The organism is Pseudomonas sp. 32_A, assembly GCF_017490905.1.
GTDB lineage: Bacteria > Pseudomonadota > Gammaproteobacteria > Pseudomonadales > Pseudomonadaceae > Aquipseudomonas > Aquipseudomonas inefficax.
Genome location: NZ_JAFGYI010000005.1, coordinates 1 through 57671, shown reverse-complemented (window position 1 = coordinate 57671; position 57671 = coordinate 1). Strand labels below are relative to the sequence as shown.

The window sequence follows — 57671 nt, the reverse complement described above, 5'->3', positions numbered from 1 at the left end:
CTTGAGGCTGACCGGCGCCGCCTTGTCGTAGCGGTTGACCACCACCTCCAGCTGATTGCCGCGTACGCCCAGGTCATCGCGCAGAATGCGCGCCAGGGAACTGGCGTCGCGCAGGTGGTTGACGCTCTGCTGCACCACGACGTACACCCGGTCGGCCTGCTCCAGCACCGAAGCGGTGATGTGATCGATCTGCCGCGGCAAGTCCGCCACTACCCAGTCATAGTTGGCCCGCGCAAGCTGCAGCAGCGCATCGAGCTGTTCGGCCTGGACATCCTGCGGCAGGCACAGCTCATTGGCGCGGCTGCCAAGCACATGCAAGGACGGGCTGAAATGGCTGCAGAAGCCGCGCAGTGCAACACCATCCATTTCCTTTATCTGCTGCAACACGTCCAGTTGGCTGTGCGACTGCGCCACATCCAGATGATGCGTAACGCTTCCAAACTGCAGGTCCAGGTCAAGCAACAGGGTGTTGCCCTTGAGGCTGAGCTGATGCGCCAGGTTGCAGGCCAGCACCGTGCCGCCGGAGCCCCCCTTGGCATTCATTACCGCGATCAGTTTCCCTGTCGCCGTGCTGTTGGTCTGGGTTTCCATGACCATACGGTTCAAGGCTGCGATAAGCTCCGTGGCAACGATAGGCTCCGGCAGAAAATCGCGCGCACCGGCCTGCATCGCCAGGCGCATGCCTTCCCGATCGTCCAGCAGGCCGCACACCAACAGCGGCGGGCGCTCATGGGCCGGGCGTTGCAACAGGGCCGCCAGTTCCTCACGCCACAGCTGACCAACGCGCAGCAGCAGGAAATCGGGCATCCGGTCCAACCCATAAAGCGGGTCGCAATGCCCATTGCTCACCTGGCGAACATTTACCTCCAGACCAGAAATGCGCTGACAGATTTCTTGCAACTGGCGCAAGGCCAGGGCGTCTGAGCTGCTGATCAACAGACGCATCCCGGGCTTGATGGAGGTAGCGGATACGGAAGATTCCCTAAGATTCAGCATGGCGTGATCTCCGGTACGACATCCGCCTCGGTATGACGCCCGAGGCTCTCGCGAGGTAAGGTCGCCTTGAATACTGGCAAGGTAATGGGCACGCCAAACCCTGGAATAAACAGGCTGAATTGAAAGTTCTGCAGCGTCAGTTGCACATAGCGGACAGCGGCAAACCCGGTAGCGCTCACCAGATCCCCAGGGTTGGCTACCGGCGCACCGTTCTTGTCCAGGTAGCGCAGGGTCAGATCCGAGGTGTCCAGGTTGGACAGCAGGCTGCTGGCGCCACTGTTGCCCGCGCTGTTGAATATCGCCCGGCGCAGTACCACCGGGTCGCTGATGTTACAGACCGCTGCCAGGCGCGCTCCGCGCCGTACGGACTCATTCAACATATTCACGGTGTAGTACAGACGGCCTATTTCCAACACCCCGAACAACAGCGTGAACAGCAATGTGCTGACGATGGCGAACTCCACCACGTACACGCCCTGCATGCTTCTGCGCTTCATCACAGTGCCCTCATCACGGTGGTGGCAACCAATGGGAAGTTCAGCGTCATGCCGTTGCCGATGAACGCCGGAATGCCATTGGCGATCAGCGGGGAAAAGACAGAGGTGATGGTCACCTGAACGTGATCGTTGGTGCCCGCCACCGTAGCCACCTGCACAGTAGTGTTGGCGGGCATCCCGGTCAGGCTGCAGGGCGGCGTAGAGGGTGCACCGTACACCGCCACGTACTTGGTCATGCACTCAAGGTCGGCGCTCACCTCGACCTTGCCCAGGGTCGAGTTCCAGGCCTGGCTGGCGACAAAGCGCGCGGCATCCCGGCTGCCCTGCAGCAAGCTGTTGTACTGGTAGAGCATGCGGCCAAATTCGCCGAAAGCCAGCAAGGCCAGGAGCAACAGTGGCACGGTGATGGTGAACTCGACGATTGCCACCCCTTGCTGACGCTGCGCACGCTTGAGCCGATAAAGTTCCATGACACGCTCCTAGGAGTCGGTGCTCGGTGTGCCACTGCCACTGATAAAGGTCTTGTACAGCTGTATGATCTGCGGGCCGGAATCGTCCTGCGGCGTAGGCCCAGGTACGCCATCACCCTCGCATTGCTTGACGAACTGACCGAAGATCTGCGAATCCCCACCCGAGTTGTCGGCCGGCTGCACTACGTAGAAGCAACCGAAACCGATGACCGGAATCGATGATGCCCCCGAGTTCTTGCCCGAGCAGTCGCCGACCACGATCTTCAGCATCCGCCGCTCGAAAACTCCGTTCGATTGGCACCCGGCACCACCACCTGCGACACATGCGGCTGTCTGCGCGGCATAGTCGTTGTAGTCGAACAGCGGCGTACCGCCAGCAGACAGGTTGCCATTGCTCGAAGTGACAATCTGGCCCTGATGCTCCACTTGGTGAGGCGTCGTTTTGTCGTTGTACTTCATTTCCGGATTGCTGTAGTTCGTCACCAGATCCGGCGGATAGTCCGAACTACTAAGCGAACCGGAGTACTGGCCAAAGCGCGTGTTCAAGCCCTTGACGGATGGGCCGACCGTGTTGCCAGGTTTGGTGGCTACGTTGTCACCGACATTACGGCAAACCGAACCGCCGCCTGCCATCAGGTCGCCAATGGTCTTGCCACCTGAACCAAAATCGAGCAGCTGGAAATTGCCCGGGCCAATTGGGTCGTTGTTCTTGGAGGCTGATTTCAAGACCTCCAGGTCACCGAAGCGATACCCCCAGAACATGCCCGCATCCGGGTTGTACTGAGCCGGGTTGCCACACACCAGTAGCGGCGCAAGATCACAAGGGCTGGTCGGGCTCGGGCCGGCGGTGGCAATTGCCGTCACACTCTTGGTGGCGGGGGCGCCCTCGGTGAATGACTGGGCAAAGTTCCAGAAAAACCCTGCCAGTGAATAATTCGCCACCGAGACCCGTACATAGGTGGCATTGGCCGGCCCCGGATAGGAGAAAGGTCCATAGACATTGTCTGCCATCTCCACCACCGCGAATCCTCCAGGGTTGCCGCCGATTGCCGTCGCCAGTTCCTGGTTGCCGGTCGCACTGGCATTTTTTTGCAGTGTGGAGAGCGCGGCATCGCGCGTGGTACTGGCAGCATTGCCAGTGCCAATCACCTGGCTAAGGGTTTTGGCGCCACTGAGGGCGGCGGCGTCCACAGCATTCTGCAGTCGAGTCTTGTTCAACAACATGTGACCGCCATCGAGCACCAACGCGGCCATCATCAAAATCGCCAACAGGGCGATCACGATGATGATAGTCACTGCCCCCCGCTGTTGGCTTGGCCATGCGGTGAACATCCGTTGAGCTCGAGGAGTCATGGTCATGCCCTCAATCATTACCCAGCTGGATCTGAATCGGCTGACCGACCTGCTGGGCATCGCCGGTCGTCCCCCGATAACTATCCATCACCTTCTCCAGCAACGGCCCATCGGTGCCAGCGGCAGGCAATTCGGTACCAGGGTTGGCAGCTACCTGCTTGTCGGCAATCTGCTGGTAGGTGGTCTGGTAAACGCTGTAGCCCAGCGGGCCAACGCGCCCTTCGTCGTAGGACATGCAACCGGACATTCCGGACAGCAGCGCGCAACACACGATCATGCTTCTCATGCTGGTTCTCTCCGATCAGTTCAGATCATGACCAAAATTGCCACCGCTGACCCCGAGGCTGACGGGCACCGCGCGCCCCGGCTCACTGCCCTTGGTCTTGCCAAGCAGGTAGAAGTCCAGGTCACTGGGTTCGACGAATTTCTCGGTGGGCAGGCGCACCGCCTTGGCATCCACAGGCTTGGCCAGGTGCGGCGTCACCAATATCACCAGTTCGGTTTCACCATTGATGAACGACTGGCTGCGGAACAAGTGCCCGAGTATCGGCAGGTCCCCCAACCCGGGGAAACGGCTGACGAAATCGCGGGTGTTTTCACTGATCAAGCCGGCGATGGCGATGGTCTGGCCATTGCCAAGTTCGACCGTTGACTCGGCGCTGCGCTTGGTCAACGACGGAATGACCTGGGTGACACCATCGCCCAGAATGCTGTTCAGGCCTGTGTCGAGTACCAGCGAGTTGACGTTGGAAAGCTCGCTCACCGAGACATTCAGGTTGAGGTTGATGCGCCCAGAGTCGAGCACCACCGGCAGGAACTTCACGCCGACCCCGAATTCCTTGTATTCGATGGTGATGCCATCATCCTCGGTGATCGGAATCGGGAACTCGCCACCGGAAATGAACTCCGCCTGCTGCCCGGTCAGGGTGGTGAGGGTGGGTTCCGCCAGCACTTTGGCCGAACCGTTGTCCTTGGACGCCTCCAGCACCACGTTGAAGAGGAAATCGTCGGACAGGAACTGGGCGAACAAGCCTTTGCCGCCACCAATCAGCGAACCTGGCGAAAGGATCGACCCGCCACCTGGAGTCAGGCCCAGTCCTTGACCATTGTTGAACCCGCCACCGCTCCAGTTGCCAGATGAGCCAAGGGCATTGAACCGCACGTTGAGGTTCTTGATCAGGCTGCGCTGCATCTCGGCCACTTTCACTTCCAGCATCACCTGCTGGCTGCCACCGACGCTGAGCAGGTTGATCACCTCCAGCGACTGGGCCGGGGCCGCCTCGGCGGCTTCACCTTTGCCTTGCACCACACTCGAGGTCTGCGCGGCATAGGTCTTGGCCACTTTCATCGCCGTGTCCATGGCGCCGGCGCTGCGCACCTGGCCACGCAGCACAAGCGCGCCCTGGGCACTGAACACCTCGATGTTCTCCTCGGGCAACAACTGATGCAGTTTGGTCTTGAGCCCGGTGAGGTCATGCACGACCTCTACATCCATGGTCTCGATCAAGCGGTTGTTGCTATCCCACAGCAGCACGTTAGTAGTGCCCAGGGAGCGGCCGAGCAGGTAGAGCTGGGTCGGGCTGGTGATCAGGATATCGGCGATATCCGGGTTGCCTACCGAGATTTTCCTGACCGGTGTACGAGTGCTGATCGTCCGCGACTTGTAGATGGGTACCTGGACTATGTTGGTGTTGGCCGCCGGCATGGCGCTGTAGCCCGATCCCGGTTCTGCCGCCTGCGTCACACCGACGAACAGCAGCTGCGTACCCAGCCCGCACAACAGGTACATCCCTAATCTCTGCAAAGTATTCATGCACAACTCCTTGCGAGGTGTTCTTGTTCCTGCCGAAAGTTTGCCATTCGGACGCCAGCCGCCTTAAAACCTTGCTTTCGCTACTTCAATTTCAGTTCCGCGGATAATGGTGACCGCGCCAACTCCACCATTGCCTTTTGCCACCGGCTTCGGTTGGGGTTTGGCTACCGGCGGCGCAGCCTGGACCGGCGCGGCAGCGGCAACGGCTTGCGGTTGCTTCTGGGCATCCAGCGGGTTACGCAGGGCCAGTTGCAACTTCCCTTCTGATTGCGCCTTGACCAGGACCTCGGCCTCTTTGGCCGACATCTCCAGGGTTACGGCACGCACCACCACCGGTTGGGTCTTGTCCGTCCCCGCCGTCTGGTCCACGGCCAGTACGCGCAGATCCTGGAGGATGGTCCTGGACTCCGAGTCATTACTGCTACCGTCGCTGCGCTTGGTCGCCAGTACATCTACCCGGTTGCCCGGCAACAGGAACCCGCCCACCCCGACCACGTCATCCACACGCACTGAAATTGCTCGTTTGTCAGGGGCAATCAACGAAGCCAGGGTACTGCCACCGAGGTGCTCAGCCACGCGTGCGCTACGCAGCACATCGCCACGCAACAGAGCAAAAGTGGCAATCTTGCCAACCACTTTTTCATTGCTGTCGAAGGCATCGTCAGGCACAGCATCCTTGGGCATACGCACGATGGCGACTTGCTGCGCCTCGATCATCTGCCCGAATGGGATTTCCACCGTGGCGACCACTACGTTCTTCATATTGTCGTCCGGGGCGGCGTTGAGCCGACCATTGAGCCAGTTATTGGCCATCAAGGCGGCGCCAAGCCCCAAGGTCAGAGAAACGGCAACCAGGATCAGCGTACGGGCACTCATGTCTGCATCTCCTTATCCAAGGAAGTCGATCTGCACGAAGTAGCTATGCCAGGCCCATTCCAGTTCCTGCGGCGACAGCGGCCCCTCGCCGCCCAGGTAACGTTGGCGGTCGACCGCCATGTTCAGCAGGTCGCGAGGGTGGCAAGGCACCAGCGGTACGCCTTCGACCTCGTATAGTTCCTGTAGCGCATAGCGCAAAAGCGACGGGTCATAAGCCAGGCCCAGGCGCTCGCATTCCTGGCGCCAGATGCGTTCGTACTCATCGACCTTGAGGTAGCTGAACTGCAGCTTGTAACCGATACGTCGCAAGAAGGCTTCGTCGGCCAATTCGAGCGGGTTGAGGTTGGTGGAGAACACCAGCACCAGATCGAACGGCAGCTCGCAATGGCGTCCGCCACCCAGGTTGAGGAAGTCGCGCTTCTCTTCCATCGGCACGATCCAGCGGTTGAGCAATTCGGCCGGGGCCATGCGCTGGCGCCCCATATCGTCGATGATGAACAGGCCATTGCTGGCCTTGAGTTGCAAGGAGGCCTGGTACTGACGGGTACTGGGGTCAAAGCGGACGTCCAGTTGCTCCATGCCCAACTCACCGCCAGTGATCACAACCGGGCGTTTGCAGCGCACCAGCCGGCGATCGATTCCTTCGTTGAGCAACAGGCTGGTAGATTGGCTTTCTTCCTCCAGGCGCTGATGTACCTGGGGGTCGTATACCTCGATAACCGACTCGTTGATCTCGATGGCATGGGGTACCCAGATGGCTTCAGCGAACAGGCGGATCAGGCGGCTGCTGACATAGGTCTTGCCGGTGCCTGCTGGGCCGTAAATCATGATGGCGCGCCCGGAGTTCAACGCTACGCCCAGTTGATCGAGCATGCTCTCCGAGAGCACTACGCCAGCGAACGCCGCATGCATGTCCTGTGTACTGATGCGGCCATGGTGGATGGTCTGCAGCTTGAGGAGGTCACGGTAGGCACCTACCGGAAAGGGCGCCGCGCCGATGTAGCCGCTGCGCGCCAGTGCATCACGGGCGGTACCGCGGCCGCGGTCGGTCAGGCCGTAACGCAGCACCTGCCCCCCCGTTTGCACACCGACCTGGCCCAGTACTTCAACGCGACCATCCTTGCGTAAAAAGGCCAGCACTTCCTCTACCACTGCCCCGGTCAGCGCCAGGCGCTCAACCAGCCGCGACAGGTCCAGCGTACCGGCGTCGTGCAGGTGCTTGCACAGCAAATCACCAAGTAAGCTTTCAGTCAGTCCAGTCTCACGGACAGTCCGCGGCTGTGGTGCAAGGCGCTGTACCGTTTCCCGATCATTGAAGTAAGCACTGCTGTCGCTGATCGCATACATGGCTAGCCTCCTGGGCTACCGACCGATATAAAGCCAATAGCCACTGGCCAGGGTTCCGAGCAAGATTGCCACGGAGTAAGGGAACGGCTTGCCGGCTACTTCATTTGCCGCCGGTGCCAAGTAAGCTCGTGCACTTGCTATCAGCCAATAGCGCGCCAAGGTTTGCTTTAGTTGGCCGCGAAACAGGACAATCAGCACACCGCACAGCGCACCGGCCATCAAGCTGAAGAAAACAGCCCACAACGCGCTGAATGGGGTCAGGAAACTACCGACCATGGCCATTAACTTGACATCGCCGGCAGCCATCCCGCCCAAAGCGTACATGGGCAACAAAACCGCAAAGCCGATCAGGGTGGCCATTGCCGCATTACCAAGCCCGTCGACCCCGCTTGCATAGGCCTGGCCCATCAGGCCCAAAGCCAGTCCAACAACAATCAGTAGATTGGGAATGCGGTGGAAACGAAGGTCGCTCACCACCGCAATACCGAGCAGCACTAGCAACATGATTGAAGTAGACATCTGCTCTATGGACATCGCCCCCTCCCCCAATTACGTCAGCTGCGTCAGGCTTGTTAGCAGGCGTTACCGGCCATGCAAGTCGACAACCTGCCGAGAGCAGTGGTTATGGCGCCCGCCAAAGTATCGAACGAGGCGGCAACAGCCAGAGTTACCAGGCCACCTGCCACGGCATATTCCACGATGGTCAGACCATCCTCATCTTTGACGAACTTCATAACCGAAGCCTTGATTGTTTGCAGAGTCATTTCGCTCACCTCGCTAAGGACATTTTTTTCTTCCTAGGCAGTGGCGTGTGCACTACCTGTTGGGAATCCTAGTCAGGGGGGGACCGGAGTCGTTAGGAGATTTTTGCGAATCGCTAGGACTTTTTTGCGGCCATTGGCCAGCATCGAAAAGACAGGCAAGGCCGCCAGGAAAACAGGCCGTAAACCCGAATATGAAAAGCACTTTGGTACGCATTTGCGGCAGGTTCAGGGAAACGTTCTGGCACGCTTGTTCAAAGCCGACAAGCGGTCGTCGTGAGCAAAGGCCAGACCCTATTCGGAAACTGTCTAACATCAGGGTTTTACAAAAACCCTAGAACGTCTTAAGCGAAAACGATCTAACGTAATAACCAAATTGCTCGGCGACTTAATAGTGTTTTGACAATACTGCTGCTCGTAGGGAAACTCCCCAGCATAAGGTTAAGTCACGATGTCTAACCCGGGCACAAAGCCGCTGTTGTTGTGGTTCGATCTGACACGCGATCATTCCACCGAAGCGCTGATGGCGCAGTTCAGCCATGTCTGCGATTGCAAACTGGCGAAAGCCGTCGCGCAATCCGAACGCCAGCAGGCAGACATGATCTGCATGCATTTCGATCGCCCCGACACCCTCAACCTCAACCTGCTGCTGGAAGTGAAGCGCAACTCACCGTCAATCCCGGTCACCATGTTCACCGTGCAGCACTCCGAAGAGTTGGCCGTCTGGGCCATGCGTTCGCGGGTCTGGGAGTATCTGGTATTGCCGCTGACAAGCGGTGAGAAAAGCCGCTACATCGATGTCCTCAAGCAGCTTTGCGACATCCGCCGCGCCAGTAAGAGCTCAGGCAATGCGCAGCGCATCGATCACCTTCCCTCCTTGCCGGACAGCATTCGCCTGACCGGCGAACACCACAAGCACCAGGCGCTCAGCAAGGTGATGCCGTACATCGACCAGCACTTTCGCGAATGCGTCGATCAAAAGGACCTCGCGCAGCGCTGCGGCATGACCACGGCCCGTTTCAGCCGCCTGTTCAAAGAGGTCAACGGCGTCGGGTTTCTGGACTACATCCTGAGCAAGCGCATGAACCTGGCCATGGACCTGCTCGTCAACAGCCAGATGCCAATTACCAGCATCGGTTACGAGGCCGGCTTCAAGGACCCGTCCTACTTCGCCCGCACCTTCAAGCAGGTCAGCAATTGCACGCCCAGCGAATACCGCCAGGCCCGCCAGCTCGGAGCGTCGACCAGCGAAACCGAGCCCCTGAAAGGTACGAATGCGCCACTGCTGGATAACGAGTTACCGAGTGCGGCGCTTCACAAGAGCCGTTGAAGAATCACACGGCAGGCAGCAACCCATCCGCCCGCAACAAGGTTTCCAGGCAATGCTCCTGCACCCCATAGAACGCCTTGAGCTGCCCGATCTTTTCCAGCAACGCCCCGTTGTCCCCTGCCTGGCGCCGCTTCACCGCAAGAATCATCTTGTTCTTGTTGGTGTGCTCCAGCGAGATGAACTCGAACACCTTGGTCTCATACCCGCAGGCTTCCAGGTACAGCGCGCGCAGGCTGTCGGTCAGCATCTCGGCCTGCTGGCCCAGGTGCAGGCCGTACTGCAGCATCGGTTGCAACAACCCCGGGCTGTGCAGTTGCGGGCGGATCTGCTTGTGGCAGCACGGCGAACACATGATGATCGCGGCGTTGCAGCGGATGCCGGTGTGGATGGCATAGTCGGTGGCGATGTCGCAGGCATGCAGGGCGATCATCACTTCGATGGCCTCGGGCACCACGCTGCGCACATCGCCACACTGGAATTCCAGGCCTGGGTGCTCCAGGCGCAAGGCGGCGGCGTTGCACAGGTCGACCATGTCCTGGCGCAGCTCGACGCCGGTTACCTGTGCGTCGCGGCCCAGGCTGTTGCGCAGGTAGTCGTGCATGGCAAAGGTCAGGTAGCCCTTGCCAGAGCCGAAATCGGCCACCCGCAGCGCCTGCTCCGCAGGCACCGGGGCACTGGCCAGGGCATGGTCGAAGACTTCGATGAACTTGTTGATCTGCTTCCACTTGCGCGACATGGACGGGATCAGCGCGCCTTGTGCGTCAGTCACGCCCAGGTCACGCAGGAACGGCCGTGACAGCTCCAGATAACGCTTCTTCTCGCGGTCATGGCCGCTGCTGCTGGCAGCTTCGCGCGGTGCCTGTGCGCCGTGGCGCTGGAGCATGGGCTTGCCCTTCTTGCTGAAGGTCAACTGCACTTCACCGTCGGCGTCGAACAGGTGGGCGTTGCGGAAGCTGTCCGGCAGCAGCTCGCCGACCAGCGCCTGGGCCTGGTCCAGCGCCAGGTTGCGGGTGATATCGCGGGTCTGGTGGCGGTAGACCATCGACAGGCACGGCTGGCCCTTGACCAGCAGCGGCTTGGCGATGATCCGTTGCAAGGTCTGGTCGGCACCCACATGGCGCGCCAAAACCAGTTTGACCAGGGTATTGCCATGCAGGGCGGCGTTCAGCAGGTCGAGAAACTGGGTGCGCGCATCCGGCGCGGATGGGGCAGAAGAACTGGCGGACATGGAGAAACGGTGCCTCGGATAGCGGGGAGCGCATGGCGCAATGCACGCATTCTACAGGGTGGCTAACTTCCTGTGGGAGATCGCCCAGTCCTTTGGGCTGCGCTGTCGCGTAGAGAACTGAATTCGCAAGCGCTACGCGTACCCTGTGGGAGCGGCTTTAGCCGCGAAGAATCCAACGCGGTGCCTGGCACCGGCTAAAGCCGCTCCCACAGAGTCCCTGCTGATTCAATGAGTTATGTGCAGTTCCATAGGAGCGGGCGCGTCAAGCCATCGAGGTTCGGCTCAATCGAGAATCACCAGCCGGTTGGGCAACTCGTTACGCGCATGGGTAGGCGGCACATGCTCGCTGAGCAGTTCGCCGCACGCCTCGATGCACTCGACAAACCCCTGCAAGGTGCGGCCCTGGCGTACCTGTTCGGCAAGGCGGGCGACGATGGCCGCGCGGGCGGTGGCATCCAGATGGTGCTCGATACCACGGTCGACCAGGATCTCCACATGCCGCTCCGCCTCGCTGACGAAGATCAGTACGCCCGTGGCACCAGCAGTGCGCTGCAGGTTCTGTTCGCGAAACTGCTGGCGGGCCAGGCGCGAGGCGCGCCAGCGGCGCAGGGCCCGGGGGATCAGCCAGCCGGCCAGGCGCGGGCTGCGCAGCAGCAGGCACAAGCCGACAAACAGGAGCACATTGGCTACCAGCAAGCCACGCACGCTGGGCCAACCCAGCAGCCAGTGCAACAGGCCCGGCACGGCCAGCGCCAGCACGGCGGCCCAGAACAAAGGCCAGTAGGCATAGTCGTCGGCCCGGCGGGCCAGCACCGTCACCAGTTCGGCATCGGTGCGCCGTTCGGCACGGGCAATGGCTTCGGCGATCTGGCGCTGATGGTATTCGTCGAGGGGTGTCATGCCGTCGGTCTCTTGAGCGTTCTTATAGTTGTTGTCCCGGCACTCGGGGCTTCGTCCGCAGGCGACATATTCAGGCATAATCCGCCGCTGGAAGAAATGCCTGCAAATCGTACAACAATAGCCGCCTGAAAACTCCGGCCGCGCGCGTATCACCGTGGATACGGCAGAGGCCCCACAACGGAATTGATGATGAAACTGTCTTTGCTGGGCCTGGCCATGGGCCTTGCCAGTCAGGCGGCCCTCGCCGCCCCCTCCGCCCCGCCCCTGCAGGACAAGCAGGCGTTCATCGAACATCTGATCAGCCAGATGACCGAAGCCGAGAAAATCGGCCAGCTGCGCCTGATCAGCATCGGCCCGGAAATGCCCCGCGACAAGATTCGCGAGGAAATTGCCGCCGGCCGCATCGGTGGCACCTTCAACTCGCGTACCGCGCCCGAGAACCGGCCGATGCAGGACGCGGCCATGCGCAGCCGCCTGAAGATCCCCATGTTCTTCGCCTACGATACCGTCCACGGCGAACGCACCATTTTCCCGATCGGCCTGGGCATGGCCGCGACCTGGGACATGGACGCCGTCGCCAAGGTCGGCCGCACCGCCGCCATCGAAGCCGCGGCCGACGCCCTGGACATGACCTTCGCACCGATGGTCGACATCGCCCGCGACCCGCGCTGGGGCCGTACCAGTGAAGGCTTCGGCGAAGACACCTACCTGACCTCGAAGATCGGTCAGGTGATGGTCCGCTCGTTCCAGGGCAGCAGCCCGGCCAACCCTGACAGCATCATGGCCATCGTCAAGCACTTCGCCCTGTATGGCGCGGTGGAAGGCGGGCGCGACTACAACACGGTCGATATGAGCCTGCCGAAAATGTACAACGACTACCTGCCGCCCTACCGCGCCGCGCTTGACGCTGGTGCCGGCGGGGTGATGGTGGCGCTGAACTCGATCAACGGCGTGCCGGCCACTTCCAACACCTGGCTGATGAACGACCTGCTGCGCAAGGAGTGGGGCTTCAAGGGCGTGACCATCAGCGACCACGGTGCCATTCAGGAGCTGATCCGCCATGGCGTCGCCCGCGATGGCCGCGAAGCCGCCAAGCTGGCGATCAAGGCCGGCATCGACATGAGCATGAACGACACCCTGTATGGCGAAGAGCTGCCAGGCCTGCTGAAATCCGGCGAAGTGACCCAGGGCGAGCTGGACCAGGCGGTACGCGAAGTGCTGGGTGCCAAGTACGACATGGGCCTGTTCAAGGACCCGTACGTGCGCATCGGCAAGGCCGAAACCGACCTGAAGGACTACTACGGCAACGACCGCCTGCACCGCGACGCCGCGCGTGACGTGGCGCGCCGCAGCCTGGTGCTGCTGGAAAACCGCAACCAGACCCTGCCGCTGAAAAAGGCCGGCACCATCGCCCTGGTCGGCCCGCTGGCCGATGCCCCGATCGACATGATGGGCAGCTGGGCTGCCGACGGCAAACCAGCGCATTCGGTGACCGTGCGCGAAGGCCTGCGCCGCGCCGTGGAGGGCAAGGCAAAGCTGGTCTACGCCAAAGGTTCCAACGTCACCGGCGACAAGGCGATGTTCGATTACCTGAACTTCCTCAACTTCGATGCCCCGGAAATCGTCGACGACCCGCGCCCGCCTGCGGTGCTGATCGACGAGGCGGTGAAGGCGGCGAAGCAGTCCGATGTGGTGGTTGCAGTGGTCGGCGAATCCCGCGGCATGTCTCATGAGTCGTCGAGCCGTACCACCCTGGAAATCCCGGCCAGCCAGCGGGAGCTGATCAAGGCGCTGAAGGCCACCGGCAAGCCGCTGGTGCTGGTGCTGATGAACGGCCGCCCACTGTCGATTGCCTGGGAGCGCGAGCAGGCCGACGCCATCCTCGAAACCTGGTTCGCCGGTACCGAAGGCGGCAACGCGATCGCCGATGTGCTGTTCGGCGATTACAACCCGTCCGGCAAGCTGGCCATCACCTTCCCGCGCTCGGTCGGGCAGATCCCGATGTACTACAACCACACTCGTATTGGCCGGCCCTTCACGCCGGGCAAGCCGGGCAACTACACCTCGCAGTACTTCGAGGAACCCAATGGCCCGCTGTACCCGTTCGGCTATGGCCTGAGCTACAGCAGCTTCGAGCTGTCGGGGCTGAAGCTGTCGAACAAGGACCTCAAGCGTGGCGACACGCTGGAAGCCAAGGTGACGGTGAAGAACACCGGCAAGGTGGCAGGCGAGACCGTGGTGCAGTTGTACCTGCAGGATGTATCGGCATCGATGAGCCGCCCGGTGAAAGAATTGAAGAACTTCCAGAAGCTGATGCTCAAGCCTGGCGAGTCGCGCACGTTGAGCTTCCGCATCAGTGAAGAAGACCTGAAGTTCTACAATGGCCAGCTGCAGCGGGTTGCCGAGCCAGGGGAATTCAATGTCCAGGTCGGGCTGGATTCCCAGGCGGTGCAGCAGCAGAGCTTTGAATTGCTGTAACTGACACGTCGCCTGTACCGGCCCTTTCGCGGGTAAACCCGCTCCCACAGGTACCCCGCAAGCAGATGACCTGCGCGATACCTGTGGGAGCGGGTTCACCCGCGAAGAGGCCGGCCCCGATATCCAATCATTCGGATCCGCCCCATGCCCTTTTCCTTTCGCGCCCTGCGTCTGGGGCTGATCACCCTGCTGATCGTGCTGGGCACGGCCCTCAGCGCCGGTTGGGCCATGCACCAGGCCAAGCGCCAGGCCATGGAAGCCGACGTCCAGCGTGCCAGCCAGCAGTTGGGCCTGTATGCCAATGCCCTGCACACACTGATCGATCGCTACCGCGCCCTGCCCGCCGTGCTGGCGCTGGACCCGGAACTGATCGCCGCCCTGCGTGGCCCGGTCAGCGAACCGGTGCAGGACGCCCTGAACCGCAAGCTCGAACGCATCAACGGCGCCGCCAATTCCTCCACCCTCGAACTGCTCGACCGCACCGGCCTGGCCATCGCCGCCAGCAACTGGCGGCTGCCCAGCAGCTACGTGGGCTCCAACTATGGTTTTCGCCCCTATTTCAAGCAAACCCGCAGCCAGGGCAGTGGCCGCTTCTACGCAGTAGGTGTGACCAGTGGCGTGCCGGGCTACTTCCTCGCCAGCGCGGTGGACGACGAGCAGGGCCGCTTCCTCGGCGCCATGGTGGTGAAGCTGGAGTTCCCCGAACTGGAGCGCGAGTGGCGCCAGGGCAGCGACATCCTGCTGGTCAGCGATGCCCGTGGCATCACCTTCATCGCCAATCAGGACGGCTGGCGCTACCGCGAGCTGCAGCCACTCACGGGGGCCGACCGTGCCGAGCTGGCCGAAACCCGTCAGTACGACAAGCAACCGCTGGTGCCGCTGCAGCACCAGGTGCTGACCCGTTTTGCCGCCAACAGTACCCTCAGCCGCGTGCAAGGCCCGGAGGGTAGCGCCGACTACCTGTGGGAAAGCCTGCCGCTGGAAGGTGAAAACTGGACCTTGCATCTGCTGCGCAAGCCGCAGGTGGCCGCCGACGGTCGCAATGCCGCCCTCGGTGCCGCTGCCGTGTGGCTGAGCCTGGTGTTCGCTGCCCTGTTCGTCAGCCAGCGCCTGCGCCTGGCCCGCCTGCGCCAGCGCAGCCGGGAGGAGCTCAAGCGTCAGGTCGAGGAGCGCACCCGTGAACTGCGCACCGCCCAGGAGGGGCTGGTGCAATCGGCCAAGCTGGCCGCACTGGGGCAGATGTCGGCAGCCATGGCCCATGAAATAAACCAGCCGCTGACCACCCAGCGCATGCAGCTGGAAACCCTGCGCCTGCTGCTCGACCATGGCCGATATGACGAAGCGCGCCAGGCACTGGACCCGCTGGAGCAGATGCTCACACGCATGGCAGCACTCACCAGCCACCTGAAAACCTTCGCCCGCAACAGCCCGGTCGGCCTGCGCGAGCGCCTCGACCTGGCAACCGTGGTCGACCAGGCCCTGCACCTGCTGGAAGCGCGCATTCGCAGCGAAGAAGTGGAGGTGGCACTGTACCTGGCGCGCCCGGCCTGGGTGCGCGGCGATGCCATCCGCCTGGAGCAGGTGCTGATCAACCTGCTGCGCAATGCCCTCGACGCCATGGCCGACAAGCGCTACAAACGCCTGGAGATCCGCATCGAGCCCGATGACGAGCTGTGGCGCCTGAGCGTGCTGGATTCGGGTGGCGGCATTGCCGAAGCCGACCTGGCCAAGGTCTTCGACCCGTTCTTCACCACCAAGCCGGTGGGCGAAGGCCTGGGGCTGGGGCTGGCCATTTCCTACGGCATCGTCCACGAGGCCGGTGGCCAGCTGCAGGCCGAAAACCTGCCTGGCGGTGCGCGCCTGAGCCTTACCCTGCCCCGTGACCTGGAGCCCGTATGTTGAATTCAGTGATCGTCGTCGATGATGAAGCCAGTATCCGCACCGCGGTGGAGCAATGGCTGAGCCTGTCCGGCTTCAGCGTGCAATTGTTCGCCCGCGCCGAAGAATGCCTGGCACACCTGCCGCGGCACTTTCCCGGGGTGATCATCAGCGATGTACGCATGCCGGGCATGGATGGCCTGCAATTGCTCGAACGCCTGCAGGCGGACGACCCCGACTTGCCGGTAATCCTGCTGACCGGCCACGGTGATGTGCCCATGGCAGTGGAAGCCATGCGCAGCGGGGCCTACGACTTCCTTGAAAAACCCTTCACCCCTCAGCACCTGCTGGGCAGCCTGCGACGGGCCCTGGAAAAGCGCCAGCTGGTCCTGGAAAACCGCCGGCTGCACGAGCAGGCCGACCTCAAGTCACGCCTTGAATGCACGCTGCTGGGCATGTCCCAGGGCCTACAACAGCTGCGTCGGCAAGTACTGGACCTGGCCGGCCTTCCGGTCAATGTGCTGATCCGCGGCGAAACCGGCAGTGGCAAGGAGCGCGTGGCCCGCTGCCTGCACGACTTCGGCCCGCGCGCCGGCAAGCCGTTCGTCGCCCTCAACTGTGCAGCCATCCCCGAGTCGCTGTTCGAGGCGGAGCTGTTCGGCCATGAAAGCGGCGCCTTTACCGGTGCCCAGGGCAAGCGCATCGGCAAGCTGGAGTACGCCAACGGTGGCACGGTGTTCCTCGACGAAATCGAAAGCATGCCCCTGGCCCAACAGGCCAAGCTGCTGCGGGTGATCCAGGAACAGAAGCTGGAGCGCCTGGGGGCCAACCAGAGCATCAGCGTCGACCTGCGCATCATTGCCGCGACCAAGCCCGACCTGCTCGAAGAAGCCCGCGCCGGGCGCTTCCGCGAAGACCTTGCCTATCGCCTGAACGTGGCCGAGCTGCGCCTGGCGCCATTGCGTGAACGGCGTGAGGACATTCCACTGCTGTTCGAGCACTTTACCCGTGCCGCCGGCGAAAAGCTTGGCCGCGCAGCCCCGCCACTGTCGGGCGCGCAACTGGCGCAGTTGCTGTCGCATGACTGGCCGGGCAACGTGCGCGAACTGGCCAACGCGGCGGAACGGCATGCATTGGGGCTGGGCTCGCCGAACATCGAGGTGGCGCCTGCCGGGCAGTCGTTGAGCGAGCAGATGGAAGCGTTCGAGGCGCAATGCCTGCGCGCGGCGCTGCGCCAGCATGGGGGCGCTATCAATGCAGTGATGGAAGCGTTGCAGCTGCCGCGGCGCACGCTGAACGAGAAGATGCAGCGGCATGGGTTGGTGCGCGAGGATTTTACAGGGCGCGAATAAGCGGAAATCCGCCTATAGCACTCAACCAGTAAGCAAAAAGCCGCTCATCAACACGATTCTTGGGGGCTGCCTTGCAGCCCTTCGCGGGCATGCCCGCTCCCACAGAGAAACGCGAAGAGTCAGACGTCACGCGGTCCCTGTGGGAGCGGGCGTGCCCGCGAAGGGGCGCGCAGCGCTCCAACTTGAAGCCCAATGCACCCATTTGGCACACCTTCTGCAATTGCCTTGGCAAGCTGCGCTACGGCGCGCTCCACAAAAACAACGAGAAGGTATCCCTGATGGATAATGCCACCTCCCTGCCAGCCGGGGCGGCCACCGCGCCTGCCACAGAAAAAACCACCGCCAGCCGCCTGAAGTCGATCTTCAGCGGGTCCATCGGCAACATGGTCGAATGGTACGACTGGTACGTCTACGCCGCATTCTCGCTGTACTTCGCCAAGGCCTTCTTCCCGGCCGGCGACTCCACCGCACAACTGCTCAATACCGCCGCGATCTTCGCCGTGGGCTTCCTCATGCGCCCGATCGGTGGCTGGCTGATGGGCCTGTACGCCGACCGCAAAGGCCGCAAGGCCGCATTGATGGCCTCGGTGCTGCTGATGTGCGCCGGCTCGCTGGTCATCGCCCTGACCCCGGGCTACGAAACCATCGGCGTCGCCGCGCCAATCCTGCTGGTCATCGCACGCCTGCTGCAGGGCCTGTCGGTGGGTGGTGAATACGGCACTTCGGCCACCTACCTCAGCGAAATGGCCAGCAAGGACCGCCGTGGCTTCTTCTCCAGCTTCCAGTATGTGACCCTGATCTCCGGCCAGCTCATTGCCCTGGCGGTACTGATCGTCCTGCAACAGACCCTGACCACCGAGCAGCTGTATGCCTGGGGCTGGCGCGTACCGTTCGTGATCGGTGCGCTGTGCGCCGTGGTGGCCCTGTACCTGCGTCGCGGCATGGAAGAAACCGCCTCCTTCACCAAGAAGGAAAAGGCCAAGGAAAGCCTGATGCGCACCCTGCTGCGCCACCCCAAGGAGCTCATGACCGTGGTCGGCCTGACCATGGGCGGCACCCTGGCCTTCTACACCTACACCACCTACATGCAGAAGTACCTGGTCAACACCGTGGGCATGAGCATCAGCGACTCGACCACCATCTCGGCCGCCACGCTGTTCCTGTTCATGTGCCTGCAGCCAGTGATCGGTGGCCTGTCCGACAAGATCGGTCGACGCCCGATCCTGATCGCCTTCGGTGTACTCGGCACCTTGTTCACCGTACCGATCCTCAGCACCCTGCACACCATCCAGACCTGGTGGGGCGCGTTCTTCCTGATCATGGCGGCGCTGATCATCGTCAGCGGCTACACCTCGATCAACGCCGTGGTCAAAGCCGAGCTGTTCCCTACCGAAATCCGCGCCCTGGGCGTGGGCCTGCCGTACGCCCTGACCGTGTCGATCTTCGGCGGCACTGCCGAGTACGTGGCCCTGTGGTTCAAGAGCGCGGGCATGGAGAGTGGCTTCTACTGGTACGTCACCGCCTGCATCGCCTGCTCGCTGCTGGTTTACGCGACCATGAAGGACACCAAACAGCACTCGCGGATTACCACTGAGTGATGCTGGCCTGGCAATACTGAAAAGGGTCGCTCCATTGCATGGAGCGACCCTTTTTTGTGATACGCGGTAGCCTGTGAGCCGATTGACGGCCTTATTCGGCTCACGGAACAAATCATGCCTTCCTGGCGGGGGCCGCAGTACCCGCTACCGCATCAACACTCAGGACATCTCCAACGCCTGACGCGGTTCACGGCGCTGGTACCAGGTGGCCATCAGCACCAATACCAGCAACACCCCGCCCAGCACCGCCGAAGAGCCGACCGTGCCGAAGTCCAGGCCGCCCTTATCGTGGGGTTTGGTGAGGAAGTCGCCCAAGGTGGCGCCGAACGGGCGGGTGAGCACGAACGCAACCCAGAACAGCACCACGCCTGGGATGCGTGTCCAGTAGCGGGCCACCACGACCAAGGCAATGGCGCTGCCGATCAACAACGCACCACCGGCAAAACCAAGCCCCGAGTCATCGGCCAGGTAATCGCCCAGCGCGGTGCCGAGGGTGTTGGAAAACAGGATCGCCACCCAGTAGAACAATTCGCCCGTGCGGTTCTTGATGCGGGTGACATCCAGTGGGTTGCCGCTCAAGCGCCATACCAGGAAGGTCAGCAGCAGGATGCCGACAAGGATGGCCGAACCCGCGGCGTAGCCCAGGCCCAGGGTGCGGTCCATGAAGTCGGACATGGTGGTGCCGGCGGTGCTGGTGGAGAGGATCACCAGCCAGTACAGCATCGGGTGGTAGCGGCGCGAGTACAGTTGGCCGAGCAAGGTCAGCAGGAACACGCTGATCAGCAGCAGCGAGCTGAGGGCATAGCCGATGTTCAGGGTCATCGACAGCAAATCACCCGCCGTTTCGCCAAGGGTGGTAGCGCAGATCTTCATGACCCAGAAGGCCAAGGTGATTTGCGGAAGTTTGTTCATTGTTGTGCCGCTCCGGTTTGAGGTGCGGCGATGGTGCTGAGCAGCATTTGAAAAATCAGTTGGTGATGCATGAAAAATGCGTTGAGCACCCTTCCATGACAGATTTTTCATCCTTAACGCCCGATTAATTCCACTCCCCCAAGCTGCAATGGCTGGCAGAACGTCGGCGCATGAGCAGACACATCCTGAGCCAGAACAGCTGCCTGAGCGACAAGATGTGCGTCGACATATATCGAATTATTCGATTTTTAATCACTATTATTTGCGCTTTTTAATCAAATAAATCGGCGTAGGATCAAACCCATAGAAACAAACAACCTCAAGAACCCCCGGAGCAATGACCATGAAAAACAAACTGATCCTTACCCTGGCCCTCTCGGTTTTCGCTGCTGGCGCCTTCGCCGAAGATGGCTTCAACCGCACCAACGCCCACACCTTCGCAGCGACCCAGAGCCAATCCGCTGCCTACGCTGAAGATGGTTTCGACCGCACCGGTGGCCAGCGCTTCGCCGAAGACGGCTTCGACCGCACTGGTGGTCAACGCTTCGCCGAAGACGGCTTCGACCGCACCGGTGGCCAGCGCTTCGCTGAAGACGGCTTCGACCGCACCGGTGGCCAGCGCTTCGCTGAAGACGGCTTCGACCGCACTGGCGGCCAACGTTTCGCCGAAGATGGCTTCGATCGCACCAACGCCCACCGCATCAGCTGATCCCTGATGCGAGCACCCAGCCCGGCTTCGGCCGGGCTTGATCATTTGCAGACAGGCACAGGCTTGGCACACTAGGCACCTTGTCCACCAGGAGGTAGGGCCAGCAAGCCCAGCACAGATGTATTACTACGAACCCGCCAAAGGCCACGGCCTGCCCCACGACCCCTTCAATGCCATCGTCGGCCCCCGCCCTATCGGCTGGATCTCCTCACAGGACCGCGAAGGCCGCCTGAACCTGGCGCCCTACAGCTTTTTCAACGCCTTCAACTACATCCCGCCGATCATCGGTTTCTGCAGCGTCGGGCGCAAAGACAGCCTTAACAACATCGAGCAGACCGGCGAGTTCGTCTGGAACCTGGCCACCCGCCCGTTGGCCGAACAGATGAACCAGAGCTGCGCACCGGTTGCCGCCGAGATAAGCGAATTCGAATTGAGCGGCCTCACCGCCACCTCGTCGAGCATCGTCAACGTGCCGCGTGTCGGCGAAACCCCGGTGGCCTTCGAGTGCAAGGTCAGCCAGATCGTCCAGCTCAAGCGGGCCGACCAGGAACTGGTGCCCAGCTGGCTGATTCTGGGTGAAGTGGTGGCGGTGCACATTGCCGAGCACCTGCTGAAGAACGGCATCTACGATACCGCTGCCGCCGAGCCGATCCTGCGTGGCGGCGGCCCGGCAGATTATTTCGAGCTGGGCAACCTGTTCAAGATGGCCCGCCCGCCGGCCTGATCACCAGATCAGCTCACCCTCTTCGCTGACGCCCTGCAGGCGTTGCAGCTCGGACGTGGCCGCTTCATCGGCGGCCACGGCGCCCTTGAACACCTGGCCGTCGAGAATCTTGTGAAAGCGCGGCGCGCCGCCCATGCCCAGGGCCTTTACCGCGATGGCTGCGTTGTAGCCGCCACCTTCCACCGGGACCATCGCCGAAACCGCTTCGAAATGCGGGAACTCCCTACGTGCCATGTTGCTATCCGCTTGGTTGATCGAGGGCCGGCATTTTACCCTATTGCCTGCTCCGGCCCTATCGCCGGCACAGGCGACAGATCAATCAAAGGTATGCAGATCCAGGCTGCTGACCACCTGTGCCTGTACCAGCTCACCAAACACCTCCAGCGTCGGCGAAGCAAAGTACCCCCTCATCGCCTGCTGATCCCGCCAGCTGCCACTGAGCAACCATAAATCGGCATCAGCCTGCGAGCGCTGCACGGTAAAACTCAGGCAACCCGGTGCCCGCAGCGAGGGCTCGAGCAGGTCACGCAGGCGCGCGCCCAGCTCCGCCGAGCGCCCGCTGCTGGCACGGATGAAAGCAAGGTGGGTGACCGGTTGTGTCGGGGTCATTGCACAATCTCCTTGAAGCAGGCGGACGGAAAAGCCAGGCTGCCAAGGTTAGGGGCCCACCCGCGCGACGCGTTAGGCCATTACTGCACGCCGATTGCCTGATCCTGCAGCACGGCAGGATCAGGCAATCGGCGTGCAGCTTTTGACTAGCGCCCGCCATTGCCCAAACCTATGCTGCGTCGGTCAGCAGAGGAAAGCCATCATGACCACCGCCACGTCCATCGACCCGAGCCTGGAACTGCAACGCCAGGAGCTGGCCGAGCTGATCCGCCGCCACGCCGGTGAGCCTCACGGCCCGGCATCGGCCATCGACGACCTGTACCTGGTGCGCTACACCGAAAACGTGCGCTCGGTACCGACCCTGGCGCAACCCGCGCTGTGCATCCTTGCCCAGGGCAGCAAAAGCCTGTTCCTCGGTGACGAGCAGTACGCCTACGACCCGCTGCACTACATGGTGGTCTCGGTAACCTTGCCGCTTAGCGGCGTCAGGCTCGATGCCAGCCCCGAGCACCCGAGCCTTGGCCTGCGCCTGGACCTGGACCCGGCCGAAATCAGCCAGCTGATCGCCGAAAGCGGGCCGATGCTGGTGCCCAACCGGCCTTCCGGTCGTGGCTTGTATGTGGAAAGAACCGATGCCGCGTTGCTCGACGCCTTGCTGCGGCTGATACGCCTGCTGGACACCCCTCGCGACATCGCGATGCTGGCGCCGCTGTTCCGCCGGGAGATTCTGTACCGCCTGCTGCGCGGGCCGCAGGGCTATCGGTTGTACGAAATCGCCTTGGCCAACAGCCAGACCCACCGGGTTTGCCAGGCCATCACCTGGCTCAACCAGAACTACCAGCTGCCTTTGCGCATCGAGGACCTGGCCCGGGAGGTCAACCTCAGCACCTCGACCTTGCACCACCGGTTCAAGGCCGTGACGTCGATGAGCCCGTTGCAGTACCAGAAGCAACTGCGCCTGCAGGAGGCGCGGCGGTTGATGCTCAATGACGGGATCGAGGCAGCGGTGGCAGCCTACCGGGTGGGGTATGAGAGCCCGTCACAGTTCAGCCGTGAATACAGCCGGCTGTATGGCGCGCCGCCGATTCGTGATGTGGCCAGGTTGCGAGCGACTGCTGGCTGAGTTTGGCTTTGCCTGTGCCGGCCTCTTCGCGGGTGAACCCGCTCCCACAGGTACTGCACAGATACTGAAAACTGTGCAGTACCTGTGGGAGCGGGTTCACCCGCGAAGAGGCCGGTACAGACAATAGCTTCACTTCAACCCAATACAGCCCCCTGCCACTGATTCTGGTCAACCTGGATCAAGGTCGGCCCCTTGCGCTCCACTGCCTGCCCCAACGCCACCTGCAGCTGCGCCACGTCTGCCACCTGTTCCGCCGCAGCGCCCAGAGCTCGCGCCACACCGATGAAGTCCGGCGTATGGATATCCACCCCGACCGGCTCGATCGCTCGGTTGACCATGTACTTCTTGATTTCCTCGTACCCCTGGTTGTTCCACAACAGCACGATCAGCGGCACCTGCGCCTCCACCGCACTGGCCAGCTCCGGCAGGGTGAACTGCAAACCGCCATCACCAATCAGGCACACCGCAGGGGCACGCTCGTCGACCTGTTCCGCGCTGCCCAGCCAGGCGCCCATGGCAGCTGGCAATGCGTAACCCAAGGTGCCATAGCCGGTCGAGGCATTGAACCAACGGCGTGGCTGGTCCATGTCCAGCGTCAGGTTGCCGGTGTACACCGGCTGGGTCGAATCGCCCACCAGAATGGCATTGGGCAGGCGCTCGAGAATCGCATTCAACAAACGCGTCTGGCTCAGCGTCGGCTGGTCCCAACCCGCCGCCAGTGCCTGGCGCAACTTGGCCACCCGGGCTGCCCCCCATGTGCTTTCACGCACGGGTTGCGACAGTGGCTGCAAGGCGCCGAGCAGCGCCTCGGCGGCCAGTTCGGCATCGGCCACCAGCGCCAGCGCCGGCAGGTAATTGCGCACGGTCTGGTCCGGGTCGATGTCGATGCGCAACAGGCTGCCCGGGATCTCGAAACCACCTTTGAAGGTAATGTCATAGTCGGTTTCGGCCAGTTCGGTACCGATCGCCAGCACCACATCGGCCTCGGCCACCAGCGCCCGCGTGGCAGGCAGAGACTGGGTCGAGCCGATCTGCAGCGGGTGGCTGGCCGGCAGCAGCCCCTTGGCATTGATGGTCAGCGCCACCGGCGCCTGCAGGTGTTCGGCCAGGCGCGCCAGCGCAGCGCCCGCGGCCAACGCGCCGCCCCCGGCCAGGATCAATGGCCGCCTTGCATTGGCCAGGCGCTCGGCCATCTGCGCCACGGCCTGCGGCGCTGCCCCTGCGCGGCTGCTGCGCACCACGCGCCCCGGCAACAGGTGATCGGCCGGCTCGACCAGCACATCGAGCGGGATCTCGATATGCACCGGGCGCGGTCGGCCCCCTTCGAACACGGCGAATGCCCGGGCCAGCACCTGCGGCAGGTCATCGGCACTCATCAGGGTGTGGGAAAACGCCGCCACACCCGACACCAGCGCTGCCTGGTTGGGCAACTCGTGCAGCTTGCCGCGGCCGCCGCCCAGCTGATCACGCGACTGCACGCTGGAAATCACCAGCATCGGGATCGAGTCGGCATAGGCCTGGCCCATGGCAGTGGTGATGTTGGTCATGCCCGGGCCGGTGATGATGAAGCACACCCCCGGTTTGCCGCGGGTGCGCGCATAGCCGTCGGCCATGAACCCGGCACCCTGCTCGTGGCGCGGGGTGACATGGCGGATCGACGAGCCCGCCAGGCCACGGTAGAGCTCCACGGTATGTACGCCAGGAATGCCGAAGACATGGTCCACGCCATAGCCTTCAAGGAGTTTTACCAGTACTTCGCCGCAGGTTGCCATCGGGTTTCACCATGAATCTTGGTTGGGTTATGCCCTTATTGGACCCAGCCACGGCTATCGCCACAATGCAAAAAAACACATACTAGCCATGTCCTGCAATCATGGCTTGGTGCAATGAAACGCCTCCCGCCCCTACCCGCCCTGCATACATTTCTGGTCACCGCCCAGCACTGCAATTTCACCCGTGCCGGGCAGCAGTTGCATATCACCCAAGGCGCCGTCAGCCGACAGATCGCGGCCCTCGAGGAGCATCTGGGTTATGCCTTGTTCCAGCGCCAGGCCCGTGGGCTGAGCCTGACCCGTGAAGGCCAGGACTGGCTGCCAAGGGTGCAGCAAGTGTTCGCGCTGATCGAACAAGGGGTGCGCGAGGTGGGTGGACGCACCGCTACCTTGCAGCTCAAGGCACCGACCTGCGTGATGCGCTGGCTGCTGCCACGCCTGATGGAATGGCAGGCGCTACGCCCGGATGTGCCTGTAGAACTGACCACCACGGTGCAACATGGGGTGGACTTTCGCCGCGAGGGTTTCGATGCGGCTGTGGTGTATGGCGATGCGCCGAACCACGGGCTGCGCGTGCGCAAGCTGTTCGATGAACAGCTGACACCGGTGTGCGCACCGTCCCTGCAACAGGGGCCGGTACCGTTGCAGCAGGTCGAGGACCTGGCGCGACACATGCTGCTGCACCCGTCGCGAGATGAGCATGACTGGGAGTTATGGCTGCAGGCAGCCGGGGTGACACTGGGCACTCCAGGGCCGAAGCAGCATTTCGAGACGCTGGATATGGCGATGGCCATGGCCTCGCAGGGGACCGGCGTGGCGATCGGCGACTGGTCGCTGATCGGTGATGACTTGCGCGGGGGGCGGTTGTGCATGCCGTTTGCGCTGAAGGTGATGACCGGCAAGGGGTATTACCTGGTGAGCCAGAGCAAGAGCTTGCCGCCGGGGTTGGTGGAATTGCTGGATTGGCTGGAGGGCCAGGCCAGCCAGTGAGGGCCCCTTCGCGGGTAAACCCGCTCCCACAAGTAATACACCGGTATCGAAATCAGTGCAGTACCTGTGGGAGCGGGTTTACCCGCGAAGAGGGCGACTCAATAGCCGACGGTAAAACGCTGCCGCGAATGCGCCGGCTTTTCCAGTTCATCCAGCATGGCAATCGCGTAATCGGCAAAGGTGATCCAGCTCTTGCCATCCGCGCCGATCAGCAGATGATCCTTGCCCAGCTTGTAATGCCCGCTACGCTCGCCTTCAACGAACTCCGCCGACGGCGACAGGAAGGTCCAGTCCAGATTCGGCTCCCGTTGCAACGCTTCCAGAAAACGCACCCCAGCAGTGGCCTCGGCCTTGTATGCCTCGGGGAAGTCCGGGCTGTCGATTACCCGATGCCCAGACGGCAGCAACAGGCTGCCGGCCCCACCCACCACCAGCAGGCGCCTGACTCCGGCCCGCTTGACCGGCTCGATGATCGCGTGTGGCTCGATGGTCGAGAAATGCGCCGCACTCAGCACCGCATCCACACCCGCGACCGCCGCTTGCAGGGCTGCACTGTCCTTTGCATCCAGCGCCTGGACGGTCACCCCGTCCCGCCCCTGCAACCGCGACGGGTCGCGGGCGATGGCCAGCACACTGTGGCCACGGCGCAGGGCCTCTTCCAGCAACTGGCTGCCAGCGCGGCCAGTGGCACCGATGATTGCAATCTTGCTCATGGGATACTCTCCATCAATTGAACGGAATTACCACTTCATCTCGCCCTTGGCGACCTTGGCCCCCAACTCCAGTGAGCTTTCATCGGCCAGGCTCGGGTAACGTCGCTTCATCGCCGCGATCAACGCACCGGCGTCTTTGGTCTTGGCAGTCTCGGCATCGAAATCACCAATGTAATTCGCCGTGAAGCGCACGGCCTCGAGCGATCGGCTGCTGTCCCCCAGGTAATGCCCGGGGATGACCGTGCGCGGCGCCAACGCCTCGATGTTCGCCAGGGTGCCGAGCCAGTCGGCGTGGGACTTGGCCGTTTGCGTGTCGGCCATCCACACATGGATGTTCTCCGACACCACTACGCCACCGACCACCGCCTTGATCGACGGGACCCATACGAAACTGCGATCAGGTTGCGGGCCGTCGAGGCCGACCACCTCGAGGGCCTGCCCTTCCAGCATCAGGCGGTTGCCTTCGAGCACCTGCGGCAGCACCAGCCGCGCCGGTTTGTCCGCGCCCATCTGCGGGCCCCAGTAGGCCAGTTTGGCATCCATGGTCTGGCGGATATGGGCAACCGTGGCGGCCGACGCCAGCACCTTGGCCTCGGGGAAGGCCTGGGTCAGGGTATCCAGGCCGAAGTAGTAGTCCGGGTCGCCATGGCTGATGTAGATACTGGTCAGCTGCTTGCCGCCTGCCCGCAGGCGCTGCACCAACTGCTCGGCCTGGGCCTTGCCGAACTGGGCATCGACGAGAATGGCGTCGTGTTCGCCGCTGACGATCACCGAACTGACCGGGAAGATCGCCTCATGCCCGGGGTTGTAAACCTCCAGCTGCAAGGGTTCGGCAGCCAGCACCGGGCCGGCCAGGGTCACACAGGCCAGCAGCAGGCCACGCAAGGGAGTGAAAAGAGACATCACAAACACCCGTCAGATGAACAATGCCCAACAGCTTAGTTGCCCAATCCGTGACAAAAAATGCGATGCTCGAACATAGTTTGTTTCTGAAACCGGGCAAATCCATGGATCGTCTCAACGCCATGCGCGTTTTCGTCACCGTCGTCGACCTGGGCAGCCAGTCGGCGGCGGCGGATCATCTGCAACTGTCGCGGCCGGTGGTGTCGCGCTACCTGGCAGAGCTGGAAGACTGGGTTGGCGCACGGTTGATGCAGCGCACCACACGCAAGCTCAGCCTCACCGCCGCCGGCCAGGAAACCCTGCCCCGCTGCCGGCAACTGCTGGAACTGGCCGGCGACTTGCAAGCCGCGGTGCAGCAACCGGATGACGCGCCCAAAGGCGCGCTGCGCATCAGTGTCAGCACCTCATTCGGCCAGGCCCAGCTGGTGGATGCAGTGGCCGCCTACGTCCGGCGCTACCCCGGGGTAAAGGTGGAGCTGCAGATGCTCGATCGCACGGTCAACCTGGTGGACGAGCGCATCGACCTGGCAATCCGCACCAGCAATGACCTGGACCCCAACCTGATCGCCCGGCGCTTGAGCGTATGCCGCTCGGCAGTGTGTGCTGCACCGGCCTACCTGCGCGAGCACGGCACGCCGCAACGGGTCGAGGAACTGAGCCGGCACAATTGCCTGACCCATGCCTACTTCGGCCACAGCCTCTGGCATTTCGAGGTGGCCGGCCAGCAGGTCGCCGTGCCGGTGGCGGGGAACATCAGTGCCAACGAGGCGATGACACTGCAGAAGGCGGCGCTGGCCGGCGCAGGTATCGCCATGCTGCCGACCTACCAGGCCGCGCAGGCCCTGCGCCGAGGCGAGCTGGTGCGCCTGCTGCCCGAGGCCAGGCCACGCGAACTGAACCTGAATGCGGTGTACACCTCACGCAAACACATGCCGGCGACCTTGCGCAGCATGCTGGATTTTCTGGTGCAGCGGTTCAAGGACGAACCGGAGTGGGATCGGGACCTGTGAGGCTTTTGTAGGAGCGGCCTTGTGTCGCGAAAGGACCGCAAAGCGGTCCCCTGATCTTCGCCACATCCAATACTGTCGGGGCTGCTACGCAGCCCTTTCGCGACGCAAGGCCGCTCCCACAAGTGCTGCGCCTGCCGGTGAATCAGGTCACTCCTCGACGCTCATGTATTCCTTGGCCCAGCGGATGTAGTCCTCCGGCTGGGTGTAGGTATGCGAGAGTTCGGTGGCGCTGAGGTTTTCCGACTTGTTCTGCTGGCCGCGCTGCAGCCGCAGGCAGTCATAGGTGGCCTTGATGGCGGCAAAGTAGGCCGCGTGACCATCGACCACGATGCGCACGCCCAGGCGTGCCAGGCGCTCGTCGTCGCGCAGGCTCGGGTTGCCGTAGGTCACCAGCATCAGCGGAACCGTCAGGTGCTCGGCAATCTGCTCGAGTTGTTCGAAGTCCTTCACTCCCACCATGCAGATACCGTCCGCTCCGGCCTTCTGGTAGCTCTGGGTACGCACGATGATTTCTTCGGTGGTGAGCACGCCAGCGTTGGTCCGGGCAATGATCGACAACGAGGAATCGACCCGCGCCTCCAGCGCCGCACGGATCTTGCCGACGCCCTCTTCAACCGGGATCAGGTCGGTGGACTTGCGCCCGAACTGGGCAGGCAGCAGGGTGTCCTCGATGGTCAGCGCAGCCACGCCGGCGCGCTCCAGTTCGATGACGGTGCGCATGACGTTCAGCGCGTTGCCATAGCCGTGGTCGGCGTCAGCCAGCACGGGCAGTTGCGCCACACGACCGATACGGGTGGCCTGCTCGACGAACTCGCTGAGGGTGATAAGGGCGAAGTCCGGTGCAGCCAGCACCTGCAACGAAGCGACGGAACCACCGAGGATGCCGACCTCGAAGCCCAGGTCCGCGGCAATGCGGGCCGACATGGGGTCGAACACCGATGCGGTGTGATAACAGGAACCTGAAGCGAGCAGCTCGCGGAAGGCAAAACGCAGATCTTGATGGGAAGCCTTGGGCATGATCACTCCGCAAAATAAGTTGAAATTCGAACGGTAACTACCGACCCCTGTAATCGGGTCTACCTGGCCTGTTCCAACCGTCGTCACTTGGGCGGTCATGCTCGACATGCAGGCAGAGGAATAAAAGGTGTGGGAGACAGCGGCGTGAAAACCCTGCGGCATAATGCTGCACCAAGCTGGTGCAAGCCCCGGTTTTCAGCCTCTGTGGCATACCAACGATATCACGCAGCCATGCAGCACTGGATGAATGCGCCAATGCCGATCTTGCATAGGGGATGCAGATAGTACATAGGAAGCTACCTAACTCAGGTTACAATCCGCGTACTTCATGCTGGCCTCTTCGCGGGTAAACCCGCTCCCACAGGGACGTCGCCATCCTCAGGAGCGACACCGGACCTGTGGGAGCGGGTTTACCCGCGAAGAAGGCCCGCCGCCATATAAGGTATCCCCGTGACCGCCGCTCTGCCTCCCACCACCCTGCGCAACGTGCTCACCGCCCTGATGCTGGCGATCTTCCTCGGCGCCCTGGACCAGACCATCGTCGCTGTCTCGCTGCCAGCGATCTCGGCGCAGTTCAACGATGTCGGCCTGCTGGCCTGGGTCATCTCCGGCTACATGGTGGCGATGACCGTGGCCGTACCGATCTACGGCAAGCTGGGCGACTTGTACGGGCGGCGCCGGACGATCCTCACCGGCATCAGCCTGTTCACCCTGGCCTCGATCGCCTGCGCCCTGGCCCAGGACATGCAGCAACTGGTACTGGCCCGGGTCCTGCAGGGCATTGGCGCCGGTGGCATGGTCTCGGTGAGCCAGGCGATCATCGGCGATTTCGTGCCACCTCGGGAGCGCGGCCGCTACCAGGGTTATTTCAGCAGCATGTACGCGGTGGCCAGTGTCGCCGGGCCGGTACTGGGCGGCTGGCTGACCGAATACCTGTCATGGCGTTGGGTGTTCTGGATCAACCTGCCACTGGGGCTGGTTGCACTGTGGGCGATCCGCCGCGCCCTCGGCGGCATGCCGGCGCAGCGCCGTGAGGCGCGGGTGGACTACCTGGGCGCCGTGTTGCTGATCCTCGGTCTGGGTAGCCTGTTGTTGGGTATTACCCTGGTCGGCCAGGGCCACGCCTGGGTCGACCCGGCCGTGCTGGCCTTGTTCGCCTGCGCCACGCTGGGCCTGATGCTGTTCATCGTCCATGAGCGCCGCTGCCTGGAACCGCTACTGCCACTCGGCCTGTTCGGCAATCGCGTGGCGGTGCTGTGCTGGGGCGTGATCTTCTTCGCCAGCTTTCAGTCGATCTCCCTGACCATGCTCATGCCGTTGCGCTACCAGGGCATCACCGGCGCCGGTGCCGACAGCGCTGCCCTGCACCTCCTGCCGCTGGTGATGGGGCTGCCCATGGGTGCCTTTACCGGCGGGCGCATGACCAGCCTGACCGGGCGCTACAAACCGCAGATCCTGGCCGGTGCGCTGCTGATGCCGCTGGCCATTTTCGCCATGGCGCTGACCCCGCCGCAATCGGCCTTGCTCAGTGCACTGTTCATGCTGCTGACCGGTATCGCTTGCGGGCTGCAGTTCCCGACCTCGCTGGTAGGCACGCAAAGCGCGGTGGACAGCAAGGACATCGGCGTCGCCACCAGCACCACCAACCTGTTCCGCTCGCTGGGCGGGGCCATGGGGGTGGCGTGCATGTCCAGCCTGCTGCTGGCGCTACTGCACCAGGGCGGGTTCGAGTCGTTGGGTAATCCGTTGCTGGGGAGCCTGAAGGCCGGCGAAGTGGACCTGGTGACCCAAGGGAGGTTGCTGGAGACGTTCCGGCAGTTGCTGATGGGGAGTGCCGGGGTGGCGGTACTCGGACTGTTAGCAGCAGTGGCGTTGCCGGACCGGCAACTGCGCGGACGTTGAATGCGGGAGCAACTGTCTTGCTCAATTTCTAAAGCTTGCGCGATCCCTGTGGGAGCGGGTTTACCCGCGAACACGGGCGAAGCCCGTGCCATCCACCGCGGCGCCTGATTCGCGGGTAAACCCGCTCCCACAGAGACCTCGGCGCGCCAGCAGAACCTGAACAGCCGAGCAATCCGAAAGCATTAATCCCCCCTTAACACAAAGGGGCAACACTCCCTCACAATCCTTAACAAAGTGTCATTTGCGCAGAGCCGGGCTCAAGCGCAGCATATCCAGCCCGGTGTCGACCCATTTTTCGACATCCTTCAACAGATCGACACTGTCAGGCAGCAACAGCCAGCGCCCGATCAGGCCATCGACATAGGCAAACATGGCCACCGCCGCGCGCTCGACATCCAGCTCGCCTGGCAACTGGCCCCGGCGCACGGCATTGGCCAACGCCAGGGTAATGCCCTGGTGGCAATCCAGCACCGCACCTTGGCGCTGCTGGCGAATTTCACACATGTCATCGGTGAACTCGCACTTGTGATGCAGGATTTCATTGATACGCCGGGTTCGGGCATCGAGCACCAGCTCGTTGAACACCTGCAGCAGCAGCTTGCGCATGCAGCCAAGCGGGTCCACTTCGTCCTCGCTTTCGCTCGCCCGCGCCAGGTGGTCATGTGTTTCGTGCAGGCTGTCGAGCAGCGCCTGCACCAACTCGGCCTTGTTGTTGAAGTGCCAGTAGATCGCCCCCCGCGTCACTCCCGCCAGTTCGGCGATGTCGGCCAGGGTGGTTCGCGCAACCCCGCGCTTGTAGAAGGCCTTTTCCGCCGCCTCGATGATCTGGGCGCGGGTTTCCTGGGCTTCCTCTTTGGTTCGACGGACCATGGCAGTACAAACCTCATCTGCCCCGAACGCGCGGCGCGGCGGGGAACGCTCCGGGGGCACCTCTGCAGGGCGCCTCGCGGATGAGCTAATCAAGGGCTGTGGCAGTACCTAAGTACAACCCAGCGGTATTTACAAACAACCATGAATGTAAGTATATTCCTTAGCAAGCTATTTATCCACCGGATAGCAATTTTTCCAGATCAAGACTCTTCCATTACTCTTGAGCGTCTCCCAGCTCCGACGACCCGAGGATCCTCATGCAATTCAAGCCAGCCGTTACCGCTCTGGTTTCCGCCGTCGCCCTGGCAACCCTGCTCAGTGGCTGTAAGAAAGAAGAAGCAGCGCCAGCGGCGCAGGCTCCTCAGGTCGGCGTCGTGACCATCCAGCCCCAGGCCTTCACCCTGACCACGGAACTGCCAGGCCGTACCACTGCCTACCGCGTCGCCGAAGTGCGCCCGCAGGTCAACGGCATCATCCTCAAGCGCCTGTTCAAGGAAGGCAGCGAGGTCAAGGAAGGCCAGCAGCTGTACCAGATCGACCCTGCCGTGTACGAAGCCAACCTGGCCAATGCCCAGGCCAACCTGCAAGCTACCCGCTCGCTGGCCGAACGCTATAAGCAGCTGATCGACGAGCAGGCTGTTTCCAAACAGGAATACGACGACGCCAATGCCAAACGATTGCAGGCAGAGGCTTCGCTCAAGAGCGCACAGATCGACCTGCGCTACACCAAGGTCCTGGCACCTATCAGCGGCCGTATCGGCCGTTCTTCGTTCACCGAAGGTGCACTGGTGAGCAACGGCCAGACCAATGCCATGGCGACCATCCAGCAACTCGACCCGATCTACGTCGACGTCACCCAGTCCACCGCCGAGCTGCTCAAGCTGCGTCGTGACCTGGAAAGCGGCCAGCTGCAAAAGGCCGGCGACAACGCCGCCTCGGTGCAACTGGTGCTGGAAGACGGCAGCCTGTTCAAGCAGGAAGGCCGCCTGGAGTTCTCTGAAGTCGCAGTCGACGAGACCACCGGCTCGGTCACCCTGCGCGCGCTGTTCCCCAACCCCGATCACACCCTGCTGCCCGGCATGTTCGTGCATGCGCGGCTCAAGGCCGGGGTCAACGCCAATGCCATCCTGGCCCCGCAACAGGGCGTGACCCGCGACCTGAAAGGCGCGCCGACCGCACTGGTGGTCAACCAGGAGAACAAGGTCGAACTGCGCCAGCTCAAGGCCAACCGTACCCTGGGTAGCGACTGGCTGATCGAGGAAGGCCTCAAACCGGGCGACCGCCTGATCACCGAAGGGCTGCAGTACGTGCGCCCGGGCGTAGAGGTAAAAGTCAGCGAAGCCACCAACGTCAAGAAGCCGGCCAGCCCTGATCAGGCCAACGCGGCGAAAGCAGACGGCAAAGCGGAGTAAACCATGTCGAAGTTCTTTATCGATCGCCCGATCTTCGCCTGGGTGATCGCCTTGGTGATCATGCTGGTCGGCGCCTTGTCGATCCTGAAGCTGCCGATCAACCAGTACCCCAGCATCGCGCCGCCGGCCATCGCCATCGCCGTGACCTATCCGGGCGCCTCGGCGCAGACCGTGCAGGACACCGTGGTACAGGTGATCGAGCAGCAGCTCAACGGTATCGACAACCTGCGTTATGTGTCATCGGAAAGCAACTCCGATGGCAGCATGACCATTACCGCCACCTTCGAGCAGGGCACCAACCCGGACACCGCACAGGTGCAGGTGCAGAACAAACTGAACCTGGCCACCCCGCTGCTGCCGCAGGAAGTGCAGCAACAAGGTATCCGCGTCACCAAGGCAGTGAAGAACTTCCTGCTGGTGATCGGCCTGGTGTCCGAAGACGGCAGCATGACCAAGGACGACCTCGCCAACTACATCGTCTCCAACATGCAGGACCCGATCTCGCGCACCGCAGGTGTGGGTGACTTCCAGGTGTTCGGTGCGCAGTACGCCATGCGTATCTGGCTCGATCCGGCCAAGCTGAACAAGTTCCAGCTGACCCCTGTCGACGTCAAGACCGCCGTGGCCGCGCAGAACGTGCAGGTATCCTCGGGCCAGCTCGGCGGCCTGCCGGCCATGCCGGGTACCCAGCTGAACGCCACCATCATCGGCAAGACCCGCCTGCAGACTGCCGAGCAGTTCGAGAAGATCCTGCTCAAGGTCAACAGCGACGGTTCGCAGGTGCGTCTGGGTGATGTCGCCCAGGTTGGGCTGGGTGGTGAAAACTATGCCGTCAGCGCTCAGTTCAACGGTAAGCCGGCTTCCGGCCTGGCAGTAAAACTGGCCACCGGTGCCAACGCACTGGACACCGCCAAGGCCTTGCGCAAGACCATCTCCGACCTGGAACCGTTCTTCCCGCCTGGGGTGAAGGCAGTATTCCCGTATGACACGACCCCGGTGGTCACCGAATCTATCAGCGGCGTAATCCACACCCTGATCGAAGCCGTGGTCCTGGTGTTCCTGGTGATGTACCTGTTCCTGCAGAACTTCCGTGCCACCGTCATCACCACCATGACCGTACCGGTGGTGTTGCTGGGCACCTTCGGCATCCTTGCCGCAGCAGGCTTCAGTATCAACACCTTGACCATGTTCGCCATGGTCCTGGCCATCGGCTTGCTGGTGGACGACGCCATCGTCGTGGTGGAGAACGTCGAGCGGGTGATGTCCGAGGAAGGCTTGCCGCCCAAGGAAGCGACCAAGCGCTCGATGGAGCAGATCCAGGGGGCCCTGGTGGGTATCGCCCTGGTGCTGTCGGCGGTACTGCTGCCCATGGCGTTCTTCGGCGGCTCCACGGGTGTGATCTACCGGCAGTTCTCCATCACCATCGTCTCGGCCATGGGCCTGTCGGTGCTGGTGGCGCTCATCTTCACCCCGGCCTTGTGCGCCACCATGCTCAAGCCGCTGAAGAAGGGCGAGCACCATGTGGCCAAGCGTGGCTTCTTTGGCTGGTTCAACCGCAACTTCGACCGCAGCGTAACCGGCTACGAGCGCAGCGTGGGTACCATCCTGCGCAACAAGGCACCGTTCCTGCTGGCCTATGCGCTGATCGTGGTCGGCATGATCTGGCTGTTCGCCCGCATCCCAACCGCGTTCCTGCCGGAAGAAGACCAGGGCGTACTGTTCGCCCAGGTACAGACCCCAGCCGGCTCCAGTGCCGAGCGCACCCAGGTAGTGGTAGACCAGATGCGTGAGTACCTGCTCAGCGAAGAGTCCGACACCGTGGCTTCGGTGTTCACCGTCAACGGCTTCAACTTTGCCGGTCGCGGCCAGAGTTCGGGCATGGCGTTCATCATGCTCAAGCCGTGGGACGAGCGCTCCAAGGAAAACAGCGTGTTCGCCCTTGCCCAGCGAGCCCAGCAGCACTTCTTCACCTTCCGTGATGCAATGGTGTTCGCCTTTGCCCCGCCTGCGGTGCTCGAACTGGGTAACGCCACCGGCTTCGACGTGTTCCTGCAGGACCGCGGCGGTGTCGGCCATGCCAAGCTGATGGAAGCGCGCAACCAGTTCCTGGCCAAGGCCGCGCAGAGCAAGATCCTCAGCGCCGTGCGCCCGAACGGCCTGAACGATGAGCCGCAGTACCAGCTGACCATCGATGACGAGCGTGCCAGCGCCCTGGGCGTGACCATCGCCGACATCAACAACACCCTGTCGATTGCCCTGGGTGCCAGCTACGTCAACGACTTCATCGACCGTGGTCGGGTCAAGAAGGTGTACATCCAGGGCGAGCCGAACGCACGGATGAGCCCGGAAGACCTGCAGAAGTGGTACGTGCGCAATGGCGCCGGCGAAATGGTGCCGTTCTCCTCATTCGCCAAGGGCGAATGGACCTACGGTTCGCCGAAGCTGTCGCGTTACAACGGCGTCGAGGCGATGGAAATCCTCGGTGCTCCGGCCCCGGGCTACAGTACCGGTGAAGCCATGGCCGAGGTCGAGCGCATTGCTGGCGAACTGCCAAGCGGCATCGGCTTCTCCTGGACCGGCATGTCCTACGAGGAAAAACTCTCCGGTTCGCAGATGCCGGCACTGTTTGCCCTCTCGGTACTGTTCGTGTTCCTGTGCCTGGCAGCCCTGTACGAAAGCTGGTCGATCCCGATCGCCGTGGTGCTGGTAGTACCGCTGGGTATCATCGGTGCCCTGATCGCCACCAGCCTGCGCGGGTTGTCCAACGATGTGTACTTCCTGGTCGGCCTGTTGACCACCATCGGCCTGGCGGCGAAAAACGCCATTCTGATCGTCGAGTTCGCCAAGGAGCTGCACGAGCAAGGCCGCAGCCTGTACGACGCGGCGATCGAGGCGTGCCGCATGCGTCTGCGCCCGATCATCATGACCTCGCTGGCGTTCATCCTCGGCGTGGTACCGTTGACTATCGCCAGCGGCGCCGGCGCCGGCAGCCAGCACGCCATCGGTACTGGCGTGATCGGCGGCATGATCAGTGCGACCGTGCTGGCTATCTTCTGGGTACCACTGTTCTTCGTCGCAGTGTCGTCACTGTTCGGCAGCAAAGAGCCGGAAAAAGACGTCACCCCTGAAACTCCACGTTATGAGGCTGGGCAATGACCAAGTCTTTGTTGTCCCTGGCAGTAACCGCTTTCATTCTTGGCGGCTGCTCGCTGATCCCTGACTACCAGACCCCGGAATCGCCGGTGGCTGCGCAGTGGCCGCAAGGCCCTGCGTACTCGCCGACGCAATCGGCGGAAGTTGCCGCCGCCGAACAGGGCTGGCGCCAGTTCTTCCACGACCCGGCACTGCAGCAACTGATCCAGACATCGCTGGTCAACAACCGCGACCTGCGCGTTGCCGCGTTGAACATCGATGCCTACCGTGCGCAGTACCGCATCCAGCGTGCCGACCTGTTCCCTGCGGTTTCGGCCAACGGCAGCGGCAGCCGCCAACGCGTACCGGCAAACATGTCGCAGACGGGCGAAGCAGGCATCACCAGCCAGTACTCGGCCACCCTGGGCGTCAGCGCCTATGAGCTGGACCTGTTCGGCCGTGTGCGCAGCCTGACCGAGCAGGCCCTGGAAACCTACCTGTCCAGCGAGCAGGCGCGTCGCTCCACGCAGATCAGCCTGGTGGCCAGCGTGGCCAACGCCTACTACACCTGGCAGGCCGACCAGGCGCTGTTCAAGCTGACCGAAGAAACGCTGAAGACCTACGAGGAAAGCTACAACCTCACCCGTCGCAGCAACGAAGTCGGCGTAGCCTCGGCACTCGACGTCAGCCAGGCGCGTACCGCCGTGGAAGGCGCCCGGGTCAAGTACTCGCAGTACCAGCGCCTGGTCGCCCAGGACGTCAACAGCCTGACCGTGCTGCTGGGCACCGGCATTCCCGCCGACCTGGCCAAGCCGCTGGAGCTCGATGCCGACCAGCTGGCCGAAGTACCGGCCGGCCTGCCGTCGGACATCCTCCAGCGTCGCCCGGACATCCAGGAAGCCGAGCACCTGCTCAAGGCCGCCAATGCCAACATTGGCGCGGCCCGCGCAGCGTTCTTCCCGAGCATCAGCCTGACCGCCAATGCCGGCAGCCTGAGCCCCGACATGGGCCACCTGTTCTCGGGTGGCCAGGGCACCTGGTTGTTCCAGCCGCAGATCAACCTGCCGATCTTCAATGCCGGCAGCCTGAAGGCCAGCCTGGACTACTCGAAGATCCAGAAGGACATCAACGTCGCCAAGTACGAAAAGACCATCCAGACCGCCTTCCAGGAAGTCTCCGATGGCCTGGCGGCGCGCAAGACCTTCGAAGAGCAGCTGCAGGCGCAACGCGATCTGGTGCAGGCGAACCAGGACTACTACCGCCTGGCCGAACGCCGCTATCGCATCGGTATCGACAGCAACCTGACCTTCCTCGACGCCCAGCGCAACCTGTTCAGTGCCCAGCAGGCGCTGATTGGCGATCGCCTGTCGCAGTTGACCAGCGAGGTCAACCTGTACAAGGCGCTTGGCGGTGGCTGGTACGAGCAGAGCGGGCAGGCCAACCAGCAGGCATCGGTGGAAGCGCCGAAGGGCTGATTGAAGCTGCCAAAGCATCAAGCCCACCCTCGCGGTGGGCTTTTTGTTTTCTGTTGCCTGAACCGGCCTCTTCGCGGGTGAACCCGCTCCCACAATGTTTTGCATAAATGCTGAAGGCTGTGCAGTACCTGTGGGAGCGGGTTTACCCGCGAAGAGGCCAGTGCAGGAGAACAATTAACCAACCAGAACATTCCGTTCGATTATCGCCCGTTTCCGTTTGCGGCGAATTGCCTCACCCCAGCCCGACCCCGCACCATCCTCCCCACGCAACGTTGCCCCGGTTCATCCCAAAAGACCCGCACCTGCAGGCCGCATCCTGCAGCGTACCGGCTCGCCCATAAAAACAAGAGATCCACGACAGATGAGCACTTTGCAACCCGCACGCCAGCTGCTGCCCGGCCTGTTGGCCATGTCCTGCGCATTCCCCGTGTTCGCCGCCGACGAAGGTGGTTTCCTGGAGGACGCCAAGGCCACCCTCAACCTGCGCAACTTCTACATCAACCGCAACTTCGTCGACCCGGCCCACCCGCAGGCCAAGGCCGAAGAGTGGACGCAGAGCTTCATCCTCGACGCCCGCTCCGGCTTCACCCAGGGCACCGTAGGTTTCGGCGTGGACGTTCTGGGCCTGTACTCGGTCAAGCTCGATGGCGGCAAAGGCACTACCAACACCCACCTGCTGCCAGTGCATGACGACGGCCGCCCCGCCGATGACTTCGGCCGCCTGGGCGTGGCACTGAAAGCCAAGCTGTCCGAAACCGAGCTGAAAGTGGGTGAATGGATGCCGGTACTACCGATCTTGCGCTCGGACGATGGCCGCTCGCTGCCGCAGACCTTCCGCGGCGGCCAGCTGACTTCGAAAGAAATCGCTGGCCTGACCCTGTACGCCGGCCAGTTCCGCGGCAACAGCCCACGCAACGACGCCAGCATGGAAGACATGTCGCTGAACGGTAAGGCTGCCTTCACCTCCGACCGTTTCAACTTTGGCGGCGGCGAATACACCTTCAACGACAAGCGCACCATGATCGGCCTGTGGGATGCCCAGCTCAAGGACATCTACCGCCAGCAGTACCTCAACCTGGTGCACAGCCAACCCTTGGGCGACTGGACCCTCGGCGCCAACCTGGGCTACTTCATCGGCAAGGAAGACGGTGCCGAACGCGCCGGCGAACTGGACAACCGCACCGCCTCGGCCATGCTCTCGGCGCGCTATCAGGGCCACACCTTCTACGTCGGCCTGCAGAAAGTCAGCGGCGACGACGCCTGGATGCGAGTGAATGGCACCAGCGGCGGCACCCTGGCAAACGACAGCTACAACTCCAGCTTCGACAATGCCAAGGAACGCTCCTGGCAGGTGCGCCACGACTTCAACTTCGCCACCGTCGGCGTGCCAGGCCTGACCCTGATGAACCGCTACATCAAGGGTGACAACGTCACTGCGGGTGGCGTGGACGATGGCAAGGAATGGGCACGGGAAACGGAACTGGCGTATGTGGTGCAGTCGGGCAGCTTCAAGGACCTGTCGGTGAAGTGGCGCAACTCCACCATGCGCCGGGACTTCAGCACCAACTCGTTCGATGAGAACCGGTTGATCGTGAGTTACCCGCTGAATCTTCTTTGAATTCTTCGCGGGTAAACCCGCTCCCACAGGCTCATCACAGTTTCAGAATCTGTGGTGAAACTGTGGGAGCGGGTTTACCCGCGAAGAGGCCAGAAGTCACATTAAATAACCTGAAGCTATAAACAAATCAATAAACCTTCTTTGACGACATATGCAGCAACCGCTTGAATAGGCTCCTGATCCCCGCCCCAGAGCCGTGAAATGGACCTCCGTCAGCTGCGCTACTTCATCGCCCTCACCGAATACCGCAGCTTCGTCCGAGCCGCCGAGGCCATGGGCATCACCCAACCTGCCTTCAGCCGTGCCATCCAGAGCCTGGAACACAGCTTTGGCTGCCCACTGGTCGACCGCGCCAGCAAAGCCTTGCCGCCCACCCCCGAAGGCTTGGTGGTGCTGCAACATGCCCGGCGTCTGGTTCAAGGTGCCGCACAGCTGAGCAACGAAGTGCTGCAGATGACCAAGCTAGACGCCGGCGAGCTGCATTTTGGCAGCGGCCCGGCGCTGGCCGTGCGCCTGGTGCCCGATGCCCTGCGCCACTTCCTCGAACGCCACCCGGGCATCCGCACCTCGCTGCTGGTGGACAATGCAGAACGCCTCGGCCAGGCCCTGCGCCGCGAGCAGATCGAATTTTTCGTCGACGATATCCGCCCGTTCGAAGCCGACCCCAACTTCCACACCGAACCCCTTTCACCGCGCCCCGGCCTGTTCTTCTGCCGCCCGGGGCACCCGTTGCTGGCCAAGGACAGCCTGTCGACCAACGACCTGTTCAGTTACCCCCTGGCCAGCGCCCTGCTCGCCCCCGGCGTGCGCAAGCGCCTGGCCAATCTGAGCGGGCGCAGCGATTTCACCCCGCACCTGCAAACCGAGCACCTGGCCGTGCTGCGCAGCGTGGTGCAGGCCACCGATGCCATCGGCACCGCCAGCGAGGAAGCCGTGGCCGAAGACCTGGCCAGCGGCAGCCTGGTGCGCCTGCACTGGCGCAACCTGCCACCCGCGCTGGAAGTGCTGAGTGTGCGCTGTGGCGTGGTCAGCCGCAGCGGTTACCGGCTATCGCCGGCGGCACGCGCGATGATCGAGACGCTGGTGGGGCTGGATATGCCAGTGCGGGCTGCTGCCATTCGCTGAGCTGATGATGGTGGTGGCTGCGGGCTATCCTGAGCTATATCGGTCGCCTGTGCTGGCCCTTTCGCGGGTAAACCCGCTCCCACAGGGACAGGGCAGCCCTCAGGAGTTGTGGTGACCCTGTGGGAGCGGGTTTACCCGCGAAGAGGCCAGAACAGGCAACACACCCCGACCAGGCAAACCAGGGAGGCACAACAATGAAAACCCTCGTCGACCACCTGAGCCAATACGCCAGCTACCACCGCGACCCACGCAACATCGCCACCCACTTCGTCGGCATCCCCATGATCGTGCTGGCGGTCACCATCCTGCTGTCGCGACCTGGCTGGGAGGTAGCCGGCATTTGGCTTTCCCCTGCCCTGCCGGCGGCGGCAGCCTCGGTCTGGTTCTACCTGCGCCTGGACCTGCGCTTCGGCCTGGTGATGGGGTTGTTGCTGGGGCTATGCCTGTGGGTCGGCCAGGTGCTGGCAATGCAGACGACAGCGCTGTGGCTAGGCGCCGGGCTGGGGGCATTCGTGGTGGGCTGGATAATCCAGTTCGTCGGCCATTACTACGAAGGCCGCAAGCCGGCGTTTGTCGACGATGTCAGCGGCCTGATCATCGGGCCGTTGTTCGTGGTGGCAGAAGCGGCATTCATGCTCGGCTTGTGCCCGGCCCTGAAACGCGCGGTCGAGGCCAACGCCGGGCCCGTGGTGGCGCGCTCTATGTGAGCGGCCTTGTGTCGCGAAAGGGCTGCGAAGCGGCCCCAGGGTTTCAGCTTCGCAGCCAATATTGCCGGGGCCGCTTTGCGGCCCATCGCGACACAAGGCCGCTCCTACAAGGGACCGCGTGCAATCAGGTGCGCGACTCCACGCCCAGCTCATCCCACACCGACTCAGCCATGTGGAAGGTGGCATTGGCCGCCGGAATGCCGCAGTAGATCGCGCTCTGCATCAGCACTTCCTTGATCTCGTCGCGGGTCACGCCGTTGTTGGCCGCCGCGCGCAGGTGCAGTTTCAGCTCGTCGTTGCGGTTCATGCCAATCAGCATGGCGATGGTGATCAGGCTACGGGTATGGCGCGGCAGGCCCGGGCGAGTCCAGATGTCACCCCAGGCATGGCGGGTGATCATCTCCTGGAATTCGCCGTTGAAGTCGTTGAGCTTCTCCAGGCTGCGGTCCACGTGGGCATCGCCAAGCACTGCGCGGCGTACTTGCATGCCGGCGTCGTAACGTTGTTTCTCGTCCATGGCGGTATCCTCAGTGAGCCAGCAGGAAGTCGAGCACGCGGCGGCTGAACGCCTCGCCGATCTCGACGTTGGACAGGTGCGCCGCCGGGAAGTCGACATACTCGGCACCCGTGATACCAGCCTGCATGAAGCGGCCGTGCTCCGCAGTGGTCACCACGTCCTCGGTACCGGCAACGATCAGCGCCGGCACCTGGATACGGCCCAGTTGCTCGCGGTAATCGGCATCACGCACCGCCGCGCAATTGCCGGCATAACCTTGCGGGCTGGTTTGCGCCAGCATCTGGCAGATGCGCTGGGCCTGCGCTGGCTGGGCCTGGGCGAAGGCCGGGGTGAACCAGCGGGCGATGGAGGCATCGCGCAAGTCGACCATGGCCTGCTGGCCACCCTTGAGCACGGTGTCGATACGGGTGTTCCACACCTCGTCGTTGGCGATCTTGGCGGCGGTATTGCACAGGGTCAGGCTGCGCAGGCGCTCGCCGGCATTGATGCCCAGCCACTGGCCGATCAGGCCACCCATCGACAGGCCGACGAAATGCGCCTTGGCGATGTCCAGGCCATCGAGCAGGGCCAGCACGTCACGGCCCAGCTGTTCGATGCTGTAGGGGCCTTCAGTGACCAGCGACCCACCGTGGCCACGGGTGTCGTAGCGCAGCACACGCAAGTGCTGGCTCCACAGTGGAATCTGTGTGTCCCACATGCCCAGGTCGGTGCCCAGCGAGTTGGACAGGACCAGCACCGGGGCGTTTTCCGGGCCATCGATCTGGTAATTCAAAACGCCATCGGCCAGTTGCAAGTGCGCCACAGCGGTCTCCTTCAGGCAGTGAAACGTTGATGTTCGGACACGGCACGCGCCACCCAGACGCGGGCCTGGCCCAGGTAATGGGCAGGGTCGAGCAAGCGATCGAGTTCTTCGGCGGACAGCTCGGCGCTGACCTGCGGCTCTTCACCCAGCACGGTGCGCAGATGGCGCTGTTCGGCCACGGCGCGCTGACAGCACTGCTCCAGCAGGTGGTGGGCGTGGTCGCGGCCCAGGCGCTGGGCGAGGACGATGCTCACCGCCTCGGCCAGCACCAGGCCCTGGGTCAGGTCGAGGTTACGGCGCATGCGCGTGGCATCCACTTCCATGCCCTCGGCAATCACCTGGGCCTGGCGCAGCGCCCCGGATACCAGGCAGCAGATGTCAGGCAGGGTTTCCCATTCGGCATGCCACAGGCCAAGGCTGCGCTCGTGCTCCTGGGGCATGGCGGCGAACAGCGTCGAGACCAGCCCCGGCACGCGGGTAGCGGCACCGATCAGCACCGCGGCGCCGACCGGGTTGCGCTTGTGCGGCATGGTCGAAGAACCACCCTTGCCCGGCGCGGAAGGCTCGAACAGTTCCCCTGCCTCGGTCTGCATCAGCAGGCTGACATCACGGCCGAACTTGCCCAGGCTACCAGCGACCAGGCCCAGCACCGAGGCAAACTCCACCAGGCGGTCGCGCTGGGTGTGCCAGGGCTGCTCGGGCAGGGTCAGCTTGAGCTGCTCGGCCAAGGCTTCGGCCACGGGCATCGCCTTGCTGCCCAAGGCCGCCAGGCTGCCCGAGGCACCGCCGAACTGCAGCACCAGCAAGCGAGGGCGCAGCTCCTGCAGGCGCTGGCGGTGACGGGTCAACGCGCCCAGCACACCGGCCAGTTTCATCCCTAGAGTTACCGGAGTGGCGTGCTGCAGCCAGGTGCGACCCACCAGCGGTGTGTCGGCGTACTGCAAGGCCTGACGCGACAAGGTATCGGACAGCTTGCCGAGGTCGGACTCGATCAGGTCGAGGGCAGCACGCAGCTGCAGGACCAAGCCGGTGTCCATCGCGTCCTGGCTGGTAGCGCCCAGGTGCACGTAGCGCTCGGCCTCGGGCACGCCACTGGCAATCACCTTGCCCAACGCCTTCACCAGTGGGATCGCTGAGTTGCCCGCAGTGGCGATGGCGTTGGCCAGCGCGCCAACGTCATAGCGCTCGGCGTGGCACGCCGCCTCGATGGCCGCTACCGCGCTATGCGGGACCAGCCCGGCAGCCGCCTCGGCCCGCGCCAGCGCTGCTTCGAAATCGAGCATGCCCTGCAGGCGGCCACGGTCGGAGAAGATCTCGCGCATGGCCGGTGCGGTGAAGTAGGCGTCGAACAATTGGTTGGTCATGCCACGTCCTTAATCATCGTGGTGCAGGTACGCGGCCTGCTTCGGCAGGCGCAGGCTGAACAGGAAGGCAATCGCCATCATCGCCGTGACGTACCAGTAGAAGGTGTTTTCCATGCCCAGGGTCTTCAGGCCCAGGGCAACGTATTCGGCCGAACCGCCGAACGCCGCGTTGGCCACTGCATAGGCCAGGCCCACACCCAGCGCACGCACCTGCGGCGGGAACATCTCGGCCTTCACCAGGCCGCTGATCGAGGTGTAGAAACTGACGATACACAACGCCAGGCTAATCAGCACGAAGGCCATGAACGGGCTGCTCACGGTTTTCAGCGCCATCAGCAACGGCACGGTGAACAGCGTACCCAAGGCACCGAACAGCATCATCGAATTACGCCGGCCGATGCGGTCGGACAGCATGCCGAAGAACGGCTGCAGCACCATGAACAGGAACAGCGCGCCAGTCATCACGTAGCTGGCGTTCTTTGCGGTCATGCCGGCGGTGTTGACCAGGTACTTCTGCATGTAGGTGGTGAAGGTATAGAAGATCAGCGAACCGCCTGCGGTATAGCCGAGCACGGTGATGAAGGCCGCCGCGTGGTCGCGGAACAGGCCCTTGATGGTACCGGCGTCCTTGTCCTGACGGGTTTCGGCGCTGCTGGTTTCATGCAGCGAGCGGCGCAGCATCAACGAGATCAGCGCGGCGATGGCACCGACCACGAACGGAATGCGCCAGCCCCAGTCGCGCAGCTCTTCTTCGGTGAGCAGTTGCTGCAGGATCACCACCACCAGCACCGCCAGCAACTGGCCGCCGATCAGGGTCACGTACTGGAACGAAGCGAAGAAGCCGCGCTGGCCGCGAAGTGCCACTTCACTCATGTAAGTGGCAGTGGTGCCGTATTCGCCGCCTACCGACAGGCCCTGGATCAGCCGGGCCAGCAACAGCAGCGCCGGGGCCCAGGTGCCGATGCTGGCATAGGTGGGCAGGCAGGCGATCATCAGAGAGCCGAAGCACATCATCAGCACCGAGATCATCAGGGAATTCTTGCGACCATGGCGGTCAGCGAGGCGGCCGAAGATCCAGCCACCGATCGGGCGCATCAGAAAGCCTGCGGCAAACACGCCCGCCGTGTTCAACAACTGCACGGTCGGGTCATCGGAGGGGAAGAACGCCGGGGCAAAGTAGATCGCGCAGAAGGCATAGACGTAGAAGTCGAACCATTCCACCAGGTTGCCTGAAGAGGCACCAACGATAGCGAAGATGCGTTTGCTGCGTTCTTCGCCGGTGTAATAGGTTGAGGTCATGGTGAGTTTACTCCTGGAGGGTCGCAGGTAATTCTAGACACACCTGGTAACACCCTCGTTCCGCTATTTGCCTGGCAATTGGCCTTGAGACGCATGTGCCGGCCTCTTCGCGGGTAAACCCGCTCCCACAGGGAATGCGTGGTTCCCTGTGGGAGCGGGTTTACCCGCGAAGAGGCCAGTACAGGTCAAACCCGCTCGATGGCCAATGCCAAACCTTGGCCAACCCCTACACACATGGTCGCCAGGCCTTTACGCCCACCGCTCTTCTCCAGCTGGTGAAGCGCGGTCAGCACCAGGCGCGCACCGCTCATGCCCAGCGGGTGGCCCAAGGCAATCGCGCCGCCGTTGGGGTTCACCTGCGGTGCATCGTCGGCCACACCCAGCTCACGCAGCACCGCAAGCCCCTGGCTGGCAAAGGCTTCGTTGAGCTCGATCACATCGAAATCATTCACCGCCACACCCAGGCGCTCGGTGAGCTTGCGCACCGCCGGCACCGGGCCAATACCCATCACCCGCGGCGCAACGCCGGCACTGGCCATGCCCAGCACCCGGGCACGTGGGGTCAGGCCGTGCTTCTTCACTGCCTCGGCCGAAGCCAGGATCAACGCCGCAGCTCCGTCGTTCACGCCCGAGGCGTTGCCGGCGGTGACGGTCTTGTCCGGGCCGTTGACCGGCTTGAGCTTGGTCAGGGCTTCCAGCGTGGTTTCCGGGCGCAGGTGCTCGTCACACTCGACGATGGTCTCGCCCTTCTTGTGCGCGATACGCACCGGCACGATCTCTTCGGCGAAGAAACCGGCGGCCTGGGCGGCAGCTGCCTTCTGCTGGCTGCGCAGGGCGAAGGCGTCCTGGTCAGCACGCGAAACCTGGTAATCGTCGGCCACGTTGTCGGCGGTTTCCGGCATGGAATCCACGCCGTACTGGCTCTTCATCAGGGGGTTGATGAAACGCCAGCCGATGGTGGTGTCTTCGAGCTTCATGGTGCGCGAATAGCCGCTTTCGGCCTTGCCCATGACGAACGGGGCGCGCGACATCGACTCGACGCCGCCGGCGATCGCCAGCTCCATTTCGCCGCTGGCAATGGCACGGAAGGCGGTACCGATGGCATCCATGCCCGATGCACACAGGCGGTTCAGGGTAACGCCCGGGATGCTCTGCGGCAGGCCGGCCAACAGTAGCGCCATGCGCGCCACGTTGCGGTTGTCTTCACCGGCCTGGTTGGCGCAGCCGAAGAACACTTCGTCAACCTGATCCCATTGCACGCTCGGGTTACGCTCGATCAGCGCCTTCAGCGGCACGGCGGCCAGGTCGTCGGCCCGCACGCCGGCCAGTGCGCCGCCGAAGCGGCCGATCGGGGTGCGGATGGCGTCACAGATGAATACGTCGCGCATCAGGCTTCTCCTGCCACCTGGCCATGGGCCGCGGCGGTACGGGCTTCGAGGTTACGCAGGGCGGACAGCTCGACTTCGGTAGGTGCGGCAGTGGTCTGCACATCGTCGGCAAAGCGAATCGCCCAGCCAGTGGCGGCGATGATCTGCTCGCGGGTCACGCCCGGGTGGATGGCAGTGACCACGAATTCGTGGGTGCCGGCTTCCGGCTCCATGATGCACAGGTCGGTGATGATGCCGACCGGGCCCTCGCCTGGCAGGCCAAGGCGTTTGCGCGAGTCGCCGCCTTCACCGTGGCCAACCGAGGTGATGAAGTCCAGCTTGTCGACGAAGGCTCGCGGCGACTGCTTGAGGATGATCAGTACCTGCTTGGCGGAACCGGCGATTTCCGGCGCGCCACCGGCGCCCGGCAGGCGGGTTTTCGGCGCGTGGTAGTCACCGACCACAGTCGTGTTGATGTTGCCGAAGCGGTCGACCTGGGCGGCGCCGAGAAAGCCGACATCGATGCGCCCGCCTTGCAGCCAGTAGCGGAAGATCTCGCCGGTCGGCACCACAGTGTCAGCGGTTTCCGCCAGCTCGCCGTCGCCGATCGACAGCGGCAGCACGCTTGGCTTGGCGCCGATCGGGCCGGATTCGTAGATCAGCACTACGTCTGGCGAAGAGGTCAGGCGCGCCAGGTTGGCAGCCTTGGATGGCAGGCCGATGCCGACGAAGCACACAGCACCGTTGCGCAGGCGACGGGCTGCGGCGACGGTCATCATTTCGGAAGTGGAGTAGCTCATTGTGCGGCCTCCGCAGTGCTGGCCAGCTTGGCCTTGAATTCGTTGAAATCGGCAGTGCCACGGATGTAGGTGTCGATCCAGGCAGTGAACGATTCGCGGCTACGCGCGATCGGGTCCCAGGCCTGGTAGAAACGGTTGTCACGCTCGTAATAGCCGTGGGCATAGGACGGGTGCGCACCACCAGGCACCAGGCATACCGCGCTCAGCGCCCAGGTCGGCAGCACGCAGGCGTTCATCGGGGCCTGCAGGTCGTCGACAATTTCCTCGACGGTGACGATGCAGCGCTTGGCGGCCAGGGCAGCTTCCTTCTGTACACCGAGAATGCCCCACAGCAGCACGTTGCCTTTGCGGTCGGCCTTTTGCGCGTGGATCACGGTCACGTCCGGGCGCACCGACGGCACGGCTGCCAGCACTTCACCGGTGAACGGGCAGGTGACGCTCTTGATCAGCGGGTTGACCTTTGGCAGGTCGGAGCCGGCGTAGGCACGCAGCACGGCGAACGGCAGGCCAGAAGCACCGGCGACATAGGCGTTGGCCAGGTCGGCGTGGCTGTGTTCTTCGATTTCGATGGCGTGAGGCCACTGCTTCTCGACGGCATCACGCAGGCGGTGCAGCGAACCGACACCTGGGTTGCCACCCCAGGAGAAGATCAGCTTGCTGGCGCAACCGGCGCCGATCAGCTGATCGTAGATCAGGTCCGGAGTCATGCGCACCAGGGTCAGGTCGCGCTTGCCCTGACGGATGATCTCGTGGCCGGCGGCAGTCGGGATCAGGTGGGTGAAACCTTCGAGGGCGACGGTATCGCCATCCTGGATGAACTGCTTCACGGCTTCGTGAAGCGGGAGAATTGCAGCCATTTGGAGACTCCTGGTCAGGGTGCTTCGGTGAGCTCAGATTAAGGAGACTGGTGGGTGGCTTACAATCCGATAATCGACTATTCGTGCGATTATCGAACTATTTGTTATCCTGCTACTCATTCTCCACGGTGTCGAATTCTTCGCAGCACAAGGCTGCTCCTACATGGGGCGGCGTCGCCTGTGCAGGAGCAGCCTTGTGCTGCGAAGGGCCGCGGAGCGGCCCCTGCGTCTCAGGTCGCGTCAGCGTGGCTCACCAGCCCTTTCACGATCACACCCACGGTCGCCAGCCCCGCCGGCACCAGCAACGCCGTCAGCACCTGTTCGAAGTTCCAGCCCAGGCCCAGCAGGGTCGCGCCACTCCAGGCCCCGAGAATCGCCCCGAAACGGCCGATACCCAGCATCCACGATACCCCCGTGGCGCGGCCCTGGGTCGGATAGAAGCGCGCCGCCAGCGACGGCATCGCCGACTGGGCGCCGTTCACGCACATGCCGGCAACCAGCACCAACGTGGCCAACACGGTGATATTGCCCAGACTCTGCCCCACGGCGTAGGCGAACACCCCGGCCAGCAGATAGAAAATGCCGATCACCTTGTGCGGATTGAAGCGGTCCATGGCCCAGCCCACACCGACGGCACTCAGCACGCCACCAAACTGGAACAGTGCGCCGATGAAGGCAGCCTGCTCCATGCTCGCGCCACTGTCGCGCATCAAGGTGGGCAACCAGCTGGTCAGCAGATAGACGATCACCAGGCCCATGAAGTAGGTCAGCCACAACAGCATGGTGCCCATGCCGTAGGTACCAGAGAAGATCAGCGCAAACACGTTGCGCGCAGCCACCGCCTTCTGCTCCGGCACGCAGAAGCTGCCCGCCTCGGCCACCACCTGCGGCGCGATGGGCGACAAGGTCTGGCGCACCTTGTCCGTGCCCCGGTTGCGCACCACCAGGAACCGCGCCGACTCCGGCAGCCATACCATCAGCACCAGCGCCAGCAGCAACGGCAGCACGCCACCGATCACCAGCAGGCTGTGCCAGCCGTAAGCCGGAATCATCTTGGCGGAAATGAAACCACCACCGGCCATGCCCAGGTTGAAACCGCAGAACATGCTGGTCACCAGCAGCGACTTGAGGCGCTCTGGGGTGTATTCAGACAGTAGCGTGGTGGCGTTGGGCATGCCTGCGCCAAGGCCCAGGCCGGTCAGAAAGCGCAGCACCAACAACTGGTCGACATTGGTGGCATAGGCCGAGGCCAGGCTGAAGCCGCCGAATACGAGCACCGCCCCCACCAGTACGCCCTTGCGGCCAAAACGATCCGCTAGCGGGCCAGAGCCGAGGGCACCGAAAACCATGCCGATCAATGCAGCACTCATCACCGGGCCGAGGCTGGCGCGGTCAATCCCCCACTCCTGTGACAGGGCCGGGGCGATGAAGCCCATGGCGGCGGTATCCAGGCCGTCGAGGAAGACGATCAGAAAGCACAGCAACACCACCCGCCATTGGTAGCGGGACAGCGGCTGCTGATTGATGAACGACTGGACGTCGAGGCTTTTGCCGACGTTGGATTGCGCTTGGTTCATTATTGTTATCCAGAATGAGGGGCACAGCCTGGCCGCTGCAGCGATCAAACGTTACAGAGGACAAGGATTTGGGAGATTGCGGCCGGCGTCAGCCTGGATATAACAATACTGCGCGCGGGTGCGGCCGCGACAGCGAGGGGACAGTAATCATGGAAAGTGCCTCTTGTGTTTTTCTTGTTCGATCGGCGCAGCCGACCGTTGCGAGAGACATTAATCAGCGGGCGGGGGTGAAGCAATTCGCCGCGAACGACACTGTGCGTTTATCGCACAGGAAAGGGTTTTGCCTGTTCAAAATTTGAAAGGGGCGCTTTGCGCCCCCAGCGAGCTCAGCCAAACAACTGATGGCAAAGGTCCCGGCTGGCCGCCAGCAGGATCGGCAAGAACCGCTGCTCCAACTCACTGCGCGTCACCCGCCCGACATGGGTACTCACATTCAACGCCGCCAACACCTGCCCTGAGGCATCATACACCGGCACAGCAATCGAGCGCAGCCCCTGCTCCAGCTCCTGGTCCACCACGCACCAGCCCTGCGCGCGCACCTGCTGGATACAGGCGAACAGCGACTCGGCGTCATGCAAGGTACGGCTGGTACGCGCCTTGAGGTCGGCACGCTCCAGGTATTCACGCAGACTGGTGTCGTCCATGGCCGCCAACAGAATACGCCCCATCGAGGTGCAATAGGCCGGCAGGCGCCCACCCACCGACAGGTCGACCGAAATCAGCCGCTCCACGGTGGCCGAACGGGCTATATAAAGGATGTCGTCACCTTCGAGCGTGGCCATGTTGGCCGCCTCGTGCAGCTGGTCGCTGATGCGGTCCAGGTAAGGCTGGGCAGAAATCGCCAGCGGCGTCGACGACAGATACGCATGCCCCAGCGTCAGCACTTTGGGCAACAGCGAATAGGTGCGCCCGTCGGTGGTGGCGTAACCCAGCTTGATCAAGGTGTGCAGGCAACGGCGTACCGCCGCACGGGGTATTTCGGTGCGGTGGCTGATCTGGGCGATGGTCAGGTGGCGCTTGCGTTCCTGAAAGGCCTGGATAACGGCCAGGCCTCGCGCCAGGGAGGTCATGAAGTCAGGGTCGCCGGTAAAGGCCTGGATGCGCTTTGCCGGGGAAGCCACGATCGGCGGTGCCAAAGCTGCCGAGGCAGGTCGCCCCTGCTCCGGGTTGGCCGGCTCTGGATTGACGGAATCGTTGGCCAGGGTTTCGTCACTCATCGCACACCTCAAAAAAAACGCCCACTCGTGCGATTATCGAACAAACGGCCGATAATCGCAATTGACCGCTGACACTTTTACTTATACCTTTCTCATGCCACTTGTGGCTTCTTTGGAGAGACTGGTCAGGTACCCACCGTAGAAGTCCCAGGCAACGGCCTCGTCTTTTGGCGAGGCCGTTTTTCATTACACTCCCGATCGACAGCCCCGCTACAGCGTTGCAACGAACTTTTGTCCGTCTTGCCTTTCAAACTTGTACGAAAGGCCCAAACTGTTGTCGGATGCATTCCGTTACTTGCGTCCGGTGATGTCAGGGTTGGGTAAATAACGATGTTCGGCGAAATATCGATTGCTATAATCGACTGCGCAGGCCTCAACGATTCCGTGGTAATGGAACCTTCCGCTGTATCAAGCCGTTGCGGCCAGCAAGGCATGCGCACCGCTGCACAACGCCATTAACAACTGTCATCAAACTTAATTCAGGTGCTACTGTGACGAAAGATGAACTGCGCGCGGAACTCGAGCGCCAGGCTGAACGTTACAAGGATGTTTACGGTGGCGAAGTCACCACCTACGCCGCCCAACCGGATCCGGAACGCAAACCTTGGCGCAAGCGCGCCAGCGTGCGCGACCAAGCCTTCAGCCAGGAACTGGAACGTATGGAAAAGGAACTGCGCAGCGACACTCCCTGATTTCCAGGACCAAGCCAGCGCGTCGTCGCCCGGCCAACCCGGGCGCGCTCGATCTTTACTGCCCGGCTGAAGGTGAAATGGAATTACACAAATTTCATACGGCCGTTTGAACAGTAGCGAGGCGGCTTTTTAACCAGCGTTTTGCCAGTTTTCGCCAGTTTTTGTGCGTTTTAGCCGACATTTCCCTGCCTTAACGTCGCTCCGAGCACACCACGCTCGTGTCAGGAAGATTGCCGTCGGTCTGTCGCGGATGCATCGATTGCCAAGGTTTTCTGGCATAATCCCGCCCCCCTAAGACCGCCAGACAACCTTCATGATCGAATTATTCAGCGGACTGGATGCCTGGGTGTTGGTGAGCCTGCTGCTCGCCTTGACCTTCGTGCTCGCCTTCGAGTTCATCAATGGCTTTCATGACACCGCCAACGCGGTAGCTACCGTCATCTATACCAAGGCCATGCCGCCGCACCTCGCCGTGTTCTTCTCCGGCGTGTTCAACTTCCTTGGCGTTCTGCTCGGCGGTGTCGGGGTGGCCTATGCCATCGTGCACCTGTTGCCGGTAGAGCTGCTGATCAATGTGAACACCGGACACGGCCTGGCCATGGTCTTCTCGCTGCTGGCCGCGGCCATCACCTGGAACCTGGGCACCTGGTACTTCGGCATCCCCGCCTCCAGCTCGCACACGCTGATCGGCTCCATCCTCGGCGTCGGCCTGGCCAATGCCCTGATCAACGACATCCCGCTGGGCGACGGTGTCAACTGGCAGAAGGCGATCGACATCGCCATGTCGCTGGTGGTCTCGCCAATGGCCGGCTTCGCCGTTGCCGCCCTGGTCCTGATCGGCCTTAAGTGGTGGCGCCCGCTGTCGAAGATGCACAAGACCCCCGAGCAGCGCCGCAAGCTCGACGACAAGAAGCACCCGCCGTTCTGGAACCGCCTGGTACTGGTCGTTTCGGCAATGGGCGTGAGCTTTGTGCACGGTTCCAACGACGGCCAGAAAGGTATCGGCCTGATCATGCTGGTGCTGATCGGTATCGTCCCGGCCAAGTTCGTCCTCGACCTGAACAGTACCACCTACCAGATCGAGCGTACCCGAGACGCCACTCTGCACATGAGCCAGTTCTACCAGCGCAACGCCGCCACCCTGGGTGAGTTCCTGGCACTGGGCAAGGCCAAATCCAGCGACCTGCCGGAGCAGTTCAGCTGCAACCCGCAGCAGACCGAGCCGACCATTGCCGCGCTGCAATCGTCACTGCAGGGCGTGACCGACTACCACAGCCTGAGTGCCGACAAGCGTGTCGAAGTGCGCCGCTACCTGCTGTGCCTGGACGACACGGCGAAGAAGGTCGGCAAGCTGCCAGGCCTGGAAGCCCGTGAAAAGGCCGACCTGGAAAAACTGCGCAAAGACCTGACCGCCACCACCGAGTACGCCCCGTTCTGGGTGATCGTGGCCGTCGCCCTGGCTCTGGGCCTGGGCACCATGGTCGGCTGGAAGCGCGTGGTACTGACCGTCGGCGAAAAGATCGGCAAGCAGGGCATGACCTATGCCCAGGGCATGTCGGCGCAGATCACCGCGGCTTGCGCCATCGGTATGGCCAACGTCTTCGCCCTGCCGGTATCGACCACCCACGTGCTGTCGTCCGGTGTGGCCGGCACCATGGTCGCCAACAAGAGCGGCCTGCAAGGCGGCACCGTGAAGACCATCCTGCTGGCCTGGGTACTGACCCTGCCTACGTCGATGGGCCTGGCGGCCGGCCTGTTCTGGCTGGCGTCCAAAGCCATTGGCTGAGTGATACGGTTCTGAAAGAGGCGGCCTTCGGGTCGCCTTTTTTCTGTACGGCCTCTTCGCGGGTAAACCCGCTCCCACAGGTAATGCACAGCTCTTGATATCTGTGATGAACCTGTGGGAGCGGGTTTACCCGCGAAGGGGCCGGTACAGGCAAACTACCTTTTCTTTCCCCCCAGCAACGACCCCATCAACCCCCGCACCAACTGCCGCCCCAACTGGTTGGCCGCCTGGCGCACCGCCGACTTGATAGCCTGCCCTGCCGCACTCTGCAAGAACTCACCAGCCTTGTCGGCAAAGCTCTCTTCATCCGCCTTGGGTTGCGGCGCCGGCTCCACTGGTTCGCCCTTGCGCTGGGTCAACATCTCATACGCCGACTCACGGTCCACCGGCTTGTCGTAACGCCCCGCCAGCGGCGAATCGGCAATCAGCGCACTGCGCTCAGCCGCGCTCAACGGCCCGATACGCGACTGCGGTGGTGCAATCAGTACCCGTTGCACCATCGCAGGCGTGCCCTTTTCTTCCAGCGTCCCCACCAGCGCCTCGCCAATCCCCAGTTCAGTCAGTACCGCCAAGGTTTCGAACGCCGGGTTGGGACGGAAGCCATCGGCCACCGCCCGCAGCGACTTCTGCTCCTTGGCGGTAAATGCCCGCAAGCCATGCTGAATGCGCAAGCCCAACTGGGCCAGCACCGCATCCGGCAAGTCCCCCGGCGACTGGGTGACGAAGTACACCCCAACGCCCTTGGAGCGGATCAGCCGCACCACCTGCTCCAGGCGATCCTGCAATGCCTTGGGCGTATCGTTGAACAGCAAGTGGGCTTCATCGAAGAACAACGCCAGCACCGGCTTGTCGGCGTCACCGCGCTCGGGCAACTGCTCGAACAACTCGGCCAGCAGCCACAACAGGAAGGTCGCATACACCTTGGGGGCTTCGTGAACCAAGCGGCTGGCGTCGAGCAGGTGAATACGCCCACGGCCATCCGGGTCTGGTCGCAGCAGGTCCTCGAGCTGCAACCCGGGCTCACCGAACAGCGCCTCGGCGCCCTGCTGCTCCAGGGTCGCCAACCGGCGCAACAGGGCCTGGGTGGAGGCCGTGGTCATGAGCGCGCTGTCTTCGCCCAGCAGTTGCGGGTTGTCCTTCAGGTGCGCGAGCAGCGCCTTGAGGTCCTTGAGGTCGAGCAGCAGCAGGCCTTCACGGTCGGCCACCTTGAACGCCGCATACAGCGCCGCCTGCTGGCTGTCGGTCAGTTCCAGCAGGTTGCCCAGCAGCAGCGGCCCCATTTCACTGAGGGTGGTGCGCAGCGGGTGGCCGGACTGCCCGGCAATGTCCCACAGGCTCACCGGGTAAGCCTGTGGCCTGTGCCCCAGCCAGGGCATGCCGGCGATGCGCTCGGCCACCTTGCCCTGCGGCGCACCAGCAGCGCCCAGGCCGCACAGGTCGCCTTTGACATCGGCGGCGAATACCGCAACCCCCGCATCACTGAACGCTTCCGCCAGATGCTGCAGGGTGACGGTCTTGCCAGTACCCGTCGCGCCCGCTACCAGGCCATGGCGGTTAGCCAACCTCATGGCTTGCCCAACCGGCTGGCCATCCGGGCCAGCGCCTACAACGATGGTCGAAAATTCCGACATCTCTTTAATCCTCTGCTCAAGCTTTACCGTAATTCGGCCGATACCTGTGGGTGATATTCGCCTTAATAGAGAGGAACAACCGAAAAGGGACTTTTCGGGATGTTGCACTGCTTTGCGACTCCACGCGTGCAAACGCCTGATATGAAACCTTAGCGGAACCGATTACGCCATGAACAAAAGCCTTCGTTTCAGCCACAAGATTCTTTTGGCAGCGTCACTGATCGTGATACTCGCCTTCAGCCTTTTCACGCTCTACAACGATTACCTCCAGCGTAATGCGATCCGCGAGGACCTTGAAAACTATCTGGCTGAAATGGGCGCTTCCACTTCGACCAATATCCGCAACCTGTTCGAAGGCCGTATCAAGCTGGTGGAAAACCTGGCACAGAACATTGCCCAGGACCCGACCAACGCCGAAACCCTCATGGGCCAGAATGCACTGGTTTCCAGTTTCCTCACCGTCTACCTGGGCAAGGTCGATGGTGGCTTCAGCGTGCGCCCTGACTCGAAAATGCCCGACGGCTACGACCCACGCACCCGCCCCTGGTACAAGGACGGCATGAACGCCGCCGGCGCGACCCTGACCGAGCCGTACATCGACATGACCACCAACAAGATGGTCATCGGCATCCTCAGCAAGGTTTCCACCAGTGTCGGCGTGGTCGGTGGCGACCTGGCCCTGGATGGCCTGGTGCAGATCATCAACTCGCTTAACTTCGGCGGCATGGGCTACGCCTTCCTGGTCAACGATCAAGGCAAGATCCTGGTACACCCGGAAAAAGACCTGGTGATGAAGTCGCTGTCGGACCTGTTCCCGCAGCACACGCCAAAACTGACCGGTGAACTGACCGAAGTGCAGAGCGAAGGCCAGGCCCGTCTGCTGACCTTCACCCCGATCACAGGCCTGCCTTCGGCCAACTGGTACATCGGCCTGTCGGTGGACAAGGACAAGGCCTTCTCGATGCTCAGCACCTTCCGCACCTCTGCGGTGATCGCCACGCTGGTGGCTGTGGTGATCATCATCGGCCTGCTCGGCCTGCTGATCCGCGTGCTGATGCAGCCGCTGCACACCATGACCCGCGCCATGGAAGACATCGCCGAAGGTGAAGGCGACCTGACCAAGCGCCTGCGCATTCACAACCACGACGAATTCGGCATCCTGGGCAGCGCCTTCAACCGTTTCGTCGAACGTATTCACAGCTCGATCCGCGAAGTGTCTTCGGCCACCGAGCAGGTCAACGAAGTAGCCCTGCGGGTCATCAGTGCGTCGAACTCGTCGATGACCAACTCCGACGAGCAGTCCAACCGTACCAACAGCGTGGCCGCCGCCATCAACGAACTGGGTGCCGCCGCCCAGGAAATTGCCGGCAACGCCGCCCAGGCGTCGCAGCATGCCAGTTCGGCGCGGTTGCTGGCCGAAGAAGGGCAGCAGGTGGTGGAGCGCAACATTGCGGCAATGAACCGCCTGTCCGACCTGATCGTCACCTCCAGCGCACACATCGAGACGCTGAACAGCAAGACCGTCAACATCGGCCAGATCCTCGAGGTGATCACCAGCATTTCCCAGCAGACCAACCTGCTGGCGCTGAACGCAGCCATCGAAGCAGCCCGTGCCGGTGAGGCCGGGCGTGGTTTTGCCGTGGTCGCCGATGAAGTACGCAACCTGGCGCACCGCACCCAGGAATCGGCGCAACAGGTGCAGACCATGATCGAAGAACTCCAGGTCGGCGCCCGCGAGTCGGTCGAGACCATGGACCAGAGCCAGCGCCACAGCCAGGACAGCATGCAGATCGCCAACCAGGCCGGTGAGCGGCTCGACAGCGTTACCGTGCGCATCGGCGAGATCGACGGCATGAACCAGTCGGTGGCCACCGCCACCGAAGAGCAGACCGCCGTGGTCGAGGCGATCAACATGGACATCAACGAGATCAACATGCTCAACCAGGAAGGCGTGGAAAACCTGCAGGCCACCCTGCGCGCCTGCTCCGACTTGGAGCAGCAGGCTGGCCGCCTGAAGCAGCTGGTGGGTAGCTTCCGCATCTGATCTCAATCCGCGTCGCCCGCTCCCACAGGAACTGCACACCCCTGAGGCCTGTGTAACTCCTGTGGGAGCGGGTTCACCCGCGAAGAAGCCCACACCGCTCTCCCGCTTTCCCCTGCCC

Annotated in this window: 50 protein-coding genes (1 of these 50 running past the window's edge); 20 read left to right on the top strand and 30 right to left on the bottom strand. The window is 62.8% G+C overall.

What is annotated here, in order from left to right; all coding sequences use genetic code 11:
- The 10 genes from J5M58_RS04805 to J5M58_RS04760 form a co-directional block, all read right to left on the bottom strand.
- On the bottom strand, window positions 1-996 hold the 5' portion of the coding sequence (locus J5M58_RS04805; RefSeq protein WP_112250491.1) for an AAA family ATPase. The gene continues 222 nt to the left of window position 1, outside the view; 996 of the gene's 1218 nt are visible here — the first part of the coding sequence; the start codon lies at window positions 994-996; its stop codon lies off the left edge, out of view.
- Window positions 990-1493: a TadE/TadG family type IV pilus assembly protein gene (locus tag J5M58_RS04800; protein ID WP_112250489.1), complete on the bottom strand. Its 504-nt coding sequence runs from the start codon at window positions 1491-1493 to the stop codon at window positions 990-992. The genes J5M58_RS04805 and J5M58_RS04800 overlap by 7 nt, the downstream gene beginning before the upstream one ends.
- A complete protein-coding gene (locus J5M58_RS04795; protein WP_112250487.1) occupies window positions 1493-1963 on the bottom strand; it encodes a TadE family protein in 471 nt (156 codons plus the stop codon). The genes J5M58_RS04800 and J5M58_RS04795 overlap by 1 nt, the downstream gene beginning before the upstream one ends.
- A gap of 9 nt (window positions 1964-1972) precedes the next feature.
- Window positions 1973-3316 carry a pilus assembly protein TadG-related protein gene (locus J5M58_RS04790; protein ID WP_207877389.1) on the bottom strand — a complete coding sequence of 448 codons (1344 nt, stop codon included), beginning with the start codon at window positions 3314-3316 and terminating at the stop codon, window positions 1973-1975.
- 10 nt (window positions 3317-3326) lie between these two features.
- Window positions 3327-3602, bottom strand: coding sequence for a hypothetical protein (locus tag J5M58_RS04785; protein ID WP_112250484.1), 276 nt, complete (start codon window positions 3600-3602; stop codon window positions 3327-3329).
- 15 nt (window positions 3603-3617) lie between these two features.
- A complete protein-coding gene (locus J5M58_RS04780; protein ID WP_112250482.1) occupies window positions 3618-5105 on the bottom strand; it encodes a type II and III secretion system protein family protein in 1488 nt (495 codons plus the stop codon).
- Between the two features lie 87 nt (window positions 5106-5192).
- Entirely contained in the window at window positions 5193-6005 is an 813-nt protein-coding gene (gene cpaB, locus J5M58_RS04775) for a Flp pilus assembly protein CpaB (protein WP_112250480.1), read from the bottom strand.
- Window positions 6006-6017: 12 nt separating this feature from the next.
- Window positions 6018-7352: an AAA family ATPase gene (locus J5M58_RS04770; protein ID WP_112250478.1), complete on the bottom strand. Its 1335-nt coding sequence runs from the start codon at window positions 7350-7352 to the stop codon at window positions 6018-6020.
- A gap of 15 nt (window positions 7353-7367) precedes the next feature.
- Complete coding sequence (locus tag J5M58_RS04765) at window positions 7368-7886, bottom strand: prepilin peptidase (RefSeq protein ID WP_112250476.1); 519 nt, start codon at window positions 7884-7886, stop codon at window positions 7368-7370.
- 38 nt (window positions 7887-7924) lie between these two features.
- Window positions 7925-8116 carry a Flp family type IVb pilin gene (locus tag J5M58_RS04760; protein ID WP_015271628.1) on the bottom strand — a complete coding sequence of 64 codons (192 nt, stop codon included), beginning with the start codon at window positions 8114-8116 and terminating at the stop codon, window positions 7925-7927.
- A 448-nt stretch (window positions 8117-8564) separates the two neighbouring features.
- Between J5M58_RS04760 and J5M58_RS04755 the strand changes: the two genes are divergently transcribed.
- Entirely contained in the window at window positions 8565-9443 is an 879-nt protein-coding gene (locus tag J5M58_RS04755; protein WP_112250475.1) for a DNA-binding response regulator, read from the top strand.
- A gap of 4 nt (window positions 9444-9447) precedes the next feature.
- Here J5M58_RS04755 and J5M58_RS04750 read toward each other — a convergent pair whose 3' ends face one another.
- Window positions 9448-10671 carry an SAM-dependent methyltransferase gene (locus tag J5M58_RS04750; protein ID WP_112250474.1) on the bottom strand — a complete coding sequence of 408 codons (1224 nt, stop codon included), beginning with the start codon at window positions 10669-10671 and terminating at the stop codon, window positions 9448-9450.
- 282 nt (window positions 10672-10953) lie between these two features.
- Window positions 10954-11571, bottom strand: coding sequence for a TPM domain-containing protein (locus tag J5M58_RS04745; protein WP_207877334.1), 618 nt, complete (start codon window positions 11569-11571; stop codon window positions 10954-10956).
- 186 nt (window positions 11572-11757) lie between these two features.
- On the opposite strand from J5M58_RS04745, the gene bglX reads away from it, so the two are divergent.
- The 4 genes from bglX to J5M58_RS04725 all read left to right on the top strand — a co-directional run bounded on the left by bglX (window position 11758) and on the right by J5M58_RS04725 (window position 18877).
- A complete protein-coding gene (gene bglX / locus J5M58_RS04740; RefSeq protein ID WP_207877332.1) occupies window positions 11758-14049 on the top strand; it encodes a beta-glucosidase BglX in 2292 nt (763 codons plus the stop codon).
- Between the two features lie 144 nt (window positions 14050-14193).
- On the top strand, window positions 14194-15951 hold the full coding sequence (locus J5M58_RS04735) for an ATP-binding protein (RefSeq protein WP_207877330.1): 1758 nt from the start codon (window positions 14194-14196) through the stop codon (window positions 15949-15951).
- Complete coding sequence (locus J5M58_RS04730) at window positions 15945-17279, top strand: sigma-54 dependent transcriptional regulator (protein WP_207877328.1); 1335 nt, start codon at window positions 15945-15947, stop codon at window positions 17277-17279. Before J5M58_RS04735 ends, J5M58_RS04730 begins: the two co-directional genes overlap by 7 nt.
- A gap of 278 nt (window positions 17280-17557) precedes the next feature.
- Window positions 17558-18877 carry an MFS transporter gene (locus tag J5M58_RS04725; protein WP_075046206.1) on the top strand — a complete coding sequence of 440 codons (1320 nt, stop codon included), beginning with the start codon at window positions 17558-17560 and terminating at the stop codon, window positions 18875-18877.
- A gap of 159 nt (window positions 18878-19036) precedes the next feature.
- Here the strand turns inward: J5M58_RS04725 and J5M58_RS04720 are convergent, their stop codons facing one another.
- Entirely contained in the window at window positions 19037-19789 is a 753-nt protein-coding gene (locus tag J5M58_RS04720) for a hypothetical protein (protein WP_112250466.1), read from the bottom strand.
- Window positions 19790-20132: 343 nt separating this feature from the next.
- Between J5M58_RS04720 and J5M58_RS04715 the strand changes: the two genes are divergently transcribed.
- Together J5M58_RS04715 and J5M58_RS04710 are read left to right on the top strand one after the other, a co-directional pair.
- Window positions 20133-20498: a heme utilization protein gene (locus J5M58_RS04715; protein ID WP_025340471.1), complete on the top strand. Its 366-nt coding sequence runs from the start codon at window positions 20133-20135 to the stop codon at window positions 20496-20498.
- 118 nt (window positions 20499-20616) lie between these two features.
- Complete coding sequence (locus J5M58_RS04710; protein WP_112250462.1) at window positions 20617-21222, top strand: flavin reductase family protein; 606 nt, start codon at window positions 20617-20619, stop codon at window positions 21220-21222.
- Here J5M58_RS04710 and J5M58_RS04705 read toward each other — a convergent pair whose 3' ends face one another.
- A complete protein-coding gene (locus J5M58_RS04705; protein WP_112250460.1) occupies window positions 21223-21456 on the bottom strand; it encodes a hypothetical protein in 234 nt (77 codons plus the stop codon). It lies immediately after the preceding gene.
- A gap of 81 nt (window positions 21457-21537) precedes the next feature.
- Window positions 21538-21831 (bottom strand): putative quinol monooxygenase, encoded by a 294-nt coding sequence (locus tag J5M58_RS04700; RefSeq protein ID WP_112250458.1) that lies wholly within the window; start codon window positions 21829-21831, stop codon window positions 21538-21540.
- A 202-nt stretch (window positions 21832-22033) separates the two neighbouring features.
- Here J5M58_RS04700 and J5M58_RS04695 point away from each other — a divergent pair, with 202 nt between their 5' ends.
- A complete protein-coding gene (locus J5M58_RS04695) occupies window positions 22034-22954 on the top strand; it encodes an AraC family transcriptional regulator (protein WP_112250456.1) in 921 nt (306 codons plus the stop codon).
- Between the two features lie 134 nt (window positions 22955-23088).
- Here J5M58_RS04695 and J5M58_RS04690 read toward each other — a convergent pair whose 3' ends face one another.
- On the bottom strand, window positions 23089-24726 hold the full coding sequence (locus J5M58_RS04690; protein WP_112250454.1) for a 5-guanidino-2-oxopentanoate decarboxylase: 1638 nt from the start codon (window positions 24724-24726) through the stop codon (window positions 23089-23091).
- Window positions 24727-24840: 114 nt separating this feature from the next.
- On the opposite strand from J5M58_RS04690, the gene J5M58_RS04685 reads away from it, so the two are divergent.
- Window positions 24841-25716 (top strand): LysR substrate-binding domain-containing protein, encoded by an 876-nt coding sequence (locus J5M58_RS04685; protein ID WP_112250452.1) that lies wholly within the window; start codon window positions 24841-24843, stop codon window positions 25714-25716.
- 98 nt (window positions 25717-25814) lie between these two features.
- Here J5M58_RS04685 and J5M58_RS04680 read toward each other — a convergent pair whose 3' ends face one another.
- Both J5M58_RS04680 and J5M58_RS04675 read right to left on the bottom strand, forming a co-directional pair.
- Entirely contained in the window at window positions 25815-26429 is a 615-nt protein-coding gene (locus J5M58_RS04680) for an NAD(P)-dependent oxidoreductase (RefSeq protein WP_112250450.1), read from the bottom strand.
- A 27-nt stretch (window positions 26430-26456) separates the two neighbouring features.
- On the bottom strand, window positions 26457-27332 hold the full coding sequence (locus J5M58_RS04675; RefSeq protein WP_112250448.1) for an MBL fold metallo-hydrolase: 876 nt from the start codon (window positions 27330-27332) through the stop codon (window positions 26457-26459).
- Window positions 27333-27436: 104 nt separating this feature from the next.
- Here J5M58_RS04675 and J5M58_RS04670 point away from each other — a divergent pair, with 104 nt between their 5' ends.
- On the top strand, window positions 27437-28342 hold the full coding sequence (locus tag J5M58_RS04670) for a LysR family transcriptional regulator (RefSeq protein ID WP_207877326.1): 906 nt from the start codon (window positions 27437-27439) through the stop codon (window positions 28340-28342).
- Between the two features lie 147 nt (window positions 28343-28489).
- Here J5M58_RS04670 and J5M58_RS04665 read toward each other — a convergent pair whose 3' ends face one another.
- Window positions 28490-29359: an oxaloacetate decarboxylase gene (locus J5M58_RS04665; protein WP_025340480.1), complete on the bottom strand. Its 870-nt coding sequence runs from the start codon at window positions 29357-29359 to the stop codon at window positions 28490-28492.
- A 450-nt stretch (window positions 29360-29809) separates the two neighbouring features.
- Between J5M58_RS04665 and J5M58_RS04660 the strand changes: the two genes are divergently transcribed.
- Window positions 29810-31261, top strand: coding sequence for an MDR family MFS transporter (locus J5M58_RS04660; RefSeq protein WP_207877324.1), 1452 nt, complete (start codon window positions 29810-29812; stop codon window positions 31259-31261).
- A gap of 237 nt (window positions 31262-31498) precedes the next feature.
- On the opposite strand, the gene ttgR is transcribed toward J5M58_RS04660, so the two are convergent.
- Window positions 31499-32131: an efflux transport transcriptional regulator TtgR gene (gene ttgR, locus J5M58_RS04655; RefSeq protein ID WP_112250444.1), complete on the bottom strand. Its 633-nt coding sequence runs from the start codon at window positions 32129-32131 to the stop codon at window positions 31499-31501.
- A 257-nt stretch (window positions 32132-32388) separates the two neighbouring features.
- Here ttgR and ttgA point away from each other — a divergent pair, with 257 nt between their 5' ends.
- From ttgA to J5M58_RS04625, 6 genes are all read left to right on the top strand, one after another.
- Window positions 32389-33543, top strand: coding sequence for a toluene efflux RND transporter periplasmic adaptor subunit TtgA (gene ttgA, locus J5M58_RS04650; RefSeq protein WP_112250443.1), 1155 nt, complete (start codon window positions 32389-32391; stop codon window positions 33541-33543).
- 3 nt (window positions 33544-33546) lie between these two features.
- Window positions 33547-36699, top strand: a complete 3153-nt coding sequence (gene ttgB, locus J5M58_RS04645; protein WP_112250442.1) for a multidrug efflux RND transporter permease subunit TtgB — start codon at window positions 33547-33549, stop codon at window positions 36697-36699.
- Window positions 36696-38150: an AdeC/AdeK/OprM family multidrug efflux complex outer membrane factor gene (locus J5M58_RS04640; RefSeq protein ID WP_207877322.1), complete on the top strand. Its 1455-nt coding sequence runs from the start codon at window positions 36696-36698 to the stop codon at window positions 38148-38150. Before ttgB ends, J5M58_RS04640 begins: the two co-directional genes overlap by 4 nt.
- A gap of 361 nt (window positions 38151-38511) precedes the next feature.
- Window positions 38512-39768 carry an OprD family porin gene (locus J5M58_RS04635; RefSeq protein WP_112250440.1) on the top strand — a complete coding sequence of 419 codons (1257 nt, stop codon included), beginning with the start codon at window positions 38512-38514 and terminating at the stop codon, window positions 39766-39768.
- Between the two features lie 201 nt (window positions 39769-39969).
- The gene (locus J5M58_RS04630; protein ID WP_133975160.1) at window positions 39970-40893 is read left to right on the top strand and encodes a LysR family transcriptional regulator; all 924 of its coding nucleotides are present in this window, start codon (window positions 39970-39972) and stop codon (window positions 40891-40893) included.
- Between the two features lie 194 nt (window positions 40894-41087).
- Window positions 41088-41600 carry a DUF962 domain-containing protein gene (locus J5M58_RS04625; protein WP_207877320.1) on the top strand — a complete coding sequence of 171 codons (513 nt, stop codon included), beginning with the start codon at window positions 41088-41090 and terminating at the stop codon, window positions 41598-41600.
- 124 nt (window positions 41601-41724) lie between these two features.
- On the opposite strand, the gene pcaC is transcribed toward J5M58_RS04625, so the two are convergent.
- From pcaC to pcaR, 9 genes are all read right to left on the bottom strand, one after another.
- Window positions 41725-42117: a 4-carboxymuconolactone decarboxylase gene (pcaC, locus tag J5M58_RS04620; RefSeq protein ID WP_013974040.1), complete on the bottom strand. Its 393-nt coding sequence runs from the start codon at window positions 42115-42117 to the stop codon at window positions 41725-41727.
- Window positions 42118-42127: 10 nt separating this feature from the next.
- On the bottom strand, window positions 42128-42919 hold the full coding sequence (pcaD, locus tag J5M58_RS04615) for a 3-oxoadipate enol-lactonase (RefSeq protein WP_112250435.1): 792 nt from the start codon (window positions 42917-42919) through the stop codon (window positions 42128-42130).
- 11 nt (window positions 42920-42930) lie between these two features.
- A complete protein-coding gene (locus J5M58_RS04610; protein WP_207877318.1) occupies window positions 42931-44283 on the bottom strand; it encodes a 3-carboxy-cis,cis-muconate cycloisomerase in 1353 nt (450 codons plus the stop codon).
- A gap of 9 nt (window positions 44284-44292) precedes the next feature.
- A complete protein-coding gene (locus J5M58_RS04605; protein ID WP_207877317.1) occupies window positions 44293-45582 on the bottom strand; it encodes an MFS family transporter in 1290 nt (429 codons plus the stop codon).
- 185 nt (window positions 45583-45767) lie between these two features.
- A complete protein-coding gene (pcaF, locus tag J5M58_RS04600; protein WP_207877387.1) occupies window positions 45768-46973 on the bottom strand; it encodes a 3-oxoadipyl-CoA thiolase in 1206 nt (401 codons plus the stop codon).
- Window positions 46970-47749 carry a CoA-transferase subunit beta gene (locus J5M58_RS04595; RefSeq protein WP_112250428.1) on the bottom strand — a complete coding sequence of 260 codons (780 nt, stop codon included), beginning with the start codon at window positions 47747-47749 and terminating at the stop codon, window positions 46970-46972. The genes pcaF and J5M58_RS04595 overlap by 4 nt, the downstream gene beginning before the upstream one ends.
- The gene (locus tag J5M58_RS04590) at window positions 47746-48606 is read right to left on the bottom strand and encodes a CoA transferase subunit A (protein ID WP_015271654.1); all 861 of its coding nucleotides are present in this window, start codon (window positions 48604-48606) and stop codon (window positions 47746-47748) included. Before J5M58_RS04590 ends, J5M58_RS04595 begins: the two co-directional genes overlap by 4 nt.
- A 230-nt stretch (window positions 48607-48836) precedes the next feature.
- The gene (locus tag J5M58_RS04585; RefSeq protein ID WP_112250426.1) at window positions 48837-50183 is read right to left on the bottom strand and encodes an MFS transporter; all 1347 of its coding nucleotides are present in this window, start codon (window positions 50181-50183) and stop codon (window positions 48837-48839) included.
- Window positions 50184-50509: 326 nt separating this feature from the next.
- Complete coding sequence (gene pcaR, locus J5M58_RS04580; RefSeq protein ID WP_112250424.1) at window positions 50510-51400, bottom strand: pca regulon transcriptional regulator PcaR; 891 nt, start codon at window positions 51398-51400, stop codon at window positions 50510-50512.
- A gap of 491 nt (window positions 51401-51891) precedes the next feature.
- On the opposite strand from pcaR, the gene J5M58_RS04575 reads away from it, so the two are divergent.
- Together J5M58_RS04575 and J5M58_RS04570 are read left to right on the top strand one after the other, a co-directional pair.
- Window positions 51892-52092: a hypothetical protein gene (locus J5M58_RS04575; RefSeq protein WP_003259583.1), complete on the top strand. Its 201-nt coding sequence runs from the start codon at window positions 51892-51894 to the stop codon at window positions 52090-52092.
- 313 nt (window positions 52093-52405) lie between these two features.
- A complete protein-coding gene (locus J5M58_RS04570; RefSeq protein ID WP_112250422.1) occupies window positions 52406-53878 on the top strand; it encodes an inorganic phosphate transporter in 1473 nt (490 codons plus the stop codon).
- A 155-nt stretch (window positions 53879-54033) separates the two neighbouring features.
- Here J5M58_RS04570 and J5M58_RS04565 read toward each other — a convergent pair whose 3' ends face one another.
- Complete coding sequence (locus tag J5M58_RS04565; protein ID WP_207877316.1) at window positions 54034-55509, bottom strand: helicase HerA-like domain-containing protein; 1476 nt, start codon at window positions 55507-55509, stop codon at window positions 54034-54036.
- Between the two features lie 169 nt (window positions 55510-55678).
- Here J5M58_RS04565 and J5M58_RS04560 point away from each other — a divergent pair, with 169 nt between their 5' ends.
- On the top strand, window positions 55679-57553 hold the full coding sequence (locus J5M58_RS04560) for a methyl-accepting chemotaxis protein (RefSeq protein WP_112250418.1): 1875 nt from the start codon (window positions 55679-55681) through the stop codon (window positions 57551-57553).
- Window positions 57554-57671 lie beyond the last annotated feature (118 nt).

Coding starts and splice junctions, on each gene's coding strand:
- J5M58_RS04800 (WP_112250489.1), bottom strand. CDS start 1,493: ATGAAGCGCAGAAGCATGCAGGGCGTGTACGTGGTGGAGTTCGCCATC.
- J5M58_RS04795 (WP_112250487.1), bottom strand. CDS start 1,963: ATGGAACTTTATCGGCTCAAGCGTGCGCAGCGTCAGCAAGGGGTGGCA.
- J5M58_RS04790 (WP_207877389.1), bottom strand. CDS start 3,316: ATGACTCCTCGAGCTCAACGGATGTTCACCGCATGGCCAAGCCAACAG.
- J5M58_RS04785 (WP_112250484.1), bottom strand. CDS start 3,602: ATGAGAAGCATGATCGTGTGTTGCGCGCTGCTGTCCGGAATGTCCGGT.
- J5M58_RS04780 (WP_112250482.1), bottom strand. CDS start 5,105: ATGTACCTGTTGTGCGGGCTGGGTACGCAGCTGCTGTTCGTCGGTGTG.
- cpaB (WP_112250480.1), bottom strand. CDS start 6,005: ATGAGTGCCCGTACGCTGATCCTGGTTGCCGTTTCTCTGACCTTGGGG.
- J5M58_RS04770 (WP_112250478.1), bottom strand. CDS start 7,352: ATGTATGCGATCAGCGACAGCAGTGCTTACTTCAATGATCGGGAAACG.
- J5M58_RS04765 (WP_112250476.1), bottom strand. CDS start 7,886: ATGTCCATAGAGCAGATGTCTACTTCAATCATGTTGCTAGTGCTGCTC.
- J5M58_RS04760 (WP_015271628.1), bottom strand. CDS start 8,116: ATGACTCTGCAAACAATCAAGGCTTCGGTTATGAAGTTCGTCAAAGAT.
- J5M58_RS04755 (WP_112250475.1), top strand. CDS start 8,565: ATGTCTAACCCGGGCACAAAGCCGCTGTTGTTGTGGTTCGATCTGACA.
- J5M58_RS04750 (WP_112250474.1), bottom strand. CDS start 10,671: ATGTCCGCCAGTTCTTCTGCCCCATCCGCGCCGGATGCGCGCACCCAG.
- J5M58_RS04745 (WP_207877334.1), bottom strand. CDS start 11,571: ATGACACCCCTCGACGAATACCATCAGCGCCAGATCGCCGAAGCCATT.
- bglX (WP_207877332.1), top strand. CDS start 11,758: ATGATGAAACTGTCTTTGCTGGGCCTGGCCATGGGCCTTGCCAGTCAG.
- J5M58_RS04735 (WP_207877330.1), top strand. CDS start 14,194: ATGCCCTTTTCCTTTCGCGCCCTGCGTCTGGGGCTGATCACCCTGCTG.
- J5M58_RS04730 (WP_207877328.1), top strand. CDS start 15,945: ATGTTGAATTCAGTGATCGTCGTCGATGATGAAGCCAGTATCCGCACC.
- J5M58_RS04725 (WP_075046206.1), top strand. CDS start 17,558: ATGGATAATGCCACCTCCCTGCCAGCCGGGGCGGCCACCGCGCCTGCC.
- J5M58_RS04720 (WP_112250466.1), bottom strand. CDS start 19,789: ATGAACAAACTTCCGCAAATCACCTTGGCCTTCTGGGTCATGAAGATC.
- J5M58_RS04715 (WP_025340471.1), top strand. CDS start 20,133: ATGAAAAACAAACTGATCCTTACCCTGGCCCTCTCGGTTTTCGCTGCT.
- J5M58_RS04710 (WP_112250462.1), top strand. CDS start 20,617: ATGTATTACTACGAACCCGCCAAAGGCCACGGCCTGCCCCACGACCCC.
- J5M58_RS04705 (WP_112250460.1), bottom strand. CDS start 21,456: ATGGCACGTAGGGAGTTCCCGCATTTCGAAGCGGTTTCGGCGATGGTC.
- J5M58_RS04700 (WP_112250458.1), bottom strand. CDS start 21,831: ATGACCCCGACACAACCGGTCACCCACCTTGCTTTCATCCGTGCCAGC.
- J5M58_RS04695 (WP_112250456.1), top strand. CDS start 22,034: ATGACCACCGCCACGTCCATCGACCCGAGCCTGGAACTGCAACGCCAG.
- J5M58_RS04690 (WP_112250454.1), bottom strand. CDS start 24,726: ATGGCAACCTGCGGCGAAGTACTGGTAAAACTCCTTGAAGGCTATGGC.
- J5M58_RS04685 (WP_112250452.1), top strand. CDS start 24,841: ATGAAACGCCTCCCGCCCCTACCCGCCCTGCATACATTTCTGGTCACC.
- J5M58_RS04680 (WP_112250450.1), bottom strand. CDS start 26,429: ATGAGCAAGATTGCAATCATCGGTGCCACTGGCCGCGCTGGCAGCCAG.
- J5M58_RS04675 (WP_112250448.1), bottom strand. CDS start 27,332: ATGTCTCTTTTCACTCCCTTGCGTGGCCTGCTGCTGGCCTGTGTGACC.
- J5M58_RS04670 (WP_207877326.1), top strand. CDS start 27,437: ATGGATCGTCTCAACGCCATGCGCGTTTTCGTCACCGTCGTCGACCTG.
- J5M58_RS04665 (WP_025340480.1), bottom strand. CDS start 29,359: ATGCCCAAGGCTTCCCATCAAGATCTGCGTTTTGCCTTCCGCGAGCTG.
- ttgR (WP_112250444.1), bottom strand. CDS start 32,131: ATGGTCCGTCGAACCAAAGAGGAAGCCCAGGAAACCCGCGCCCAGATC.
- ttgA (WP_112250443.1), top strand. CDS start 32,389: ATGCAATTCAAGCCAGCCGTTACCGCTCTGGTTTCCGCCGTCGCCCTG.
- ttgB (WP_112250442.1), top strand. CDS start 33,547: ATGTCGAAGTTCTTTATCGATCGCCCGATCTTCGCCTGGGTGATCGCC.
- J5M58_RS04640 (WP_207877322.1), top strand. CDS start 36,696: ATGACCAAGTCTTTGTTGTCCCTGGCAGTAACCGCTTTCATTCTTGGC.
- J5M58_RS04635 (WP_112250440.1), top strand. CDS start 38,512: ATGAGCACTTTGCAACCCGCACGCCAGCTGCTGCCCGGCCTGTTGGCC.
- J5M58_RS04630 (WP_133975160.1), top strand. CDS start 39,970: ATGGACCTCCGTCAGCTGCGCTACTTCATCGCCCTCACCGAATACCGC.
- J5M58_RS04625 (WP_207877320.1), top strand. CDS start 41,088: ATGAAAACCCTCGTCGACCACCTGAGCCAATACGCCAGCTACCACCGC.
- pcaC (WP_013974040.1), bottom strand. CDS start 42,117: ATGGACGAGAAACAACGTTACGACGCCGGCATGCAAGTACGCCGCGCA.
- J5M58_RS04610 (WP_207877318.1), bottom strand. CDS start 44,283: ATGACCAACCAATTGTTCGACGCCTACTTCACCGCACCGGCCATGCGC.
- J5M58_RS04605 (WP_207877317.1), bottom strand. CDS start 45,582: ATGACCTCAACCTATTACACCGGCGAAGAACGCAGCAAACGCATCTTC.
- J5M58_RS04595 (WP_112250428.1), bottom strand. CDS start 47,749: ATGAGCTACTCCACTTCCGAAATGATGACCGTCGCCGCAGCCCGTCGC.
- J5M58_RS04590 (WP_015271654.1), bottom strand. CDS start 48,606: ATGGCTGCAATTCTCCCGCTTCACGAAGCCGTGAAGCAGTTCATCCAG.
- J5M58_RS04585 (WP_112250426.1), bottom strand. CDS start 50,183: ATGAACCAAGCGCAATCCAACGTCGGCAAAAGCCTCGACGTCCAGTCG.
- pcaR (WP_112250424.1), bottom strand. CDS start 51,400: ATGAGTGACGAAACCCTGGCCAACGATTCCGTCAATCCAGAGCCGGCC.
- J5M58_RS04570 (WP_112250422.1), top strand. CDS start 52,406: ATGATCGAATTATTCAGCGGACTGGATGCCTGGGTGTTGGTGAGCCTG.
- J5M58_RS04565 (WP_207877316.1), bottom strand. CDS start 55,509: ATGTCGGAATTTTCGACCATCGTTGTAGGCGCTGGCCCGGATGGCCAG.
- J5M58_RS04560 (WP_112250418.1), top strand. CDS start 55,679: ATGAACAAAAGCCTTCGTTTCAGCCACAAGATTCTTTTGGCAGCGTCA.